Origin of the sequence: Streptomyces candidus (genome assembly GCF_014207445.1) — a bacterium.
In the GTDB taxonomy this organism is placed as follows: domain Bacteria; phylum Actinomycetota; class Actinomycetes; order Streptomycetales; family Streptomycetaceae; genus Streptomyces; species Streptomyces candidus.
The window spans coordinates 112,869-169,510 of the sequence record NZ_JACHEM010000007.1 but is presented as its reverse complement, the minus strand read 5'-3'; the positions used below and the strand labels follow the sequence as shown (position 1 = coordinate 169,510).

The 56,642-nt window shown below is 72.5% G+C and carries 51 protein-coding genes (2 of these 51 cut by a window edge); 12 read left to right on the top strand and 39 right to left on the bottom strand.

Going from position 1 to position 56,642, the window contains the following annotated elements:
* The 14 genes from HNQ79_RS15790 to HNQ79_RS15725 form a co-directional block, all read right to left on the bottom strand.
* A protein-coding gene (locus tag HNQ79_RS15790) for an alpha/beta fold hydrolase (RefSeq protein ID WP_185031427.1) crosses the window boundary here: on the bottom strand, window positions 1–516 show its 5' portion. 411 nt of this gene lie to the left of the window's left edge; the window shows 516 of its 927 coding nt (coding positions 1–516); the start codon lies at window positions 514–516; its stop codon lies beyond the left edge, outside the window.
* A 102-nt stretch (window positions 517–618) separates the two neighbouring features.
* Entirely contained in the window at window positions 619–1,083 is a 465-nt protein-coding gene (locus HNQ79_RS15785) for a hypothetical protein (RefSeq protein WP_373312598.1), read from the bottom strand.
* Between the two features lie 123 nt (window positions 1,084–1,206).
* A complete protein-coding gene (locus HNQ79_RS15780; protein WP_185031425.1) occupies window positions 1,207–1,782 on the bottom strand; it encodes a GAF domain-containing protein in 576 nt (191 codons plus the stop codon).
* Between the two features lie 13 nt (window positions 1,783–1,795).
* Window positions 1,796–2,440 carry a GTP-binding protein gene (locus HNQ79_RS15775; RefSeq protein WP_185031423.1) on the bottom strand — a complete coding sequence of 215 codons (645 nt, stop codon included), beginning with the start codon at window positions 2,438–2,440 and terminating at the stop codon, window positions 1,796–1,798.
* A complete protein-coding gene (locus tag HNQ79_RS15770; protein WP_185031620.1) occupies window positions 2,418–2,789 on the bottom strand; it encodes a DUF742 domain-containing protein in 372 nt (123 codons plus the stop codon). Before HNQ79_RS15770 ends, HNQ79_RS15775 begins: the two co-directional genes overlap by 23 nt.
* A 2-nt stretch (window positions 2,790–2,791) precedes the next feature.
* Complete coding sequence (locus tag HNQ79_RS15765) at window positions 2,792–3,229, bottom strand: roadblock/LC7 domain-containing protein (protein WP_185031421.1); 438 nt, start codon at window positions 3,227–3,229, stop codon at window positions 2,792–2,794.
* Window positions 3,230–3,234: 5 nt separating this feature from the next.
* Entirely contained in the window at window positions 3,235–5,115 is a 1,881-nt protein-coding gene (locus tag HNQ79_RS15760) for an ATP-binding protein (RefSeq protein WP_185031419.1), read from the bottom strand.
* A 257-nt stretch (window positions 5,116–5,372) separates the two neighbouring features.
* On the bottom strand, window positions 5,373–5,582 hold the full coding sequence (locus HNQ79_RS15755) for a DUF6059 family protein (protein WP_185031643.1): 210 nt from the start codon (window positions 5,580–5,582) through the stop codon (window positions 5,373–5,375).
* Window positions 5,579–7,342 carry an acyltransferase domain-containing protein gene (locus HNQ79_RS33745; protein ID WP_229923628.1) on the bottom strand — a complete coding sequence of 588 codons (1,764 nt, stop codon included), beginning with the start codon at window positions 7,340–7,342 and terminating at the stop codon, window positions 5,579–5,581. The genes HNQ79_RS15755 and HNQ79_RS33745 overlap by 4 nt, the downstream gene beginning before the upstream one ends.
* A 107-nt stretch (window positions 7,343–7,449) precedes the next feature.
* Window positions 7,450–7,740, bottom strand: a complete 291-nt coding sequence (locus HNQ79_RS15745; RefSeq protein ID WP_185031417.1) for an acyl carrier protein — start codon at window positions 7,738–7,740, stop codon at window positions 7,450–7,452.
* A gap of 66 nt (window positions 7,741–7,806) precedes the next feature.
* On the bottom strand, window positions 7,807–9,030 hold the full coding sequence (locus HNQ79_RS15740; RefSeq protein WP_185031415.1) for a ketosynthase chain-length factor: 1,224 nt from the start codon (window positions 9,028–9,030) through the stop codon (window positions 7,807–7,809).
* A gap of 40 nt (window positions 9,031–9,070) precedes the next feature.
* Window positions 9,071–10,336, bottom strand: a complete 1,266-nt coding sequence (locus HNQ79_RS15735) for a beta-ketoacyl-[acyl-carrier-protein] synthase family protein (protein WP_185031413.1) — start codon at window positions 10,334–10,336, stop codon at window positions 9,071–9,073.
* Window positions 10,337–10,650: 314 nt separating this feature from the next.
* Window positions 10,651–12,279 (bottom strand): acyl-CoA carboxylase subunit beta, encoded by a 1,629-nt coding sequence (locus HNQ79_RS15730; RefSeq protein WP_185031411.1) that lies wholly within the window; start codon window positions 12,277–12,279, stop codon window positions 10,651–10,653.
* Between the two features lie 78 nt (window positions 12,280–12,357).
* Window positions 12,358–13,149, bottom strand: a complete 792-nt coding sequence (locus HNQ79_RS15725) for an AfsR/SARP family transcriptional regulator (protein ID WP_185031409.1) — start codon at window positions 13,147–13,149, stop codon at window positions 12,358–12,360.
* A gap of 226 nt (window positions 13,150–13,375) precedes the next feature.
* Between HNQ79_RS15725 and HNQ79_RS15720 the strand changes: the two genes are divergently transcribed.
* The 4 genes from HNQ79_RS15720 (at window position 13,376) to HNQ79_RS15705 (ending at window position 18,129) form a co-directional block, all read left to right on the top strand.
* Window positions 13,376–13,774, top strand: a complete 399-nt coding sequence (locus tag HNQ79_RS15720; RefSeq protein WP_185031407.1) for a hypothetical protein — start codon at window positions 13,376–13,378, stop codon at window positions 13,772–13,774.
* On the top strand, window positions 13,771–16,032 hold the full coding sequence (locus tag HNQ79_RS15715; protein WP_185031405.1) for a TOMM precursor leader peptide-binding protein: 2,262 nt from the start codon (window positions 13,771–13,773) through the stop codon (window positions 16,030–16,032). The genes HNQ79_RS15720 and HNQ79_RS15715 overlap by 4 nt, the downstream gene beginning before the upstream one ends.
* Before the next feature lie 101 nt (window positions 16,033–16,133).
* Complete coding sequence (locus HNQ79_RS15710; protein WP_185031403.1) at window positions 16,134–17,375, top strand: sensor histidine kinase; 1,242 nt, start codon at window positions 16,134–16,136, stop codon at window positions 17,373–17,375.
* Window positions 17,376–17,523: 148 nt separating this feature from the next.
* Window positions 17,524–18,129: a response regulator transcription factor gene (locus HNQ79_RS15705; RefSeq protein ID WP_373312597.1), complete on the top strand. Its 606-nt coding sequence runs from the start codon at window positions 17,524–17,526 to the stop codon at window positions 18,127–18,129.
* Here HNQ79_RS15705 and HNQ79_RS15700 read toward each other — a convergent pair.
* From HNQ79_RS15700 to HNQ79_RS15640, 13 genes are all read right to left on the bottom strand, one after another.
* Window positions 18,022–18,963 carry a 4'-phosphopantetheinyl transferase family protein gene (locus tag HNQ79_RS15700; RefSeq protein ID WP_185031399.1) on the bottom strand — a complete coding sequence of 314 codons (942 nt, stop codon included), beginning with the start codon at window positions 18,961–18,963 and terminating at the stop codon, window positions 18,022–18,024. The two genes, HNQ79_RS15705 and HNQ79_RS15700, sit on opposite strands and share 108 nt — an antisense overlap.
* Window positions 18,964–20,202: an acyltransferase domain-containing protein gene (locus tag HNQ79_RS15695; protein WP_185031397.1), complete on the bottom strand. Its 1,239-nt coding sequence runs from the start codon at window positions 20,200–20,202 to the stop codon at window positions 18,964–18,966.
* A gap of 89 nt (window positions 20,203–20,291) precedes the next feature.
* Complete coding sequence (locus HNQ79_RS34515) at window positions 20,292–22,139, bottom strand: acyl-CoA dehydrogenase family protein (RefSeq protein WP_185031394.1); 1,848 nt, start codon at window positions 22,137–22,139, stop codon at window positions 20,292–20,294.
* Window positions 22,136–23,818, bottom strand: coding sequence for a fatty acyl-AMP ligase (locus tag HNQ79_RS15685; RefSeq protein ID WP_185031391.1), 1,683 nt, complete (start codon window positions 23,816–23,818; stop codon window positions 22,136–22,138). The genes HNQ79_RS34515 and HNQ79_RS15685 overlap by 4 nt, the downstream gene beginning before the upstream one ends.
* Window positions 23,815–24,027, bottom strand: a complete 213-nt coding sequence (locus HNQ79_RS15680) for an acyl-CoA carboxylase subunit epsilon (RefSeq protein WP_185031388.1) — start codon at window positions 24,025–24,027, stop codon at window positions 23,815–23,817. Before HNQ79_RS15680 ends, HNQ79_RS15685 begins: the two co-directional genes overlap by 4 nt.
* 115 nt (window positions 24,028–24,142) lie before the next feature.
* Complete coding sequence (locus HNQ79_RS15675) at window positions 24,143–24,784, bottom strand: ABM domain-containing protein (RefSeq protein WP_185031385.1); 642 nt, start codon at window positions 24,782–24,784, stop codon at window positions 24,143–24,145.
* Entirely contained in the window at window positions 24,781–25,788 is a 1,008-nt protein-coding gene (locus tag HNQ79_RS15670) for an aromatase/cyclase (protein ID WP_185031383.1), read from the bottom strand. Before HNQ79_RS15670 ends, HNQ79_RS15675 begins: the two co-directional genes overlap by 4 nt.
* Before the next feature lie 113 nt (window positions 25,789–25,901).
* Window positions 25,902–26,933, bottom strand: a complete 1,032-nt coding sequence (locus HNQ79_RS15665) for a ketoacyl-ACP synthase III family protein (RefSeq protein WP_185031381.1) — start codon at window positions 26,931–26,933, stop codon at window positions 25,902–25,904.
* Window positions 26,934–26,977: 44 nt separating this feature from the next.
* Complete coding sequence (gene cimA, locus HNQ79_RS15660) at window positions 26,978–28,591, bottom strand: citramalate synthase (protein WP_185031379.1); 1,614 nt, start codon at window positions 28,589–28,591, stop codon at window positions 26,978–26,980.
* Window positions 28,592–28,659: 68 nt separating this feature from the next.
* Complete coding sequence (gene rfbB / locus HNQ79_RS15655) at window positions 28,660–29,649, bottom strand: dTDP-glucose 4,6-dehydratase (protein WP_185031377.1); 990 nt, start codon at window positions 29,647–29,649, stop codon at window positions 28,660–28,662.
* Window positions 29,646–30,710, bottom strand: coding sequence for a glucose-1-phosphate thymidylyltransferase (locus tag HNQ79_RS15650; RefSeq protein ID WP_185031617.1), 1,065 nt, complete (start codon window positions 30,708–30,710; stop codon window positions 29,646–29,648). The genes rfbB and HNQ79_RS15650 overlap by 4 nt, the downstream gene beginning before the upstream one ends.
* Before the next feature lie 30 nt (window positions 30,711–30,740).
* Window positions 30,741–31,862 carry a DegT/DnrJ/EryC1/StrS family aminotransferase gene (locus HNQ79_RS15645; RefSeq protein WP_185031375.1) on the bottom strand — a complete coding sequence of 374 codons (1,122 nt, stop codon included), beginning with the start codon at window positions 31,860–31,862 and terminating at the stop codon, window positions 30,741–30,743.
* A 95-nt stretch (window positions 31,863–31,957) separates the two neighbouring features.
* Complete coding sequence (locus HNQ79_RS15640; RefSeq protein ID WP_185031373.1) at window positions 31,958–33,184, bottom strand: CaiB/BaiF CoA transferase family protein; 1,227 nt, start codon at window positions 33,182–33,184, stop codon at window positions 31,958–31,960.
* 136 nt (window positions 33,185–33,320) lie between these two features.
* On the opposite strand from HNQ79_RS15640, the gene HNQ79_RS15635 reads away from it, so the two are divergent.
* Together HNQ79_RS15635 and HNQ79_RS15630 are read left to right on the top strand one after the other, a co-directional pair.
* Entirely contained in the window at window positions 33,321–34,571 is a 1,251-nt protein-coding gene (locus HNQ79_RS15635) for a class I SAM-dependent methyltransferase (RefSeq protein ID WP_185031371.1), read from the top strand.
* Window positions 34,572–34,609: 38 nt separating this feature from the next.
* Window positions 34,610–35,386, top strand: a complete 777-nt coding sequence (locus HNQ79_RS15630; protein ID WP_185031369.1) for an SDR family NAD(P)-dependent oxidoreductase — start codon at window positions 34,610–34,612, stop codon at window positions 35,384–35,386.
* A gap of 85 nt (window positions 35,387–35,471) precedes the next feature.
* On the opposite strand, the gene HNQ79_RS15625 is transcribed toward HNQ79_RS15630, so the two are convergent.
* Entirely contained in the window at window positions 35,472–36,617 is a 1,146-nt protein-coding gene (locus HNQ79_RS15625) for a glycosyltransferase (protein WP_185031367.1), read from the bottom strand.
* A 9-nt stretch (window positions 36,618–36,626) separates the two neighbouring features.
* Window positions 36,627–37,061 carry a hypothetical protein gene (locus HNQ79_RS15620; RefSeq protein WP_185031365.1) on the bottom strand — a complete coding sequence of 145 codons (435 nt, stop codon included), beginning with the start codon at window positions 37,059–37,061 and terminating at the stop codon, window positions 36,627–36,629.
* Between the two features lie 192 nt (window positions 37,062–37,253).
* Here HNQ79_RS15620 and HNQ79_RS15615 point away from each other — a divergent pair, with 192 nt between their 5' ends.
* From HNQ79_RS15615 to HNQ79_RS15600, 4 genes are read left to right on the top strand one after another with little or no spacing between them, the layout of a single operon-like run.
* Window positions 37,254–38,309: an MDR family NADP-dependent oxidoreductase gene (locus HNQ79_RS15615; protein ID WP_185031362.1), complete on the top strand. Its 1,056-nt coding sequence runs from the start codon at window positions 37,254–37,256 to the stop codon at window positions 38,307–38,309.
* A gap of 11 nt (window positions 38,310–38,320) precedes the next feature.
* Complete coding sequence (locus HNQ79_RS15610) at window positions 38,321–39,409, top strand: winged helix DNA-binding domain-containing protein (RefSeq protein WP_185031360.1); 1,089 nt, start codon at window positions 38,321–38,323, stop codon at window positions 39,407–39,409.
* 55 nt (window positions 39,410–39,464) lie between these two features.
* Window positions 39,465–40,235 carry a class I SAM-dependent DNA methyltransferase gene (locus HNQ79_RS15605; RefSeq protein WP_185031358.1) on the top strand — a complete coding sequence of 257 codons (771 nt, stop codon included), beginning with the start codon at window positions 39,465–39,467 and terminating at the stop codon, window positions 40,233–40,235.
* 1 nt (window position 40,236) lies between these two features.
* The gene (locus tag HNQ79_RS15600) at window positions 40,237–41,184 is read left to right on the top strand and encodes an NAD-dependent epimerase/dehydratase family protein (protein WP_185031356.1); all 948 of its coding nucleotides are present in this window, start codon (window positions 40,237–40,239) and stop codon (window positions 41,182–41,184) included.
* Window positions 41,185–41,261: 77 nt separating this feature from the next.
* Here HNQ79_RS15600 and HNQ79_RS15595 read toward each other — a convergent pair whose 3' ends face one another.
* Window positions 41,262–42,437 carry a winged helix DNA-binding domain-containing protein gene (locus HNQ79_RS15595; RefSeq protein WP_185031354.1) on the bottom strand — a complete coding sequence of 392 codons (1,176 nt, stop codon included), beginning with the start codon at window positions 42,435–42,437 and terminating at the stop codon, window positions 41,262–41,264.
* A gap of 168 nt (window positions 42,438–42,605) precedes the next feature.
* Between HNQ79_RS15595 and HNQ79_RS15590 the strand changes: the two genes are divergently transcribed.
* Window positions 42,606–43,856 (top strand): glycosyltransferase, encoded by a 1,251-nt coding sequence (locus HNQ79_RS15590; protein WP_185031352.1) that lies wholly within the window; start codon window positions 42,606–42,608, stop codon window positions 43,854–43,856.
* A gap of 78 nt (window positions 43,857–43,934) precedes the next feature.
* Here HNQ79_RS15590 and HNQ79_RS15585 read toward each other — a convergent pair whose 3' ends face one another.
* The 7 genes from HNQ79_RS15585 to HNQ79_RS15555 form a co-directional block, all read right to left on the bottom strand.
* Window positions 43,935–45,323 carry an NDP-hexose 2,3-dehydratase family protein gene (locus HNQ79_RS15585; protein ID WP_185031349.1) on the bottom strand — a complete coding sequence of 463 codons (1,389 nt, stop codon included), beginning with the start codon at window positions 45,321–45,323 and terminating at the stop codon, window positions 43,935–43,937.
* The gene (locus HNQ79_RS15580) at window positions 45,320–46,591 is read right to left on the bottom strand and encodes a cytochrome P450 (RefSeq protein ID WP_229923627.1); all 1,272 of its coding nucleotides are present in this window, start codon (window positions 46,589–46,591) and stop codon (window positions 45,320–45,322) included. The genes HNQ79_RS15585 and HNQ79_RS15580 overlap by 4 nt, the downstream gene beginning before the upstream one ends.
* 237 nt (window positions 46,592–46,828) lie before the next feature.
* Window positions 46,829–48,538: an MFS transporter gene (locus HNQ79_RS15575; RefSeq protein ID WP_185031347.1), complete on the bottom strand. Its 1,710-nt coding sequence runs from the start codon at window positions 48,536–48,538 to the stop codon at window positions 46,829–46,831.
* 116 nt (window positions 48,539–48,654) lie between these two features.
* Complete coding sequence (locus HNQ79_RS15570; protein WP_185031345.1) at window positions 48,655–49,176, bottom strand: nuclear transport factor 2 family protein; 522 nt, start codon at window positions 49,174–49,176, stop codon at window positions 48,655–48,657.
* A 46-nt stretch (window positions 49,177–49,222) separates the two neighbouring features.
* The gene (locus HNQ79_RS15565) at window positions 49,223–50,431 is read right to left on the bottom strand and encodes a cytochrome P450 (RefSeq protein ID WP_185031343.1); all 1,209 of its coding nucleotides are present in this window, start codon (window positions 50,429–50,431) and stop codon (window positions 49,223–49,225) included.
* Window positions 50,432–50,468: 37 nt separating this feature from the next.
* A complete protein-coding gene (locus tag HNQ79_RS15560) occupies window positions 50,469–51,725 on the bottom strand; it encodes an NAD(P)/FAD-dependent oxidoreductase (RefSeq protein ID WP_185031341.1) in 1,257 nt (418 codons plus the stop codon).
* On the bottom strand, window positions 51,725–52,048 hold the full coding sequence (locus HNQ79_RS15555) for a 2Fe-2S iron-sulfur cluster-binding protein (protein WP_185031339.1): 324 nt from the start codon (window positions 52,046–52,048) through the stop codon (window positions 51,725–51,727). Before HNQ79_RS15555 ends, HNQ79_RS15560 begins: the two co-directional genes overlap by 1 nt.
* Window positions 52,049–52,233: 185 nt before the next feature.
* On the opposite strand from HNQ79_RS15555, the gene HNQ79_RS15550 reads away from it, so the two are divergent.
* Window positions 52,234–53,700 (top strand): alpha/beta fold hydrolase, encoded by a 1,467-nt coding sequence (locus tag HNQ79_RS15550; protein ID WP_185031337.1) that lies wholly within the window; start codon window positions 52,234–52,236, stop codon window positions 53,698–53,700.
* 8 nt (window positions 53,701–53,708) lie between these two features.
* Here HNQ79_RS15550 and HNQ79_RS15545 read toward each other — a convergent pair whose 3' ends face one another.
* Together HNQ79_RS15545 and HNQ79_RS15540 are read right to left on the bottom strand one after the other, a co-directional pair.
* On the bottom strand, window positions 53,709–56,030 hold the full coding sequence (locus tag HNQ79_RS15545) for an ATP-binding cassette domain-containing protein (RefSeq protein ID WP_185031335.1): 2,322 nt from the start codon (window positions 56,028–56,030) through the stop codon (window positions 53,709–53,711).
* An 82-nt stretch (window positions 56,031–56,112) separates the two neighbouring features.
* A protein-coding gene (locus HNQ79_RS15540) for an epoxide hydrolase family protein (protein ID WP_185031333.1) crosses the window boundary here: on the bottom strand, window positions 56,113–56,642 show its end. Its footprint extends 598 nt past the window's final position; the window shows 530 of its 1,128 coding nt (coding positions 599–1,128); its start codon lies beyond the right edge, outside the window — the gene reads right to left on this strand; it ends in the stop codon at window positions 56,113–56,115.

Sequence of the window (56,642 nt, the reverse complement as noted above, 5' to 3'; positions counted from 1 at the left end):
GAAACGGGAGACCGCGTCCCGGCCCTGCGCGGCGGCCTCCCGTTCGAGACGGGTCACCGCCTCTTCCGGGTCGGTGCCCGGCAGGCTGCGGAAGACTCCCGACAGGATCACCCCGGCCAGATCGTCCGGATGATCCTGCGCGTAGTCGCGCGCCAGCATCGCGCCGAGGCTGTGCCCGAACAGCACGACGGGCACGCCCGGGTGCAGGGCGCGCGCCTGGTCGCCGACCGTGCGCACGTCCGCGACCATGGCGCGCCAGCCGTCCTCGCCCGCCACACCGAGCCCTCCGGTGCCGGTCGCGGTCGCACCGTGGCCCCGGTGGTCGGCGGCGACCACCCCGTAGCCGTGGGACAGCAGGTGCCGGGCGAACCGGCCGTAGCGCTGGGCGTGTTCGGCGGCTCCGTGCACGATCTGGACCAGGGCGCGCGGTCGCCCGCTGTCCGGCAGCCAGGTGTACGTCGCGAGCTGGACGCCGTCGTGCGCGGTCGCCGTGCCGGGGGTGCCGGGCGTGTTCATCGGGGTCGGCCTGCCTCTCGTCCTGCGGAGCCACGGGGTTGCCAGGGATGGGGGGACACGGTGCCGACCCTCCCCCGTCGGCCCCGGTTCATGCCTGGTCGGTCATTCCCGTATCCGGCCCCGCTCGGGTGTCTGGCCCCGCTCGAAGCAGGCGACCAGGTCCGCGTCCAGCACCGGCACCCGGCGCGGCATCCCGCCGTCGCGCAGCGACTGCGTCGCGCCGACGTCCGTCGCGAACGCCGTCCGGGCCGCCACCGGCGAGGTGTCCGTGGTGCCCCCGTGCCGCACGAAGCGCAGGAACACGCCGATCAGGAGGGGGTCCGCCCGGCCGTGCCCCGCGCTGTCGTCGGCCACGGGTATCGGGTGCACCTCGTCGGCGTCGAAGCGGTGCGCGGAGCGGCGGGCGTTCCCCACCTTGACGTGACCGCCGGGGCCGTCCCCGAAGTTCTCCAGGCGGCCCGCGCCGCCGATGACGGTGTAGTTGCGCCAGTAGTCGGGGGTGAAGTGGCGCTGCTGGTAGGCGGGGGCCAGTACCCCGTTGTCCGGGCGCAGGTTGAGCAGGGACACGTCCTCGACGTCGATGACCGGGTTGCGTGCGCGCTGGGTGTGCGGGGGCCAGTGGCCGTCCTCGGTGTACCAGTCGTCGGTCGTGCGCCCGCCCGCGGTGGGCGCGCGTGCGGGGCGCGCGGCTCACACCCGGATCCCGCCGTCCTCACGGCGGACGATCTCCGCCATCAGTTCACCGGCCATCGCCTTGATGGTCTCCAGGCCCTGGCGCCCCCACTGCCGCGGCTGGGTGTCGACGACGCAGATCGCGCCGAGTGCGATGCCCGAGCGGTCGATGAGAGGAGCGCCGAGGTAGGAGCGGATGCCGATCTCGTCGACGACGGGGTTGCCCGCGAAGCGCGGGTAGTCGCAGACGTCCTCCAGGACGAGGGCCTTGCGGCGGGCGACGACGTGCGGGCAGTACCCGTGGTCGCGGGCCATGGCGCGGCCGATCCGTCCGGCGGCTGCGGCGGCGCCCAGGTCGCTGCCGGAGAGGGTGCCGTGCGGGGTGTGCAGTCCGGCGAAGAACTGCCGGTTCTCGTCGATGAAGTTGACCATGGAGTACGGGGCCCCGATGGCCTCCGCGAGCCGGACCGCGAACGCGTCGAGCATCGGGTCCGGCCGCCCGCCGAGCCCCAGCTCCCGCAGCCTGCGCGCGCGTTCGGGCCCCTCGCGGTCCGCGGGGGTGAGCAGCAGGTGACCGATCCTGTCGTACGTCATGGGTGGGCTCCCGTCACGGGTGGGCTCCGTGGGCTGTCGTGGGGACGGCGGGCGTCTGGCTGAGGAGGTGCTTGACGAGGGTGACCAGGGTGGCGATGCCCGAGCTGGCAAGGCGGGCGTCACAGATCACGATCGGGATGTCCGGGTTGAGATCCAGGGCGCCGCGCACCTCCTCGGGCTCGTACCGGAAGGAGCCGTCGAACTCGTTGACGGCGACGACGAACCCGATGCCGCGCTCCTCGAAGAAGTCGACGGCCGCGAAACAGTCCTCCAGGCGGCGGGTGTCGGCCAGGACGACGGCGCCGAGGGCCCCCTTGGACAGTTCGTCCCACATGAACCAGAAGCGCTCCTGGCCGGGGGTGCCGAAGAGGTAGAGGACGTGGTCGGCGTCGAGGGTCATCCGGCCGAAGTCCATGGCGACGGTCGTCTGGGACTTGTTCTCGATGCCCTCCAGGCTGTCGGTGCCGGCGCTCGCCTGGGTGAGCAGTTCCTCCGTGCTGAGCGGGTCGATCTCGCTGACCGCGCCGACGAAGGTCGTCTTGCCGACGCCGAAGCCGCCCGCGACGAGGATCTTGAGGGCGGTGGGGAAGACCTCGGGGTCAGCTCCCCCGCCTCCGTAGCCGTCGGTGCCGTCGTCAGAGTTGTCGTCGTAGACCATCGAGCACTGCCTCCAGCAAGTCGCGGTCGGTCGGGGTGTGTTGGAGGATCGGTGCGTGGGTGTGGACCGCGCCGCAGTCCACCAGGTCGGACAGCACCACTTTGGTGACGACGGCGGGCAGCCGCAGATGGCCCGCGATCTCCGCCACCGACGTCGGGTCGTCGCACAGTCCGAGCGCGGCGACGTGTTCGGGGCCCAGGTGCACGGGAAGTGCCGCGCCGGTGGCCATCACCAGGGTGAGCAGGTCGAATTCGGTGGTGGGGCGGGTGCGGCCGTCGCTCACGGTGTACGGGCGGATCAGCCGGCCGGCCGCGTCGTCGAGCCAGGGCCCGTCCTGCGGGGCCGCCACGTTCACTGCCCCGGAGCGTTCGGCGCGCTGCCCGCCCGTTGCCGTGCGGGCGTCACCAGGTACGGCCGTACGCTCTTGACCAGCATGGCCATCTCGTAGCCGAGTACGGCGGCGTCGGCCTCCCGCCCGGCGAGCACGGCCAGGAAGGTGCCGGAACCCGCGGTCGAGACGAAGAGCAGCGTCGAGTCGAGTTCGACGACGACCTGGCGCACCTCGCCGCCGTCACCGAACCGCATGCCCGCGCTGCGCCCCAGCGAATAGAGGCCGGAGGCGAGGGCCGCCATGTGGTCGGCGCTGTCGGTGTCGAGGCCGTGCACGGACTTGACGAGTCCGTCGGAGGAGAGCAGGACCGCGCTGCGGGTGTAGGGCACCCGTTGGACCAGCCCGCTCAACAGCCAGTCGAGGTCGGCCGCCTGGCCGGTCGGCGCATCGCTCACCATGGGGGTCACTCCTTGGGGGTGGGAAAGTTCGCGTCTTCGGGGGATGCTGCGTCGTGGGGTTCCGGGTGGTCGGGGCGCGGCGTGCCGACCGCCTCGCGCGGGCGGTCGTCGGTCCGTACGTCCGCCGCCTCGGCCAGTCCGATGCCGCGCTGGAAGGCGGCCATCAGCCCGGGGTCGTGCAGAACGGGCTGGTCGTCCTCCTTGAACGGGGCGGGCCCGTCCCTCAACTGCGGTACGAGGTTCTCCTGGCTGCGCCGCCGGGGCAGTCGGGGCCTGCTGGCCCGGCCCCGTACGGGACCCTCCGTGGCGGGCCGGGCGGCGCTGTGCACCGGCTCGGCGGGCACCACGAACTCCGGCGGGGCGGCGAGGCCGTGGGTGACGCCCGGGAGCGCGGCGGCCGGGTTGGGCCGCTCGGCACGCGCGCCGCGGACGGGCAGCGGCGCGGGGCCGGTGGGCCCGGACGTCGGGTGCGGCTCGGGACGGCCCTCCTGCGCGGACGGGCGCCCGGCCTGCTGGGCGGCGACGGGCTGCGGGGCCGCCGGCTGCGGCGGCGCCTGCCGCTGCACGGCGGGCGGGGCCGTCCCGGCTGTCGCCGGCGAGGCGGCCTGCTGTGCCGGCACTCCCCCGGTCGCTCCGCCCGGCCGGCACGAGGCGACGGCGCCGGCGGAGTCGTGGTCCTCGCCCAGCAGACCCTCCGGGAGGACGAGTACGGCCTGCACCCCGCCGTAGATGTTGTTCTGCAGGCGGACCGCGATGCCGTGCCTGCGAGCCAGCGCGGAGACCACGAACAGTCCGATCCGGCCGTCCTGGAGCAGGTGCTGCACATTGACCTGGTCCGGGTCGGACAGCAGCGCGTTCATCTTGTTCTGCTCGGTGACCGGCATGCCCAGTCCCCGGTCCTCCACCTCGATGGCGAGCCCCGCCGTCACGAACTGGGCCCGCAGCAGCACCGTCGTGTGCGGGGCGCTGAACACGGTGGCGTTCTCGACGAGTTCGGCGAGGAGGTGGATGACGTCGGCGACCGCGTGCCCGCGCAGCGTGCCCTCGACAGGCGGCACCAGCTTGACCCGCGAATACTGTTCGACCTCGGCGATGGAGGATCGCATGATCTCGCTCATGCTGACCGGATTGCTCCACTGGCGGCGCGAGATGGCCCCGCCGAGCACGGCGAGGTTCTCGGCGTGCCGCCGGATGCGGGTGGCCAGGTGGTCGACGTGGAAGAGACCCTTGAGCAGGTCCGGGTCCTCCACCTCGTTCTCCAGCTCGTCGAGCAGCTGGATCTCGCGGTGCACGAGCGACTGAAGCCGTCTTGCCAGGTTGACGAAGACTTCGACCTTCTGGTCCGTGCCCGCGCTGCTGGAGAACTGGGACGCCTGTACGACGGCGGTCACGGCCGCGTCGTGCGCCCGCCCCAGCTCGACCTCCAGGAGGTCGAACTCGTCGCCGCCGCGGGGGGTTCCGGTCGGCACGGCACGCCGCATGCCGGGGCTCTCGCCGCGGCGCAGGGCGTCCACGACGGCCCGTAGTTCGTCCTGGCTGCGGGCACTCGCCCGGCGCAGGACGTTGCAGCGGACGTAGACGGAGCGCGCGGTGCGGTGGGCCGCCAGCGCGGCCACCGCCACCGCGACCGCGGCGAGCACCGCCGCCACGGCGAGTCCCGCCCATAAGCTCTGCGTCGGCCGGGCGCCGGTGGAGCGGAACGTGTAGAGCACGGCGCCCGCTCCGCTCAGGCCGACGACCATCGCCGGCAGCACGGCGGCACGGAGCATCTGGGGACGCACGTCCGCCTCGGGAGTGGACGCCGCCAAGGGACGTACCCCTGGTCGGCCGTGCCGCCCGCCTTCGCGGCGGTCTGCTCGCGCGGAAGGTGCGCGAAGATGAGACATCAGCGTCCTCGGTACGTGGGGCCCCAGGGATTCGGTGTGTGACAGAGCACTCGCACAGGGCTGAACTCAACTCGGGTGATGCGGGCCCCCGTTGATCACCGGCCACTCACAGTAGTCGGGAACCTTCCGTGGGTGAGGGGGTGTTGCCAAAGTTCCCCGCCCCAGGTCCCGCTCTGGTATGAACCCCCGTACATACGCACGAGAACCGGCCGCCCCCTCGGTGAGGCGGGGGCGGCCGGTCCGGAGGGGCACGGCGGTCAGTGCAGCTGGCGGTCCAGCGCCCGTTCCGTGGCGCTCAGCGGCACGTCCGGGCAGAGGCGTTCAGGGTGCCCAGCGGGCGGCGGGCGCAGTTCGGGCGGGGCCTGGGCCGCCGGATCGGGCGGTTCGGCGGCGAGGCCGAGCCACATCAGGCCCGCGGCGGACAGGGTGCGAAATCCCGCCCTGAGCAGCCGGCGGACGGCAGTCATGGGGCAAGCCCCACCGCCGCCGGTACACGTGCCCCGGTGGCGCTCCAGGTCCACAGCCGGGAGACGGCCTCCAGGTCGAGGTCGTGCCCCTCGGTCCAGATGCGGGCCGCCGCCGTGAGGACCGACTGCCGGTCCGCCTCCTCGGTTCCCCGGCGGGCCGGCAGCAGCGGGGTCGCGGCCGAGGCACCGAGGCGGACGGCACGGTGGCGGCGGGCGAAGGCGGTGAGGGTCTGCCGGGGGCCCGCCTCGATCAGCAGAACGTCCTCGATGGCGAGGAGTTCTTCGAGCGCCGCCTTGAAGTGGACGGTGTCGGTGATCTGGCGGGCCCAGAAACGCGGGCTGAGTGCTTCCGCGGGGCCCATGAGCGCACCCGTGTAGCCGGAGTACAGGGGAAGGCGGGGTTCACGCAGCGGGATGCTGCGGCAGTCCGCCTCCACGCGTTCGGCGGCCGGGGCCATCGCCGGGGAGTGGAACGGGCTGGACGCCGGGACCTCGACGGCCGTGAGGCCGTCCGCCCGCAGCCGGGCGGCGACCGCGGCGAGGGGTCCGGCCGGACCCGCGAGCATCACCTGCTGGGCCGAGTTGACCGCCGCCACGGCGACGTCGCCCGCGAGGTAGGGCTCCAGCCGTTCCGGGCCCGCGGCGACCGCGAGCATGCCGCCCTCGGGGATCTTCACCGCTTCGCGGACCCGTGACATCACCATGGCGACCGCATCGGACAGGGCGACGACTCCGGCCAGGGTGGCGGCCACCAGCTCACCCGCGCTGTGCCCGAGCAGCGCGGCCGGGCGCACTCCCCAGCTCAGAACGAGCCTGCCGAGGGCGTAGTCCACGGCGAACAGCAGGGGCTGGGCACGCCGTACGTCGTCGACGGGGATCTCCGGTCGGCCGTCGGTGAGCCAGTCGGAGCGGATCTTCGGGCCCTCCTCGCCCATGTGCGACAGGGCCGCGTCCACGGCGGCGGTGAAGACCGGGTCGCGGCCGTACAGGCCCCGGGCCATGCCGGTGTGCTGGGAGCCCTGGCCGGGGAAGAGCAAAGCGACGGGGCGCGGTCTGCCCGCCCGTACCGCCTTCGCCTTGTGGACTGTCCCGGCCGCGAGCGCGGACACGGCGACGGCGGCACCCCGGACCGGTCCTGGCGGAGTTCCGCAGGGGACGGCGGTGGGCAGGGCCGGGAAGGCCTCGCTGTGCAGGCCGCTCAGCAGCGGCAGGAGTTCGCCGCGCACCCGCGACTCGTCCGCCGCGTCCTTGCCCGACCACAGCAGCAGCCGGTGGCGTTCGGCCCCGGTGACCCGGTGGCCGTGGCGCAGCGGGCGGACCGGCGGGAGGTCGTCCTCGGTGCCGGTCGACAGGTCGAGCACGCCGATGACGCGGTCGGAGTCGGCGACGGCCTCGGCGGTCCGTTTGAGGGCCTGCACGGTGATGGCCTGCGGGTCGGGTTCGCCGAACCCGGCGACGACGGCGAAGTCCGTGGTGTGGTCGCGCAGTTCGCGGGCCGCCCGGCGCAGGGCCCGGGCGGGGGTCGGCTCGCACCGTACGGTGAACCCCTCGTGCTCGGGGGGCAGGGGGTCGGCGGCGGGGTGTGCGGCGCCGCCGACGTAGACGACCGTACGGACCGGCAGCTGGTCCAGGGGGCGGCCGAAGGCACGCAGTACCGCCGACACCGCGGCGGGGGTCACGGTGGGCCGGGAGTGCGAGGGTGCGGCGCCGGGGCTGACGACCAGCCTCCGCACGACCGCGCTGGACGATGTGAGCGACATGTTCCCTCCTGCGGGCGGGGGTCCTGGTGGCTGGGCCCGGTGGGTGGTGCGGGGGCGGCGGCCCCGGCCGGAGGGGGCCGGTCGGGGCCGCCGCGTCGGGGCGCGGCTCAGGCCGCGTCGGCCTGGCCCGCCTGCCCCGCGTTGACCAGGGCGAGCAGCGCGCCCGGGGTCTCCGCGTCGACCACGGCGTCGTCCGGGATCTCTATGCCGTACTCGCGCTGGATCTGGCCGATGACCTGGAGCAGCGCCAGGGAGTCGTAGCCGAGGTCCATGAAGGGCGTGTCGATGACGTCGCCGTCCAGGTCGACGCCCTCCTCCTCGCCCGCGCTCTCGCGCAGCATGCGGGTCAGGTCGGTCAGGGTCAGGGTGACGTGGGTGGTGGTGCTCGTGGTGGGCATGGTGTGACGTCCTTTCGACGGGCAGGGCGGATGGGGGTGTGGGGTCCAGGTGGCTGCGCGGGTGCTCTAGGCGTCCGGGTGCCGGCGTACGACCAGGGCGGCGTTGAAGCCGCCGTGACCGCGGGCGAGTACCAGGGCCGTGCGCAGCGGTGCTTCGCGTGCCTCGGTGACCAGGTCGATCTGCTGGTCGGGGGCGGGGCCGGTGACGTGGGCGGTGGGCGGGATCACTCCGTCGCGCAGGGCGAGCAGGGCGGTGGCCGCGTCCAGTGCGGCGCCCCCGGCGAGCAGGCGGCCGGTCATCGTCTTGGGGGCGGTGACGGGCACGGCCCGCGGGCCGAAGAGCGCGACGAGCGCGGCCGATTCGGCGCGGTCGAGTGCGGGGGTGCCCGCCGCGTCGGCGAAGACGACGTCGATGTCGCCGGGCGTGACCCCGGCGTCGGCCAGGGCGTTCTCGGCCGCGCGGCGCAGTCCGGGCGGGCGGCCCGAGCCGGGCGGCGGGTCCAGGGTGGCGGCGTAGCCCGCGATCTCGCCGTAGCGGTGCGCGGCTCCTCGGGTACGGGCCGCCTCGGCGTCCTCGATGAGGAGGATCGCACCGCCCTCGCCGGGTACGTATCCGCTCGCTTCCGCGGAGAAGGGGAGGTAGGCGCGGGCCGGGTCGTTGACGGTGCTCAGCAGGCCGGACGCGATCTGCGGGACCCAGCCCCACGGGCACAGGGGTGCGTCGACGCCGCCGGAGATGACCGCGGGGAAGCCCTTGCGGACGTACCGGCGGGCCTGGCCGAGGGAGTCGATGCCGCCGGCCTGCTCGGTGAGCAGGACGCCGCTGGGACCGCGCAGCTTGTTGCGGATGGAGATCTGGCCGGTGTTCACCGCGTAGAACCAGGCGAAGGACTGGTAGGCGCTGACGTACTCCTTGCCCTTGCTCCACAGGTTCTGCAGCTCGCGCTGGCCGAACTCGACCGCGCCGCCGGAGGCCGAGGTGACGCATCCGACGCCGTACTCGGGGAGTTCGGCCGGGTCCATGCCCGCGTCGGCAAGCGCCCAGTCGGCGGCGGTCAGCGCCAGGCGGGTCATGTGGTCGGTCTGCGGCATGAGGCGGCTGGGGATGTGCTCCTCGGCCACGTAGTCGGCGATCTCGCCGGCGACGCGCGACGGGTAGCCGGAGGCGTCGAAGCGGGTGACCGGGCCGAGCCCGGACTCCCCTGCCAGGGTGGCCTTCCAGTACGACTCGGTGCCCAGCCCGTTGGGCGCGGTGACACCCAGGCCGGTCACCACGGCGGTCCTGCTCATGCGGCGCTCCTCCTCAAGCTCTGCTCCTCTGCGGCCGGGCTCATGCCGTGCTCCTCTCCGGCCGGGCCAGCACCATGGCGCTCTGGAAGCCGCCGAAGCCGCTGCCGACGCTGAGCACCGCGTCGGGCCTGGCCTCGCGGGCCGTCAACGGGATGTAGTCCAGGTCGAGTTCGGGGTCCGGCTCGTGCAGGTTGGCGGTGGGCGGCAGCACCCCGTGCTCCATCGCCAGTGCGCAGGCCACGATCTCCAGGGAGCCGATCGCGCCGAGCGAGTGCCCGATCATCGACTTGATGGAGCTGATGGGGGTGCGGTAGGCGTGGTCGCCGAGGCTGCGCTTGAACGCGCCGGTCTCGTGCCGGTCGTTCATCTTGGTGCCGGAGCCGTGGGCATTGATGTAGCCGATCGCCTCCGGCGGCAGCCGGGACTCTCCCAGGGCCACGTCGATGGCCTCGGACATCTCGCGGCCGTCGGGCTTGAGCCCGGTCATGTGGTATGCGTTGCAGCGCGAGGCGAAGCCCGCGATCTCCGCGTAGATGTGGGCCCCGCGGCGCCGGGCGCTCTCCAGCTCCTCCAGTACGAGGATGGCCGCGCCCTCACCGAGCACGAGACCGCTGCGGGTCGCGTCGAAGGGGCGGCAGGCGCTTTCGGGGGTGTCGTTGCGCGGGGTGGTGGCATGGATGGCGTCGAAGCAGGCCGAGGTGATGGGCGAGATGGGCGCCTCGGTGGCACCGGCGATCATCACGTCCACGGTGCCCTCGCGGATGAGTTCCACGGCGTGGCCCAACGAGTCGAGGCCGGACGTGCAGCCGGTGGAGACGACGGCCGCGGGGCCTTCGGCGCCGGCCGCCATGCCGACCTCGGCAGCCATCGAGCTGGGGACGAAGTGCCGGTAGAGCTCGGGTACGGCGTAGGTGTGGTCGACGTTCCACTTGCGGCCGCCGTCGCTGACGACGACGTACTCACGTTCCAGGCTGGTGGTGCAGCCGACGGCGCTGCCGAGCGAGGTGCCGATGCGCCCCGGGTCGAGGGCGGAGGTGTCCAGTCCGCTGTCGGCCAGGGCCTCCCGGGTGGAGACCACCGCGAACTGCGCGGCCCGGTCGAGGCGGCGGATCTCTTGCGGGGACAGTCCCGCGGTCGCCGGGTCGAAGTCGCATTCGGCGGCGACCTGCGAACGGAAGGGCGAGGGGTCGTAGAACGAGATGCGGCGCGTGGCGGTGCGTCCCGACGTGAGCAGGTCCCAGTATTCCTTGACACCCACCCCGCCCGGCGCGACAACGCCCAGGCCGGTGACGGCGACTCTGCGCATGGACTACCTGCCCCTCGACGGGGCCGTGTGCGCCGACGCGCACCGGCCGGATGGAGCTGTGGGGGTCACTGTCGATCCCTTCGTCCGTGACTCGTATGGCTCTCGTATTGCTCGTGGTCCGTGTGCGGCGGCCGGGGTGGTTCAGGGTCGGGGCCTCCCCGCCCCGGCCGGCCGGTACCGGGTCCGGCGGGGCGCTCGTGGCGTCCTCCGGCGTCCGGTGCGGTCATGGAAAGGCCTGGCTCTCGACCGTGGCTCGCGCGAGCGTGGACCTGCCGCCGGGCGAGCTTTTCCCCTGTTCACAGGAGTGGTCAGCGTCAGGTCGGTACGTTTCCGTGCTTGCGGGCGGGCACTTCGCCCTTCTTCGTACGCAGCATGGCCAGCGAGCGGACGAGGGTGGCGCGGGTGTCACCGGGGTCGATGACGTCGTCGACGAGGCCCCGCTCGGCCGCGTAATAGGGGTGCATCAGTTCGGTGCGGTACTCCTTGATGCGCTGGGCCCGCAGCGACTCGGGGTCGTCGGCCGCGGCGATCTCGCGGCGGAAGACGACGTTCGCCGCGCCCTCGGCGCCCATCACGGCGATCTCGTTGGTGGGCCAGGCGAAGGAGAGGTCCGCGCCGATGGACCGGGAGTCCATGACGATGTAGGCCCCGCCGTACGCCTTGCGCAGCACGACCGAGACCCGCGGCACGGTGGCGTTGCAGTAGGCGTACAGGAGTTTGGCGCCGTGCCGGATGATGCCGCTGTGCTCCTGACCGACGCCGGGCAGGAAGCCGGGGACGTCGACCAGGGTGACGAGCGGAATGTTGAAGGAGTCGCAGGTGGAGACGAAGCGGGCGGCCTTCTCGGAGGCGTGGATGTCGAGGACGCCGGCGAGCGAGGCGGGCTGGTTGGCGACGATGCCGACCGGCTGCCCGTCGAGGCGGGCGAGCGCGCACACGATGTTCGTCGCCCAGGTCTCGTGGATCTCCAGGTACTCACCGTCGTCGACGATCTCCTCGATGACGCCCCGGATGTCGTACGAGTGGCCGGGGTCGGCCGGGACGAGGGACGTGAGCGCGTCGGTGCGCCTCTCGGCGGGGTCGTCGCAGTGCGCGGTGGGCGGCAGCTCCCGGTTGTTCGCGGGCAGCAGTGCGAGCAGGAACCGCACGTCCTCCAGGCAGCTCTCCTCGTCGTCGTGCACGAAGTGGCTGACGCCGGAGACGGTGGCGTGGACGTCGGCGCCGCCGAGGCCGTTGTGGGTGATGCGTTCGCCCGTGACGGCCTGGACCACGTCCGGCCCGGTGATGAACATCTGGGCGGTGTCACGCACCATGAAGACGAAGTCGGTGAGTGCCGGGGAGTAGGCGGCGCCGCCCGCACAGGGTCCGAGCATGACGCTGATCTGGGGGATGACGCCGGAGGCGGCGACGTTGCGGCGGAAGATGCCGCCGTATCCGGCGAGAGCGGTGACGCCCTCCTGGATGCGGGCGCCCGCGCCGTCGTTGAGGCTCACCAGCGGTGCGCCGGCGGCTTCGGCGAGATCCATCACCTTGTGCACCTTGGCGGCGTGCGCCTCGCCGAGGGCCCCGGCGAAGACCCGGAAGTCGTGTGCGTAGGCGAAGACGGTACGGCCGTGGACCAGGCCCCAGCCGATGACGACGCCGTCGCCGTGCGGTTTGCGGTCCTCCAGGCCGAAGCCGGTGGCACGGTGCCTGCGCAGCGTCTCGATCTCGGTGAAGGTGCCCTCGTCGAAGAGGAGGTGGAGGCGCTCGTAGACGGTGAGCTTGTTCTTCTCGTGCTGGCGGCGGGTGGCGGCGGGGTCGGGGCCGCGGCTCACCTCCTCCTTGATGCGGCGCAGTTCGTCGCGGGCGCGCCGCAGGTCGGCGGGGGGCGCGGCGGGGGCGGGCGCGGGGCCGGCGGGGGGCTCCGCGGCGGGTACCGTACGTTCGTCGAGGATCGTCATCGGCCGAACGTAGGGACGGTCCCTCAAGGCGCGGTGGAAGCGCCCGGGGTCCCCGGCCTCCCGGCCCAGCCCCCGGCGTCAGCCCGTCGTGACCCTCAGGTCGAGCTCCGGGTCCGCTGCCAGTACCGCCTGGTGCAGACGCTGGAGGCGGGGCGAGGGCTCCAGGCCCAGCTCGTCGACGAGCGTGCTGCGCAGCCGCTGGTACGACTCCAGTGCCCGCCACGAACTGCCCGCGCGGTGCAGGGCCGTCATCAGGTGGGCGCAGAAGTTCTCGTGCATGGGGTTCTTGGCCACCAGAACCCGCAGTTCCGGCACGATCTCGGTGTGCCGTCCCAGGTGGAGGTCGGCGTCGATACGGCGCTCCAGCGCGGCCATCCGGTCCTCCTCCAGGCCCAGGACCTCCAGTTCGAGGACGTTGCCCACCCGTACGTCGACCAGGGCGGATCCGCGCCACATCTTCAGCGCCCTGCCGAGCAGTTCGGAGGCGGCGCGATGGTCGCCGGCCTCGTGCGCGTCGCGTCCCGACGCGGTGAGGCGCGCGAACTCCTGGGCGTCGACCCTGCCCGGCTGCACCTGGAGGAGGTAGCCGCCGTGCTGGGTGATCAGCACGTCCTTGGCCTGCCGGTGCGGGTCGCCGTCGAGTGCGACAGCCAGCTTGCGCCGGAGCTGGAGGATGTACGTCTGGAGCGTGGTCGCCGCGCTGCGCGGGATCTCCTCCCCCCAGATCTCCTCCATCAGGGTGGGCACGGTCACGACCCGGTCCGCCTGGAGGGCGAGGAGCGCGAGTATCTGTCGGGGTTTGCCCGCTGTGGGAACCACGGACATCCCGTGTTCCACCGCGGCGAGCGGCCCCAGCACATTGATCTCCATGGTCGGTGTCTCCTCTGCTTCGCTCCCCGTCAACTCCTGCGCCTGCCATCGGCGTCGAGCCCAGCCCGAGCCTCCCATCGCGACGGGCGCTCTCCCAGTGAAGGGGTCATGAAGGCGGACGTGAAAATGTCATACCCGGATGGTGAAACCAACACTGGGCCTTCACAGAGAGCGCGTTGCACACTCCTCAGCGACACGATCGACCGGCTCAGGAGGGGAACTGATCATGACTGTTTCGACCACCATCACCCCCGGTACGACCTCAGCGGAACAGACCGCGCAGCAGTTGGCGCTGCTCACCGCGCGCACCGGTCTGGAACCGGAACTCGCGCAGCGGTACACCACCAGCCCGCTGTCGGTGCTCGCCGAGTTCGGCCTGGCGGCCGAGCCCGTCTACGTGGAGATGAGCGCGAGACCCCAGGGCGTGTCGTTCGAGCAGCTCGACGACTCGCCGGGGGACACGGCGCTGTTCACCAACTTCACCCACGCCTCAACTGACGCCCTCTTCACCAACTTCACCCACGCCCCCTCCACCACGTCGTTCACCAACTTCACTCACGCCCCCTCCTCCACCTCCTTCACCAACTTCACCCACGCCGTTCCGGCCGCCGCGCAGCTGTCATGACCGTCACCGGTCCGGCGCCCGCCGGCGTTCCGGTGGGGTTCAGACGCCATCTGCGAGTGGAGGCCGTCCGGGGCGAGGCGGTCTATCTGCTGTCGGAGCGCGGTACCACCGTGCTCCGCGGCGAGCGGGTGGAGGTGCTGGCTCCGCTCCTGGACGGCACCCGGTCCCTGCAGGCCGTGATCTCCGAGGCGACCGCGGCGATGCCGGCGACCGAGGCGGGACAGCTCATCGCCGCACTCGCGCGTGCCGAGCTGGTCGGATACCGGGACCCGGCGGCGGACGCGGCGGCGGAGGCGTACTGGGAACTGGCCGGGCTCGGCGGCGCCGGGGCTTCCGCGGTCGGCTCCGTACCGGTGTACGTGCGGGCGCTGGGGCGGACCGAAACGGCGGCGGTCGAGGCGGAGTGCGTGGCGGCGGGGCTTTCCCTCGCCCCGTCGGTGGAGTCGGCGTCGTTCGGTCTGGTGCTGTGCGACGACTACCTCGATCCCGCGCTGCTCGACGCGGACGCCAGGTTCCGGGCGGCCGGGCTGCCGTGGCTGCCGGCCAGGGTGGGCGGCCCCGAGGTGTGGGTGGGGCCGGTGTTCGGCGCCGGGGAGGGGCCGTGCTGGGAGTGTCTTGCGCAGCGGCTGCGCGGGCACCGCGCCTCCCAGGCACCCGTGCAGCACGCACTCGGACTGCCGGGTCCGGTGCCGTTGCCGGAAGCCACCTTGCCCGCGGTCCGCATGATGGGGTTGCACACGGCCGTGCTGGAGGCCCTGAAGTGGGCGGCCGGGATGCGGTACGAGGGGCAGCGGGCGGTGTGCCGGCTGGACACCCGTACCCTGCGCACCACGCACCATCCGGTAGTGCGGCGCCCGCAGTGCCCCGGGTGCGGCGACCCCTCGCTCGTCGCCGCCCTGGCGTCGCGTCCGGTGGTGCCGGTCTCCCGGCCCAAGTCCCGGGCGGGCGGCAGCAATCACCGTGCGCTGCCCGCCGCCGAGGTGCTCGCACGGTACCGGCACCTGGCCGACCCGGTGACCGGCGTCGTCACCGGTCTGCACCCCGCTCCGGGCACCCCGGACGGCCTCAACCGGTGGGTTTCCGGCCGCAACCTGGCCTGGCGGGGCCGTTCGGCGGAGGGGCTGCGCAGCCACAGCGGAGGCAAGGGTGTGACGGCGGAGGAGGCCGAGGCGGGTGCGCTCTGCGAGGCGGTGGAGCGTTACTGCGGTACGCGGCAGGGCGACGAGCCGGTGGTCGTGGATTCCCTCGCGGGACTCGGGGACTCCGCCATGCACCCCAACTCCGTTCAGTTGTACGCGGATTGGCAGTTCCGTGAGCGTGACGCCTGGAACGCGGCGCACCCGGCGATGCACGCGGTGCCACCCCGCTTCGACACCGGGGAGTCCAGGGAGTGGACGCCCCTGTGGTCCCTGACCGAGCAGCGGCAGCGGCTGCTGCCGACGTCCATGCTGTATTTCGGCGCGGGCGCGGACGGCGTCGAGCGCGCGCCCTGGGCGGACTCCAACGGCAACGCCGCGGGCTCCAGTCCGGAGGACGCCGTCGTGCAGGGCTTCCTGGAGCTGGTCGAACGGGACGCGGTGTCGCTGTGGTGGTACAACCGGCTGCGCCGGCCCGCGGTCGACCTGGACGCCTTCGACGAGCCCTGGCTGGCGCGGACCCGGACGGTGTACGAGCGGACCGGGCGGTCTCTCTGGGTACTGGACCTCACCTCGGACCTCGGCATTCCGGTCATGGTCGCGGTCTCCCGCGCCACGACGGGGCCGGAGCAGCGCATCTCGTTCGGCTTCGGCGCGCACTTCGACCCACGGCTGGCGCTCCGGCGCGCGGTGACCGAAATGTCCCAGCTGCTGCCGCCCGCGGTTCCTTCGGGCGGCCGACTGTCCGAGGACCGCGGCCTGCCCGGTGAACTACGCGACTGGTGGTGCACCAAGACCGTCGAGAATCAGCCATTCCTGCTCCCCGACCGGGCCGAGTCCGCGCGGCTATTCGGGAGTTACGGGTATGAACCGAACGGGGACCTCATATCCGACGTCGAGACGGCGGTGTCGGTGGCCCGCGCACACCACATGGAGCTCCTGGTCCTGGAGCAGACCAGGCCAGATGTGAATCTTCCCGTCGTCAAGGTGGTCGTGCCCGGGCTGCGCCACTTCTGGGCCCGGTTCGGCGAGGGCCGACTGTTCGACGTACCGGTACGTATGGGATGGCGCTCAGGGGCGATTTCACGCAAGGAGCTAAATCCTGTGCTTCTCTTCGTGTGAGGCCTTCGCAAGCCGTTCTGAACGGGCGCAAGTGGCCCGGTCGGGGCGGCTTACGATTAGCATGCGGGCAGCTCAGTCCCAGCGAGGAGAGGCCGCCCGCCATGCCGGATCCCAGACGTGCCGCTCCCGCACCGTTCGCCTCGAAGGCCGCTCACCGCACCGACTTGCCGGCCCCCCGGCTGGCGCGGGCCATCACGGTGACCGCACTGGGCTGCTACGCGGCGGTGACGATACTGAACGTCCTGCGCTGGGGCGAGGCGGGCGCACTGCGCCTCACCGTCTGCATCGGTCTCGTCCTGCTGGTCTTCGGCATCCAGTTCGCCACCTCCGCGCCCGCCGCCAGGGCATGGAGCACGCGCCGCCGGTACACCGTCCTCGCCACCCAACTCGTGCTCACCTACCTTCCGTTGTTCTGGTACGGCCTGTCCTGGGGAAGCATGGAGGGCCCGCTGGCGGCATCGGTGCTGCTGACGTTCCGGCCCTCGGTCGCCTGGCCGCTGTACGGCGTGGTGGTGGCGAGCATTCCGTTCTACGCCCTGATGCTGGGTCAGCCGGCCCCCCAGATCGGATACCTCCTGATCGCCGGCATGCTCTGCGGCATCGTGATCTACGGGCTCAGCCGTCTCACCGACCTGGTGTACGAGGTGCACGAGACCCGCGAGGAGATGGCACGGATGGCCGTGGGGCAGGAACGCCTGAGGTTCGCGAGGGACCTGCACGACCTCCTGGGCTACAGCCTCTCGGCCATCGCCCTCAAGGGCGAACTGATCCAGCGTCTGATCAGGAACCACCCGGACCGGGCCCGTGCGGAGACGGCGGAGCTGCTGGCCGTGACACGACAGGCGCTGGCCGACGTGCGCCTGGTGTCCAGCGGGTACCGGGACATGTCGCTGCGGGACGAGGCCGAGTCGGCGGCGGCGATCCTGGCCGCCGCCGACATCCAGGCCGACGTGGACGTCGAGTGCGGGCGGTTGCACCCGGTCGTCGACACCGTGCTGGCCACTGCCCTGCGGGAGGGCGTCACCAACATCCTCCGGCACAGCAAGGTCCGGCGGTGCAGCATTTCCGCCACCGTGGACGCCGAAACGATCCTGTTGAGCCTCGTCAACGACGGTCTGGCCGACCAGGGCGCCCCGCGTCCGCAGGCGGCGGACGACCGGCCCGCGCGCAGCGGACTGACCAATCTGCGGCTGCGCTTCGCCGAGATCGGCGGCAGCCTGACGGTGGGGCTGCGCGAGGACGGGCGCTTTCACCTGGAGGCACGTGCCCCAGTGGTGCCGTCCACCGACGGGGGCACGTCGCGCGACGGCGCTCCCCGTACGGACGACCGGATCGCGGCCTGACCCATGCGTCCGATCCGTGCCTCCGGCCACAACCGCCCGGTCCGCCCGCCCGACGCGTACGGCTCTCCGTACGCGGGGCCCGTGCGCCCGGCCTTCGTACCCGACCTGCACGCACCGACCGACAATCCGGGGGAACGAATTGCGGACCGTGACGGTCTTGATCGCCGAAGACATGCACATGATCCGCGGGGCGCTGATCGCGCTGCTCGAACTGGAGCCGGACCTCCGCATCGTGGCTTCCGTGGACCGTGGTGACACCATCGTGCAGGCGGCACTCGACACGCCGCCGGACGTCGCCGTCATCGACATCGACCTGCCGGGCATCGACGGCCTCACCGCGGCGGCGGACCTGCACCGGCAGCTGCCGTCCTGCCGCACGCTCATCCTCACCAGTCTGGGCCGCCCCGGGACGCTGCGCCGTGCCCTGTCGGCGCACGTCTCGGGCTTCCTGCTGAAGGACTCGCCGCCGCAGCAACTGGCCCAGGCGATACGGGCGGTGGCCTCCGGCCGCCGGGTGGTGGACCCGCAGCTGGCGCTCAGTGCCTGGGACTCGCCGGAGATCCCGCTCTCGCCCCGGGAACTGGAGGTGCTCAGACTGGCCGCCCGGGGCGCCGACGCGGCGGAGATCGCCGGATGCCTGTTCCTGTCACAGGGAACCGTCCGCAACTATCTGACCGCCATCGTCGCCAAGCTCGGCGCGCGCAACCGGATCGACGCCATCCGGATCGCCGAGGAGGCCGGCTGGATCCCCTGACCGCCCGGCGGAACCCGGGCCGGTCCTGGTACCCGCGAGCAGGGCGTCGAGCAGGCCTTCGTCGAGCATCGTCGCCACCGACACGTCGGCCGGGCCACCGAAACCGGAGTCGTGCACGGCCGCGCTGACCACGTACCGCTCGGCGACGCCGAACGTGCCGAAGGCCCACTCGTCCCCGGCCGCCGGGGAGCCGTCGGGGCGGATCAGCCGCGCGCCCGTCCCGGCAAGCTCGAACCCGAACTCGGTGAACCGGAACCGCAGTCCCTGCCCGAGTGCCTTGCTGTACGCCTCCTTGAGCGTCCACAGCCGGACCATCGTGTCGTTGCGCGCCGCGTCGCCGCCCTCGTCGAGCCGTCGCTTCTCGTACGGGGTGCAGGCCTGGAGTTCGGACCCGGTGCCGGCGAGCCGGCGGTCGGCCCGCTCCACGTCGACGCCGATCCGGCCGCGCCGGGTCACCCCGACGACCATCGTCTCCTCGGTGTGGCTCAGGCTCACGTCGATCTGGTCGCAGCCGCGCACGTACGGCCGCCCGCCCGGCTGGTACGACAGGTCGACCAGGTCCGGCGCGGTGCCGAGGACGGCGGCGGCGGTGTACCGCAGGAACAGCCGCGAGGCGACGAAGCGGTCCCGCATGCCGGGGCGCAGGTTCTCGTACCGCCGCCAGTCGCGGCCGAGTAGTCGCCGTACGGCCTCCTGCGTCTCCGTCTCCGGCCGCCAGCCCGGCACGGCGGCGTGCACCAGGACGCTCCCGGTGCGCTCCAGGGTCTCCCCGACCGGCTCCCAGGGCCCGGAGGGGCCCGGAAGGAACAGCGGCGGGCCGATGGCGGGGGCCACTCAGGCCCCCGCCCGTTCGGCGGCCAGCGGTCCGGCGTTCAGGGCGGCGACCACGCCCGCGAGGTCCACCGCGTCGGAGTCGGGTCGCGGGCACATCGGGATGCAGACCGGGCTGCCCATCCTGCGCAGGTAGGGGGTGAGGACGGGGCGCGGGCCGATCTCGACGACGTGGGTGGGCGCCTGCTGGTCGAGCAGGGTGCGGGCGGCGTCGGCGAACCGGATGGGCGAGGTGAGCTGCTGCGACCAGTAGGAGGCGTACAGCGGCTGGCGGGAGGGTCCGCCGTGCACGGTCGAGTAGAACGGCAGCCGGGGCGCGCTGCCGCGCACCCTGCGGGCGGCGGCCTCGAACTTCGCGACCATCGGGGACATCAGCGGGGAGTTGAAGGCATGCGTCACCGGAAGGTGGCGGCACCTGACGCCGCGTGCGGCGAGGCCCGCCTCGATCCGCCGCAGGCCGTCGAAGTCCCCCGAGAGCACCGTGGACCTCGCGGCGTTGACGGCGCCGATGCCCACCTCGGGCTCCGCGGCGAGCAGGTCCGCGACCTCCTCGGGGGACACGCAGGCGGCCGTCATGCCGCCACCGGGCGGCAAGTACTCCATGAACGCGGCCCGCAGCGAGATCAGCTTCGCCGCGTCCGGCAGGCTCAGCGCACCGGCCAGGGTGGCGGCGGCGAACTCGCCGACACCGTGGCCCAGCACCGCCACCGGCACCACGCCGCAGGATTCGAGGGTGCGGGCCAGCGCGTACTCCACGGCGAACAGGGCGGGTTGGGTGAACGCCGTCTTCTGGATCGCCGCGTCCGCGGACAGGATCAGGTCGACGACGGAGACCCCCAGGTAGGGCCGGAGCGCTGCGCACGCCTCGTCGAGGTGGCCGCGGTAGGTGGCCGAGTCCAGGTAGAGGCCGGTGGTCATGCCCGGGTACTGGCAGCCCTGACCGGTGAAGACGAACGCGGCCCGCACCGCGACGTCCCGACGGCTCACGTCCCGGGCGGCCATCCGGCGGGCCAGGTCGCCGACCGTCGACCGGGTCGCCAGCTCGTCCAGCTCGACGACCGGGCCGAACTCCTCCTCGATGTCGCCGTACAGGCTCAGGACGGCCACCGAGTCCAGGGCGCACTCCGCCAGCGGGACGGTGTCGTCGACCGGGTGGCCCAGATAGTGGGCGAGCCGCTCCAGGAGCCACTCGCGGTGAGCGGCGTGGGCCGCTTCGTGACGGCCCGGATCTTCGACGGGCATGGGGTTTCTCCTTCGGGTCGGCCGCAGGGCGGGCAGCGGGGACGAGCGGACGGCTCGCGCGCCAGGGGAGCGGAAGGGGCGGGGCCGGGTCAGGCCAGCGGCGAGGCGTAGAGGTCGTAACTGCGCCGGCCGCGCAGCCGGGCGAGGACCTCGGCGAGCACTCGCTGTTCGGCCGCCGCGCAGCGGTCGGGAAGGGCCAGGCCGAGGCGTCTGGACAGCCGGTACAGCACTGCCGTGGGCCAGGCCGTGTCGGACAGGAACGGGTCCGCCGACTCCCCCGCGCACTGCTGTTCCCGCCACACGCCCAGGCAGGCCGCGGCCGCGAGGACGAGTGTGTAGCGGTCGGCCAGGCCGAGGCTGTGCGGACTGGACAGCGCCTTGCGGTCGGGCCCGATGTCGACGAACGCCTTGCGCAGGTCGTCCAGTTCGACGGTGAGGGCCCGTACCAGGAAGCGCAGCGCACCCGCGTCCGTGCCTCGCCGGGGCAGCTGTTCCGTCTCGAACAGGTCGGCGCTGGCGACCAGGGTGGCGGCGAGCGGGTCGGCGTCGCCGAGCAGCGCGGGCTGGGAGAGGTCCAGCGGAGGCAGCCCCTCGTGCAGCCGGAACAGTCGCGCCGGGGCCTCCGGATCGGCGAACCACGCGTGCTGGGCGAAGAACGGCAGCTGCGGCAGCAGGCTGACCTGCCGTCCGGCGCTGCCGGCATGGCCGAGCGAGGTCACGGGCAGGTCCCTGAGCTGCTTCTGGAACATTCCGTAGGCCCCGTCCTCGGCGAAGGTCTCCTCGCCGAGGACGGCGGACATCTCGTCCATCGACTCGGCGGTGAGTTTGGGCGCGAGGTAGGCGGCGGCCGCCGAGTACGCGCTGACCTGTTTGGGCAGCAGGTGCAGCGCCCGGGTCGCCGCGAGCGCGAGGCAGTCGATGATCAGGAGATCAAGGAGGGCCCCGCTCAGTACGTCGCGCACGTGCTGCACGTCGAGCGAGGAGCGTCCGCCCGGCCGTCGGCGGGCCGCGAACGCCGCCACGGTGCGCAGTGCCGAGTCGCCGCCCGCGAGCACGATCGAGGGGATCAGCCCGCGGATCACCAGGGAGGAGCGCAGGGAGAGTTCGTAGCCGTCGCCCTCGGAACCGATCAGCGCGGACGCGGGCAGCGGACAGTCGTCGGCGTGCAGCCCGCCGAACTCGGCGCCCCGCATGCCCGGGGTGGCGCGGCGGTCCAGGTCGGTGAGGCGGCCGGGCGGCAGGGTGCGGCGGTCGAGCAGGAAGACGCTGTGGCTGCGCGGCGGGCCGGAGGTCCCGGTGCGGGCGAAGACGACGAGCCCGTCGGCGCGGGAGGCGTTGGCGATGCCGGTCTTGCTGCCACGCAACAGGCGTCCGCCGCCCGCGCCGCCGTTCGTACCGGCGCCCCGGCCGTCGTCCGGGTCGCCGTCCGGAGCGGGCACGGCGGTGAACTCGTCCCGTACGAAGTCGTTGCCGTGGGCGACGCCGTGCCGTGCCACGGCGACGCGGGAGCCGCCGAGCAGCAGCCCGGCGACGAGTTCGCGCTGGTCCCGGTCGCCCGCCGTCCACACGGGGGTGGCGGCGAAGAAGCAGTTGAGCCCGTAGCCGAAGCCGAGTGAGGCGTCGCGGCGGAACACCGGCCGCAGCAGACGGCCGAGTTCGTCCATCCGGCGCAGCCGCCCGCCGAGTGCGGCCGGCACGAACTCCGCGTTCAGTCCGTACGCGTCGAGTACGGCCTCGGCGGCGGGCGGCACCGCGCCCGCCGCGTCGGCGGCGACGAACGCGGCGCCGCCGAGGGGGTTGGCGGGGTCGTCGAGGGGGCCGAAGGCCTGCTCCAGCATGTCGACGCGCTCCTGCGCGCCGCCGCGCCCGGAGGCCCCGGACACGGTCACGCCGTGTGCGGTCGCGCCTGCTTCGGCCGCGCCGTGCCCGGTGCTCACGTGCGGGCTCCCGCCGGGAGGAGCCGTGCCACGTCGGCGTCCAACTGCCGGTGCAGCGGTCTGAATTCGCCGTTGAGGAACATTCGGCGCATCGCGGCCCGTTCCACCTTTCCGCTGGTTGTCCGGCGCACGGTGCCGGAGGGGACGAACAGGAGAGCGCCCAGGCGCACGTCGTGTTCCTCGGCCACGCGCGCCCGGACCGCGGTGGCGAGCGCGTCGAGGTCCACGTCGTACTGACTGCGGGCGCGCACCTCCTGGACGAGCACCACGTGCTCGCACCCGCCCGTCACGGCGAAGACGGAGGCCGCCCCGAGCAGCCCGCCGGCCTGCGCGGCGGTGCGTTCCACGTCGTGGGGGTGGACGTTGCGGCCCGCGACGACCATCACTTCCTTGAGGCGGCCGGTGATGCGGAGCCGGCCGGCCGTGTCGAGGACGCCGAGGTCGCCCGTGCGCAGGAAGCCGGTGCCGGTGGTGTCGCCGTCGGCGGTCCTGGCGCCGAAGGTGTCGGCACTCTCCCGGGTGCGCCGCCAGTAGCCGGCGGCCACCCCCGGGCCGCGCACCCATATCTCGCCGCTCTCGCCCGGGGCGCACTCGGCCCGGGTGTCCGGGTCGACTATCCGGACCTCGGCGTCGGCGGGTTCCCCGCAGTGCGTGTACCGGTCGCCCTCGTGGGCCGGGCGGGCGGCGGACACCAAGAGGGTCGCCTCGGCCAGGCCGTACGCCGGGACGAGGGCACCGGGACGCAGTCCGGCGCGGGCGAAGCGGTCGGCGAAGGCCGCCGCGGTGGCCGGACTGACGGGTTCGCCCCCGTTGACGGCGGTGCGCCAGGCGGTGAGGTCGAGGCCGGCGAGCTGGAGGTCGTTGATCCTGCGCAGGCACAGCTCGTATCCGAAGTCCGGGCCGCCGCTGACCGTGAGGCCGTGGCGGGAGACGGCGTCGAGCCAGCGCAGCGGAGCCTTGACGAACATCTGCGGGGTGAGCAGCACCGTCGTCGTGCCGAGCCACAGCGGGTGCAGCAGCTGGCCCACCAGGCCCATGTCGTGGTGCAGCGGCAGCCAGCCGCCGAAGCGGGAGGCGGGCCCGGTGTCCAGGGCGCGGCGGATGGCCTCCTGGTTGGCGACCAGGTTGCGCTGGGTGACCATCACCCCGCGCGGTTCCCGGGTGGAGCCCGAGGTGTACTGGAGGTAGGCGACCTCGTCCGGTCCGACGGGCCGGGGCGGGGTGTGCGGGGCGTCCGCCGGGCCCGGGGCGGTGTCCGCGAGCAGACACGTGACCTGGGTGAAGCCGGTGCGGGCCAGCAGCTGGGAGGCTTCGGCGGCGTGCGCGCCCGCGGTGAGCACGCAGCTCGCGGCGGCGTCCTTGACGATGCCCGCGAGGCGTGCGTCGTGGTGTGCGCGGCCGCCCGTCGGCGGAACAGGGACGGCCACCCGGCCCGCGTACAGGCAGGCCAGGAACGACGCGGTGAACAGTCTGCGGGAGGACTGCAGGATGATCACACGGTCGCCGGGGGCGGTGTGCGCGACGATCCGTCCCGCCAGCAGGCTCACCAGGGCGTGCAGCCGGCCGTAACTGACGGTCTCGACCTGGTCCCCCTCGGAGAGCAGTACGAGCGCCTCCCGTTGCGGTGCCTCGGCGGCCCCGGCCCCGAACGTGTCGATGAAGGTGCGGAATGTGCTCACCGCGAACCCCTCCCGTCCCAGAGGCCCCGGTACAGCGGGCCCCGTCCGTCGGCGCCCCTGATGCTCCAGTGCGCGGGCTCGGCCTCCGGTGGCTGTGCGGGAGCTCTCCCCCGGTCTCGCAGGAGCGTGAGCAGGACGGTGGAGACGGCCGCGAGTTCCGCCGCGTCCGGATTGCCGCGAAGCACGATGATCTCTGTCTCTTCTGCCATGGACGAAGGGTGGGGGCCTGCGCTTGAGAAGCCCTGGGCCACTGCTGGTCCGCCGCTCAGTCCTCCGTTGCACCGGCCCTCCACCCGCCCGCCACCGGCTCACCCCGCCGTCGGCTCAGCCCTCCGCCGCACGCGTCCCCCGCTCGTAGGCGAGGTGGCGGCTGCGTTCGACGACGACCTCGGCCGACTGCGAGAGCTCGTCGAGCGCCGACTGCCACTGCCCGGCGGCCAGCGCACGGTCGCAGTGGTCGCCGTCGCTCCACCACAGCACTCCGGTGTACGTCAGGGGCCGCACGGTCGAGCGGAGCAGGTCGCTGCCGCCGAAGCCGGCCGTCGCCCGGCACGCCTCGCCCAGCGCGGCGTAGCGCTCCTCGAAGCCCGCGGGATTCCCGTACGCCTGCGCGGAGAGAAGCACGATCGTGCTCTCGCCGACGGCGGCGGTCTCCGAGAGGACGCGGGAGACGCTCAGTGCCTGGTCCGCCTCGGTGCGCACCATCGGGGCGAGCCGCTGGACGTGGGCGACGAAGGTGTCGTCGTGCACGGTGTCGAGCAGACCGCTCAGCCGCTTCCAGTGCCCCAGGTTGACGTACACCCGCGGCCGGTCGACCAGGCGCATCGTCACCAGGAAGTCGAACCCGGGACGGTGCCGCAGGAACTGGGAGTGGGCGCGGAAGGCCGCCTCGAAGGTGCCTATGTCCCCCCGCACTTCGAACCGGTTGACGACGGTGACGGGGCGGGCCGGGTCGCGCTCGCTCACCGGCGGGCCTCCGCGAACTCCTTGGCGTGGCGCAGGGTGGTGGAGCTGTTGGTGCCGAGCGCCTTGCGGACCAGTGCGCGCGCCTCGGCCAGGGTGGCGTCGGGTCCCAGAGCCCGCCGTACCCCTTCGGGGTCGAGGGTCACCGTGTGCCACGAGGTGACGCGCACAGTGCCGTCGTCGAGGGGTTCGAGGGTCCAGCGCCCGGTGTGGGTGGTCATGGCGACCGGGACCTTCAGCTGCTTGTAGACGATGGTGTGCGTGTCCTGCGCGCAGACCCGCACGGAGGTGGTGCGGTGCGTGGAGCCGTCCGGGCTGCGGGTGTCCATGTCCATGTGCTGGATGCCCGGCTCGTCCTCGGTGAGATCCAGGCGGGCCACGTGCGGCAGGCGCTCGGGCCACAGGTCGGCACGGTTCAGGAAGCCGTAGACGTCGCCCGCGGCTCCGGCGACGGTGACCGAATCGCTGAAGGAGAAGTGGAGTTCGGCGCGGGTGCCGCCTGCTTCGGCGTGGCTCTTGAGGGCGGCGAGTTCGGCGCGGCTGTTGGTGTCGACGGCGCGCTCGATGAGTTCCTCGGCGTGCGGGTCGTCGTCCACCGCGCGGTAGTCGTGCAGGAGGACCACGCGGGTCGCGCCGTCGTCGGTCTGTTCGATGCGCCACTCGCCGCCCATGGTGGCCACCGGGGCGGCGGAGTGCACCTGCCGGAAGGTGACGGTACGGGCCACCGGGTCGAGCGTGCGCCGCGAAGTCCAGGTGCGTACCTGTTCGTTGGCGACGGCCCAGATCCGCAGCAGCTGTTCGCCGCCGCCGGGCGGAGCTTCCTGGAGGACCTCGACGTGGACCGTGGGTCCGAAGACGTGCGGCCAGGCGGTCACGTCGGCGACGAGCCCGTACACGGTCTGCGGGTCGGCCGCGACGGTGACGGTGTGCTCGGTGATGCGGTTCGCGGTCGCGGACGTGGGCGCTGTCGCGGACGTAGTCGTAGTCGTAGTCGTAGCGGTGGCCACGGCGTACCTTCCCTTCGGTGCGGCCGTGTGACGGGCCGGTTCAGAGTGGCAGAGGTGTGCTCGACGCGAACTCGAGCGGCGGTGGAACCTTCGGTCGGGGCCGCCCGGCGGGGCTACGGGGCCCAGTCTGCCCGTGCGGTGATCTCCACCACCGCGCAGCCCCAGCTGTATCCGGCGCCGACACTGATCAGCACCACCCGTTCGCCCGGGGCGACCCGGCCGGAGGTCACCAGGTGGTCCAGGCCGGCGAACTGGTCGCCCGCGCCGAGGTGTCCGACCGTGCGGCTGAAGTCCCACGTGGTGCGCTCGGGATCGATGCCGAAGGGCCGGTGGTAGATCGAGGTGAGACGCCTGAGGCCGAAGTGCGGAAGGACGATCCAGCGGGCGTCGCCGAGCTCCGTCTCCGCGTCGGCGAGGGCCTGCTTGATGGCGGTCTGCTGGCCGGCGTGGGCGCGGGTGATGGCGTACGACATGCCGACCCGGCCGACGAAGGCACGTTTCGCCTGTTCGAAGTCGACCGGCATCCGGTGCTTGAGCGGCGCGGTCGTGAAGGGTTCGTCGCCCCGGTGCAACGGCTCCAGTTCGGGGTCCGCGTGCAGGGCGACGGAGAGGAGCCGGGCGAAGCCGCCGCGCCGGGACAGCACGAGCGCGGTGGCGCCGTCGGCGTAGGGCGTGCCGGGGTCGGTGCGCCAGCGGTCGATGCCCGGTGCGCAGAACCGGTCGGCGGTGGTCAGCAGGGCGTCGCCGGTACCGTGCCCGGCGTTGAGGTAGGCGGTGGCGAGGTCGAGGGCGGCGAGGCCGCCGTTGGACATCTGCCGGATCTCCAGCGCCGGGCAGCTGTTGCCGAGGGCTTCGCGCTGGATGTACGAGGCCACCGGCCACAGGTCCTGCCCCTGGTGGTAGGTGTCGGCGTGCAGGAGGAGATCGACGTCCCCCGGCCCCGAGCGGGCGCGGTCCAGTGCGGTGCGGGCCGCGGTGGCCGCCATCTCGGCCGCCGACTCCCCGGCGGAGTACGCGACGGACACCGTTTTGGTCTGGGCGGCGACGGCGGGCGGACAGTCCCCGGCGGCGACGGCGTCGGCCACGGTCATCGTCCCGGGGAGGCGTACTCCCGTCCCCCGTACGAAGATGTTCTCCACCCGCACGGCAACTCCTCTCTTCTGGCGGTGGGTCGAGCGTCCTGAACAGTTCAGTCGGCGAGTGCGGCCGCGCGCGGCGCGCCGGCCCGGACGTCGTCGAGCAGTACGTAGTGCACGGCGTCCAGCAGGGCCCGCCAGCTCGCGGTGACCGTGTTCCGGTCGACGCCGACGGTGCCCCAGCGCCGTTCGCCGTCGCGGAAGCCGATCAGGACCCGGGCGCGGGCGTCGCTGCCGGTCTCGCCGGTCAGCACCCGTACCCGGTAGTCGACCAGTTCGAGCCGGGCGAGCTGCGGGAAGAACGGGTCGAGGGCCTCGTGCAGGGCGCGGTCGAGGGCGTTGACCGGCCCGTTGCCGTGGCCGGTGGCGCGAAGGGCGACGTCGTCGATCCGCAGCCGTACCGTCGCCTCGGTGTCCTGGGTGCGGGTGGCGGCCCGTCCGCCCGCGACGGACACCTGCCAGGACTCCACGTCGAAGGGGGGCCGGCAGAGGCCGGGCGCCAGCTCCTCGCGCAGCAGCAGCTCGAAGGAGGCGTCGGCGGACTCGAAGCTGTACCCCTCGCCCTCCAGCTCCTTGACCCGGGCGGCCGCCCTGGCGACTTCTCCGGAGCCCGCCGCGACGTCGTACCCGAGTTCGCGGGCCTTGAGCTCCACGGAGGAGCGGCCGCCCATGTCGGAGACCAGCGTGCGCATGGCGTTGCCGACCCGGTCGGGGTCGATGTGCTGGTAGAGGCCGGGATCCACGCGCAGGGCGGAGGCGTGCAGCCCGGCCTTGTGGGTGAAGGCGGAGCCGCCGACGTAGGGGGCGGCGGGGCGGGCGGGAACGCCGGTGATCTCGGTGATGGCGCGACCGGTGTCCGCGAGCCGGGCGAGCTGTCCGGGGGTCAGGACGGGGTGGCCCTGCTTGAGGGCGAGGTTGCCGATGAGCGTGAACAGGTCGGCGTTGCCGCAGCGTTCGCCGTATCCGTGGGCCGTGCCCTGGACGTGGCGGGCGCCGGCGCCGACCGCGGCCATGGTGTTGGCGACGGCGCAGCCGGTGTCGTCGTGGCAGTGGATGCCGAGGTCGGCGCCGGTCGCGGCGAGGGTGTCGGCCACCGTCGCCGCGACCTCGTCGGGCAGGGACCCGCCGTTGGTGTCGCACAGCACCACCGCCTCGGCGCCCGCCTCGGCGGCGGCACCGACGACTTCGAGTGCGTACTCGGGGTTGAGGCGGTAGCCGTCGAAGTAGTGCTCGGCATCGAGGAAGACCCGCCGTCCCGCGTGGACCAGGTGCCGGACCGTACTGGCGATCATCGCGAGGTTCTCGGCGAGGGTGGTGCGCAGGGCCCGCTGCACGTGCCCGACATGGCTCTTGCCGACCAGGGTGATCACCGGGGCGCCGGACAGCAGCAGGGCGCGCACCTGCGGGTCGGCGACCACGGCGACGTCGGGCCGCCGGGTGGCACCGAAGGCCACCAACCGGGCGTTCTGCAGCACCAGTTCGTCCGGTGCGCGGCGGAAGAACTCGGTGTCCCGGGGCACGGCTCCCGGCCAGCCGCCCTCGATGAAGCCCACGCCGAGGGCGTCCAGGTGGCGGGCGACGGCGAGTTTCTCGTCGACGGTGAGGCCCATGCCCTCCTGCTGGCTGCCGTCGCGCAGGGTCGTGTCGTAGAGCTGGAGTGTGCTCATCGGACGGATGCCCCTCACCGGCCGGCCCGTGCCCGATGGCTGGGCCGGGCACATCGACTCGTGCGTGCTCATCGGGCTTCCTCCCTCGTGCCCGCCGCCGCCGGTGCCCGCCACCAGTGCGGGTGCTCCCGGTACCAGGCGACGGTGTCGGCGAGTCCCTGCGCGAACGGGACCCGGGGGGCGAACCCCAGCTCGTCGCGGATCTTGCGGTCGTCGAGCGAGTAGCGCCGGTCGTGCGCCTTGCGGTCGGGGACGGCCCGGACCAGGGCGGGGTCGGCGCCGCACAGGTCCAGCAGCAGATCGGTGATCTCCCGGTTGGTGTGTTCGTTGCCGCTGCCGACGTGGTAGATCTCGCCCGCCCTGCCGTGGGTGAGGACGCGCTGCACGGCCCCACAGTGGTCGTCGACGTGCAGCCATTCACGGCTGTTGCGCCCGTCGCCGTACAGGCCGACCGGCAGTCCTTCCAGAAGGCGGGTGACGAAGCGCGGGATGAGCTTCTCGACGTGCTGGTGGGGGCCGTAGTTGTTCGAGCAGCGGGTCAGGGACAGGTCGAGGCCGTGGCTGCGCCAGTACGAGCGGGCGATCAGGTCGGCGGCGGCCTTGGACGCGGCGTAGGGCGAGTTGGGCAGCAGCGGCTGCCCTTCCTGCCAGGAGCCGTGCGCGATGGACCCGTAGACCTCGTCCGTGGAGATGTGTACGACGCGCTGGACGCCGGCCGCGACGCAGGCGTCGAGGAGGGTCTGGGTGCCGAGAACGTTCGTACGGACGAAGTCCGAGGCGTCGACCAGGGAGCGGTCGACGTGCGACTCGGCGGCGAAGTGCACGACCACGTCGTGCCCGGGCAGCAGGGCGGCGAGCAGGTCACGATGGCACACGTCGCCGTGCACGAAGGCGAGCCGGGGGTGGGCGGGGGGCAGGTTGGCGCGGTTGCCCGCGTAGGTGAGCTTGTCGAGGACGGTGACCTCGGCATGTTCGAAGCCGGGGTAGCGGCCGTCGAGGAGGTTTCGGACGTACGCGGAGCCGATGAAACCGGCGCCGCCGGTGACGAAGACCTTCACGCGGCCACCTCGACACTGGCGTGGTCGCCCACCAGCAGCCGGTGCCAGCCGGGTGCGACGGCCGAGGTGACCGTCGCCTGCCGGCCGATGACCGACCCGCGGACCGTGCCGACACCGGTCACGGAGGCGGCCTCCAGGACGATGGTGTGCTCCATCTCCGAGGAGCGCAGCCTGCAGCGCGGCCCGATCGTCGTGCAGGGGCCGATGCTGCAGTCCTCCACCACCGACCCGGCGCCCACGATGACCGGCCCCACGACACGCGAGCGCACGATGCGGGCGCCGGCTTCCACGACGACGGCGCCGATGAGCTCGCTGTCGGCGTCGACCTCGCCGTGCACGGCTCCTTGCAGCCCCTTGAGGAGTTCGCTGTTGCACTCCAGTACGTCCTCGACCCGGCCGGTGTCGCGCCAGAAGCCCTCGTACGTGCGGGCCCGGACGTCCGCTCCGTGCTCGACGAGCCACTGGAGGGCGTCGGTGATCTCCAGTTCGCCGCGGGCGCTGGGGGTGATGGCGTCGACGGCGGCGTGCACGGCGGCGGTGAAGAAGTACACGCCGATCACGGCCAGGTTCCCGGCCGGCTCGCGCGGCTTCTCCACCAGCCGCAGCACCCTGCCCTCCGCGTCCACCTCGGCTACCCCGAACTCGCTGGGGTCCACCACCTTGTGGACGACGATCTGGGCGGCGGGGCGGTGGGTGCGGAAGTCCTCGGCGATGTCGCGGACGCCGTCGGTGAGCATGTTGTCGCCGAGGTACATCACGAAGTCGTCGTCGCCGAGGAAGTCGCGGGCCAGCATGACGCAGTGGGCGAGACCGCGCGGCTGGGCCTGCGGGATGTAGCTGAGCCGCACCCCGAACTGGGCGCCGTCACCCAGGGCCTCCTCGATCTCCCCGCTGCGCGGGGCGACGATGACGCCGATGTCGGTGACGCCCAGGTCGCGCAGGGACTCGATGACGTGCACCAGGACCGGCCGGTTGGCGATCGGGATGAGCTGCTTGGGCATCGAATGGCTGAAGGGCCGGAGCCTGCTTCCCAGCCCCCCGGCCAGTATCAGACCCTTCATGCCTTTCATGACGGTCATGACGAAGCCTCCTCAGAGTGCCCCGAGGACGTCCCGCAAGGTGGCGATCACCCTGTCCTGCACGTCTTCGGGGAGTGACGGGTACATGGGGAGCGAGAAGATCTCGCCGGCCGCGGCCTCGGTGACCGGAAGCGATCCGGGGGCGTACCCGAGGTGGGCGAAGCCCGTCATCGTGTGGACCGGCCACGGGTAGCTGACGTTGAGCGCGATGCCGTGGGCCTTCAGCCGCTCGATGATCTCGTCGCGCCGGGGGTGGCGCACGACGTAGACGTAATAGACGTGATCGTTGCCCGGGCTGGTGACCGGGAGGCGCAGTCCGTCCGGGGAGACCAGGTCGCCCAGGCCCTCCTGGTAGCGGCGGGCGACGGCGCGGCGGCCGTCGACGTAGGAGTCGAGGCGGGTCAGTTTGCGGCGCAGGATCTCGGCCTGCACCTCGTCGAGCCGGCTGTTGTGGCCCGGGGAGCGGACGACGTAGTACGTCTTCTCCATGCCGTAGTAGCGCAGTTGGCGCAGGGCACGGTCGGTGTCGTCGTCGTGGGTGACGACGGCGCCGCCGTCCCCGTACGCGCCCAGGACCTTGGTCGGGTAGAAGGAGAACGCGGCCGCGTCGCCCATGGTGCCCGCGAGCCGACCTTGCCGGCGCGCCCCGTGCGCCTGCGCGCAGTCCTCGACGAGGGCGAGGGAGTGCCGGGCGGCGAGGGCCTGGAGCGGGGCCATGTCGACGCACTGGCCGTACAGGTGCACCGGCAGCACAGCCTTGGTGCGCGGGGTGATGGCGGCCTCCACCTGGGCGGTGTCCATGAGGAAGTCGGAGTCGTGGACGTCCACGAAGACCGGGACCGCTCCGGCGCCCTCGATGGCGACGACGGTGGGTGCGGCGGTGTTGGAGACGGTGATGACTTCGTCGCCGGGTCCGATGCCGCGGGCCTGGAGGGCGAGTTTGACGGCGTTGGTCCCGTTGTCGACGCCGGTGCAGTGGCGGACGCCGAGGTAGGCGGCGAACTCCTCCTCGAAGCCGCGCACGCTTTTGCCGAGCACCAGTTGTCCCGAGGAGAACACGGTCTCCACCGCGTCCAGCAGGTCCGCGCGCTCCTTCTCGTATTCCGGCAGGTAGTCCCAGACGTGGGTGGTCATCGGCGGGTCAGCCTCCGTCGGTCCGTGGGATGAGGGGTGTGGGTGGTCGGGCTGGTCGAGTGGGTGGAGAGTGGGACAGGCACCTCGCGGCTCGCTCAAGCGCGGGTGTCGTCCGGGGTGCCGTCCGGGGTGCCGTCCGCCTCCATGGCCGCTCCGGAGGCGATGAGCCGCCCGATCTCCGCCTCGGTGCAGCCGCCGTCGCGCAGGAGCCGCCGGGTGTGCTCGCCGGGCCGGGGTGCCCGTGCGGGTGGCGGGGCGGGGGTGCGGCCGAAGCGCGGCGCGGGTGCGGGCACGCCGTCCACATAGGTGCCGCGCGCTCTCAGGTGCGGGTCGCGGGCCGCTTCCCGTACGGACAGCACGGGGGTGACGCAGGCCTGGGTTCCGGTGAAGGACGCCGCCCACTCCGCTCGCGTGCGGGCGGCGAACCGGGCCGCGAACAGGGCGCGAAGAGCAGGCCAGTTGGCCTCGTCCGTACGGTCGGGGATCTCGTCGCCGGCAAGGCCGAGGCCGGCGACGAGATCGGCGTAGAAGCGCGGTTCGAGGGCGCCCACGGCCACGTGCTCGCCGTCGGCGCAGGCGTACGTCGTGTAGTACGGGGCTCCGCCGTCGAGCAGGTTGCCGCCGCGCGGCCGGTTCCAGGCGCCCTCGTCCCGCATGGCGAGCAGCATGCCGAGCAGGGACGCGGTGCCGTCCACGATGGCCGCGTCGACGGTCTGGCCGCGCCCCGAGGTGCCGCGTTCCTGGAGGGCGGCGAGGACGCCGCAGACCAGCAGCATCCCGCCGCCCGCGAAGTCGCCGAGCAGGTTGACGGGCGGTACGGGCGGGCCGCCGGAGGTGCCGATGGCGTCCAGTGCGCCGGTCAGGGCGATGTAGTTGATGTCGTGGCCGGGGGCCTGCGCCAGTGGCCCGTCCTGCCCCCAGCCGGTCATCCGGGCGTACACCAGTGCCTGGTTCCGGGCCCGGCACACCTCGGGGCCGACACCGAGCCGTTCGGCGACGCCGGGCCGGAAGCCCTCCACGACGACATCGGCGCGGTCCGCGAGCCGCAGCGCCGCGGCGACGGCCCCGGGGTCCTTGAGGTCCAGCGCGAGGGAGCGGCGGCCCCGGTCGAGGACCCGGTGCCAGCCGCCGAACGGCCGCCGCCCGTCGGCCCGGTCGATCCGGATCACCTCGGCGCCCAGGTCGGCGAGCATCATGCAGGCGAACGGAACGGGGCCGATGCCCGCGAACTCCACGACGCGCAGCCCGCTCAGCGGGCCGCCGCTGCCCTCCGGTACGTCCGTAACCGCCCGTGGTGCCTGTTGCGTTCCCGGTGTGTTCATGGCCGGAGGCTAGGCGGCGGGGCTATGAGCGGGCTCAAGCCGACTTCGAGCCCGCACTGACACCTTCCCGGCTGCACGCACACCCCGCCGCCGCCCGGTCCACGGGCCGTCCGCACGGATCAGAAGGAGCCCGCTCATGAGCGAACCGACCCACCAGACGGCGTCCGCCCCGGCCAAGTGCCGCATCTGCGAGAGCGAGGTGAGCGAGTTCCTCGACCTGGGGCGCCAGCCCCTGTCGGACGCCTTCCTCAAGCCGGCGGACATCGACAACGAGTTCTTCTACCGGCTGGCCGTCGGCGTCTGCGGCACCTGCACCATGGTCCAGCTCGTCGAGGAGGTCCCGCGCGAGAAGATGTTCCACGAGGACTACCCGTACCACTCCTCGGGCTCGTCCGTGATGACCGAGCACTTCGCCTCCACCGCGCGGGAGTTCCTGGAGTCGGAGCTGAAGTCGGCCGACCCGTTCGTCGTCGAGCTCGGCTGCAACGACGGGATCATGCTGAAGACGGTCAGCGACGCCGGCGTCCGGCACCTGGGCGTCGAGCCCTCGGGCGGTGTCGCCGAGGTCGCCCGCTCGCGCGGGATCCGGGTGCGCAACGACTTCTTCGAGGAGTCCACGGCGACCGCGATCCGGTCGGCGGACGGCCCCGCCGACGTGATCTACGCCGCCAACACCCTCTGCCACATCCCGTACATGGACTCGATCCTGCGCGGCGTCGACGCGCTGCTCGGGCCCGACGGGGTGTTCGTCTTCGAGGACCCGTACCTCGGCGACATCGTCGAGAAGACCTCCTTCGACCAGATCTACGACGAGCACTACTTCTTCTTCACCGCCCGCTCGGTCTCCGAGATGGCGTCCCGGTTCGGCCTCGAACTCGTCGACGTGCGGCGGCTGCCGGTGCACGGCGGCGAGGTCCGCTACACGCTGGCCCGCGCCGGTGCGCGCTCCGCGACCCCGGCGGTGGCCGCGCTCGTCGCCGAGGAGAACGCGCGCAGCCTCAGCGCCCTGCCGACGCTGGAGTCCTTCGCCTCGAACGTGGCGCGCATCCGCACCGACCTGAACGCCCTGCTGCGCAGGCTGCGCGCCGAGGGCCGCTCGGTGGCCGCGTACGGTGCCACGGCCAAGAGCGCCACGGTCACCAACTACTGCGGCATCGGCCCCGACCTGGTCGACTACGTCTGCGACACCACCCCCGCCAAGCAGGACCGGCTCTCGCCGGGGGCGCACATCCCGGTCGTGCCCGCCGAGGAGTTCTCCCGCGCCTACCCCGACTACGCGCTGCTGTTCGCCTGGAACCACGCCGAGGAGATCATGCGCAAGGAGCAGGGGTTCAAGGAGAGCGGCGGCAAGTGGATCTTCTACGTGCCGACCGTGCACGTCGTCTGATGCCGACCGACCTCCTTCGCACGGGAAAGGCACCGCTCGTGACCTCACAGCCCGCCACGCAGCCCTTCGCGGACCAGACCGTCGTCGTCACCGGCGGCGGCACCGGGATCGGCCGCGCCACCGCCCTGGCGTTCGCCGCCGGCGGGGCGCGTACGGTGATCATCACCGGGCGCCGCAAGGAGCGCCTGGACGAAGTGGCCGAACTCCACACGGCCCTGGTCCCGTTGCCCGCCGACGTGACCTCCGGGGAGGGCGCGGACGCCGTCGCCGACGCGGTACGCACGTACGGCGGCGCCCTGGACGTCCTGGTGCACAACGCGGGCGTCTTCCGGCCCTCCCCGCTGACCGCGTGGGACCCGGCAGCCGCCCAGCAGGTACTGGCCACCAACGTCCTGGGCCTCGCCCTGCTGACCACCCGCCTGCTGCCGCAGCTCCGCTCCCCGGGCGGCCGGCTGGTTCTCGTCTCCAGCCGGGGCGGCCACAACCCGGGCCCCGAGAGCTCCCTCTACTGTGCGAGCAAGGCCGCCGTGCACAGCTTCTGCCGGAGCTGGGCGGCCGAACTGGCCCCCCGGGGCATCCGGGTCAACGCGGTCGCACCCGGTTTCGTAAGGACCGAGGCGTACGTGGCGGGCGGGCTCGCTCCGGAGCAGGCCGAGGGGCTGCTGGCGGGCGTGGCGCACGCGATTCCGCTGGGCCGGGTGGCCGAGGCGGACGAGGTGGCCCGCTGGATCCTGTACCTCGCCGACCCGGCGAGCGCGCAGGTGACCGGCCAGATCGTCACCATCGACGGCGGTCTGGACGTCGCGCACACCTGAGCGCGAGGACGAGAGCGCGAAGGGCGTCGACGCCCGAGGCCCCCGGCATTTCTGCCGGGGGCCTCGGGCGTTCGCGCCGGGAAGTTCAGCGCGCGGAAGCGACCAGGTCCTCCAGCTTCCGTACGATCTGCGAGGTCGTCGGCAGCGCGGCGATCTCGGCGGCGAGGGCCCCCGCCCGCTCCCGGTAGGACGGGTCGTCGAGCAGCTTGCGGCCCGCCTCCTCGATCCGCTCCGGCGGTTCCACCAGGTTCAGGGTGATCGAGGCACCGTACGCGTCGAAGCGCCGCATCGGTATCGCCGAGGCCAGCATGTCCGGGAAGACGAGCTGCGGAACGCCGGCCGCCGCCGCGTACATGCAGGTCTGGCCGCCGCCGTGGTGCACCAGCAGGTCGCAGGAAGGGATGACGGTGTCCAGGGGCACGTAGCCGGCGCGGATGCCGGGCCACTGCGCGCGGAGCTTCTCGGCGACCGGTTCCTGGGTCGCGATCAGCAGCTCCACGTCCTGGAAGACGGGGTTCTCGATGACGGGGCGGAAGAAGTCCGTCCCGAGCGTGTCGATCATGGCCGCACGGGAGCCGGACGTCACCAGGACCCGCTTGCGCTCCGGGCGCCGGTACACCCAGGGTTCCAGCGGCAGCTGGGTGCTGCCGGGGGTCCAGCGCATGTACTGGGCGGGCTCCGCGCCCTCCGGGCGCAGGGACGCCGGGGTGATGTGGAGGTAGAGGTCCTCCCGGGGGAAGGCGTCCAGGCCGAGCCTCTCCAGTTCCGGTCGCAGCTCGTCGGTGACGAACTCCAGGTCGCCCGGGTCCCGTTCGAGGGCGTCCCAGGCCTGACAGACGTACGGGACCTTGGCGTGGTGGGCGATGAGGGCGGCCCCGTAGTTGCGGGTGCCGCCGACGACCAGGTCGGGGCGCCAGTGGTCGGCGAGGTCGGCCACCGCGTCGAAGCTGTCCGCCGCCATGCGGGCGAACCCCCGGCTGGCGAACTCGCACTCGGCGGCCTCGCCCCGGGGGCGGTCCAGCTTGTTGCCCTCGCGGTCCCAGAACATCGCCTTGAAGACGCCCATCTCGGACATGGCGAAGGCCGGCAGGCCGTGTTCGGTGACGGCCGCCAGGTCTTCCTGCGGGGTGGCCACGATGACCTCGTGCCCCTCGGTCCGGCAGGACGAGGCGAGCGGCAGCAGCGCGTGGACGGTGGCCCGGCCGCCGCCGGTGAAGAAGAGGATGCGCACGATGACTCCTTAGGGGTTGGCAGAGGGGGACGGGTTACGGGTCGCCTCGGCTTCGACGGGCACGCTCGCGGTGACCTTGTCGTCGGCGTCGTAGACCGTGGAGATGCCCCGGCTGGTGAAGGTGTCGCCCCTCAGGTCGGCGTGGTGGTCTATGTCGACCCAGCCGATGAAGGTGCCGTCCTCGGCGACCAGGCGTTCCGCGATCCGGTAGGAGAAGCCGCCCTCCGCGGTCGCGGTCCAGGTTCCCGCGCCCCCGCCGCCGGGGGCGGGGCCGGCCAGGATGAAGGCCCGCCCGCCGGGGGTGAGGTGCAGGGTGCTCTCGAACACCTTGTCCTCCAGGCGGAACCGCTCCGTCCAGGTGCCTTCCGGCCGGGCCGCGCCCTCGGCCGTACTGGCGGCCGCAGCGACCGGCGTGACGGTCGTACTCGAATCGGACTGGCTCACGCTGCTCGTTCCTCCCCTTGCACACGACTTGCACACGACTGGTCCCGCGACGCTAGGGGCGCTGCCTAGACGCCCGGTCGAGAGCGGCAGGGGCGGGGCGGTGGCGCGGGGCCGGTCGACCGGCGGACGACGCGCGTTCGAGCGGGGGCGGACAGCATGGGCCGCCATCACCACGGAGAGAAAGGTACGGACATGCCCACTGACCGCGTCGCCCCCGAGGCCCCCGGGATCCCGGAGACCGCCCGCGAGGTCCGCCTCGCAGCCCACCTAGACGGCGCGGCCACGGCCGCGAACTTCGAGATCGCCGAGGTGCCGGTGGTGGAGCCGGGGCCCGGAGAGGTGCTGGTGCGCATCGACCACGTCTTCGTGGCGGCGGCCTACCAGGACCTGATGCGGCCCGACTGTCCGCTTCCTGTGCCCCCGTACCGGGTCGGTGGACGGATCGGCGGCGGTGAGGTCGGCACGGTCGTCCGCTCGCGCAGCGAGGACCTGGCGGTGGGTGACCTGGTGCAGACGATGGCCGGCTGGGGCGAGTACACGACCGGGCCCGCCGCCTCCTTCCACAAGCTGGACGCCGGGCTGTTCCCGAGTTCCTCGTACTACCTCTCGCAGGGGCCGACCGCCTACTACGGGATGGCCACTCTCGCGCAGGCCGGCGAGGACGACGTGGTCTTCGTGTCGGGGGCGGCCGGCGGGGTGGGCTCGCTCGCCGGGCAGATCGCCAAGTGCCGGGGCGCGGCCAGGGTGATCGGCAGCGCGGGCAGCAAGGAGAAGGTCGCCTACCTCGTCGACGAGCTGGGCTACGACGCGGCGTTCGACTACCACGACGGGCCGGTCCTCGACCAGCTGCGGGAGCTCGCCCCGGACGGCATCAACGTCTTCTTCGACAACGTGGGCGGCGAGCAGTTCGAGGCTGCGGTCCAGGCGGCCGCGCTGCACGCCAGGTTCGCGCTGTGCGGTGCCCTGTCCGGGCAGATCGGCGGCGGTACGGGCGGACACCCGAGGCTCGACCTGATGACCGCCATCACCCGCCACCTCGAACTGCGTCCGTACGCGACCTATCACACGCCCGAGCAGATCTGGGCCTGGACGGAGCACTTCGCCAAGTGGCTCGCCGAGGGGCGGTTCGTCTTCCCGCAGACGGTCGTCGAGGGCGGTGTGGAGGCGGCGCCCGGGGCGCTGCTCGACCTGCTCGCGGGCAAACACCGGGGGAACCTCGCAGTGCGTTTCTCCTCCGCCGCCCAGTAAGGCTCCTCCGTATGAGAACCCTCGACCTGCGCACCCTCAACCGCACTCTGCTCTCCCGGCAGTTCCTGCTGGAGCGCACCACGATGCCGGTGCTCGACGTGGTCGGCCGGCTGGTCGCCCTCCAGGCCCAGGAGCCCAACTGGGCGTACGTGGGCCTGTGGACCCGGGCGGAGTCGTTCCGGCACGAGCAGCTGACGGCGCTCTTCCACGACCGGAGCGTGGTACGGGGAACGATGGTGCGCCGCACCCAGCACGTGGCAGCGGCCGCGGACTTCTCCTGGTTGCGGCCCACCGTGCAGCCGATCGTGGGCAGCGCCCTCACCCACGCGTACTACGCGGACGAGACCAGCGGCCTGGACCTCAAGGAACTCACCGCCGTCGCACGCGAGTCGATGGCGCGTCAGGCACACACCCGCAGCTCCCTCGGCCGGGTGCTCGCCGAGCGGTTCCCCGGCCGGCACGGTGTGCGAATGGCCAACGCGGTGGAGCTCCTCGAAGGTGTCGTGCATCCGCCCCCCAACGGTGTCTGGGGCGCCTGGGGCAACCGCCGGCAGACCCCGGTGGCCCTCGCCCAGGACTGGACCGGCATCCCCATGGCGGACGGGCCGCGTCCGGACACCATGATCCTGCGCTACCTGGAGTCCTTCGGGCCGGCGAGCGTGCCCGACGTACAGGCGTGGTCGGGGCTGACCCGGCTGCGCGAGGTCGTCGACACGCTGCGGCCCCGGCTGCGGGTCTTCCGGACCGAGGAGGGCAGGGAACTTTTCGACCTGCCCGACGCACCGGTCGCGGACCCCGGAATGCCGGCGCCGGTGCGCTTCCTGCCCGCCTTCGACAACGCGGCGCTCGGGCACAAGGACCGCACCCGGATCATCGGCGACGCCGACCGGCGGCGGATCTCTCCCACGGCGTCGCTCGGCGTGCCGCTGTTCCTCGTCGACGGGTTCGTGCACGGTTGCTGGAAACTGGCGGGCGGCGAGCTGCGCATCGAGCCGTTCCGGCCGTTGAGCGACGCGCAGGGCGAGGCGGTGCTGGGCGAGGCGCGGCTGCTGCTCGACTTCGTCGGGCCCGCCGCGGCGACCGACGCCGTCATCCGCTGACACTTCGTCCCATCACTGACGCGCCGGTCCCTCACGGGCGCACGAAGGAGACACCATGACCAGGCAGAGCCTCGGCGAGGTCTACGAACGGGCCGACATATACGAAGCCGTGTACCGGGCCCGCCGCAAGGACTACCGGGCCGAGGCCGCCGAGGCCGTCGCGCTCGCCCGGCAGGCAGGCGGCCCGGGTGCCTCCTCCCTGCTGGACGTGGCCTGCGGCAACGGGCCCCATCTGCGTTACTTCCGCGAGGAGTTCGCTCACGTGGAGGGGATCGACGTGTCCGAGGACATGGTGCGGCTGGCCCGGCGCAACCTGCCCGGGGTGCCCGTCCACCAGGGCGACATGGAGAACTTCCGGCTGGACTCCGCCTTCGACGTCATCACCTGCATGTTCAGCTCCGTCGGCTACCTGAGCACCGCCGCCGAACTGACCGCCTCGATGCGGACCTTCGCCCGTCACCTCAACCCGGGCGGGGTCATCGTCCTCGAACCCTGGTACTTCCCCGACGAGTTCGTCCCCGGCCAGATCATGAGCACCCTCGCCACGGAGGAGGACCGCACCATCTCCAGGATCTCCCACGCCACCAGAAAGGGGGACTTCGCGCAGGTGGTGGCGCACTACCTCGTCGCCGACTCCGCGACGGGCGTGCAGCACTTCATCGACAGCCACGACCTGGCCCTGTTCACGCGCGAGGAGTACGAGACCGCGTTCGCGCACGCGGGCTGCTCGGTGACGTACCACCCGCGCGGGCCCAGGGTGGGCATGTTCGTCGCCACCCTCGATACCGGCTCCCCCGCCCGCGACGCCGCCTGGCACACGGTCTGACGTGCACGCCACCCCCTCCCCCGCCCGGGTCGCCGTCGTCGGCGGCACCGGCTGGATCGGACGCCACCTCCTGGCCGCGTTCGCCGCCCGGGGCCACGACGTCCTCGCACTGGCCCGCAACAACGCCCCGCACGTCCCCGCGTCCGCTTTCCGGCGCCTCGACCTCACCTCCGCGGGCCCCGCCCGCATCGCCGCCCTGCTGCACCGGGAGCGTGTCGGCGTCGTCGTGAACGCGACGGACGGGGCCAACGCGAACGACGGCTGGGACCGGACCGACGAGGAGATGGCCCGTACGAACGTCCACGCTGTCGAGGACCTGCTCGCCGCACTGGCCCGGCTGCCCCGGCCCCCGCGACTGATCCAGCTCGGCTCGATGCACGAGTACGGGCCCGTCCCGGACGGCACCCTCATGGACGAGTCTCTGGTGCCCGCCCCGGTGAACACCTATACGCGCAGCCGCCTCGCGGGCACCGACCGCGTCCTGACGGCGGCCCGTTCGGGCACCGCGGACGCACTCGTACTGCGGCTCGCCAACGTGTGCGGCCCGCACCCCTCACCGGCCGCCTTCCTCGGGAAACTGCTGCAGCGCCTGCGCACGGCCACCGAGGAGGGCTCCCCCACGGTGCTGACCGTCGCCCGCTCCGCCCGCCGGGACTTCGTCGACGTGCGCGACGTGTCCAGGGCCGTGGTCCTGGCGGCGGCGTCATCCGTGAGCGGCCGGGTCGTCAACATCGGCAGCGGCACGGCCACCGCCCTCCCGGACCTGGTCGGCCTCCTCGTCTCGATCGCCGGCCCGCCCGCCGGTCTCGTCGCACAGCGGCTCGCTCCGGTACCGGGCCTGGGCGGCGACTGGATGCGCGTCGACAACCGGCTCGCCGCGGACCTGCTCGGCTGGAAGCCGGAGATCGCGCTGCGCACCTCGCTCGAAGACATGTGGCGAGCGAGGTGACAACGGGCCTCTGCGCCCGGCGGAACCGTCATTGACAACTCGCCCGTGCGCCCGGCCGGGACGTCCGGCCCTCACGCTCACGCGTGGGGGCCCACCGCCACCTTGCCCAGCGTCAGTTCCGTCCGGCCCTGGAGGATCTCGCCGACGCGCTCCACCTGCGCGTCGAGCTCCTTGCGCTGCACGGCGGTGAGCGGCGTGATCTCCTCCACCGTGACGAACAGCTTCTTGCCGGCACGACGCTGGTGCCAGACCCCCGCGGCCTGTCCGTCGACGAGGAGCACGGGGAAGTTCCCCGCCTGCCCCGCGGCCAGCGCGCGGCCCGCCGCCGCGCCCGGGAAGAGCAGCTCGCGCGGCTGGCAGCCGATGAGATACGCGTCGAAGTACGGCAGCAGCACCAGCCCCCGCGCCGGTTCCGCCGGCACCTCCGTGTCGCCCGCGACCACCCAGGCGCGCTCCCCGGCCAGCTCGACCTGCTGGATCTCCTCGCCGAGCGAGGCGAACAGCTCACTGGCCCAGCGGCGCGGGGCGGCCAGCCAGCGGGCGAAGTGCTGGGGCGTGGCGGGCCCGTAGGCGTACAGGTACGACTTGACCAGAGCGGCCAGTGCGGCGTTTCCCTCGGTGGGGGTGAAGCCGGGCAGCCAGCGGTGCGGGCTGGTGTAGGCGGCCTTGCGCCCCTGGTTGGGAGCGAAGCACAGGGCGCCCCGGTTGGCGGCCAGGTCCATGGCGGTGCGCCAGCACGGCCACTTGCCCTGGAAGGCCTCCATCACGGGGTCGGCGGCCCACGGGCCGGTGCGCTCGACGATTGCCTCCGTCAGGTCGTCGGCACTGAGTTCGGCGTCGTGCAGGGCGTCGGCGATCGCGGCGATCACCTCTTCGGTCTGCTGCGGGCTGAGGAGGTCGACGCCGCCCCGGCCGTTCCCGGCGGAGGCGGGCAGCGCGGACAGCGCACCGGTCCACATCGGAAGGTCCTGGGTCGGCAACAGGTGGACGGTGCCGCGCGGACCGTACGTCTTGACCAGGGTGCGATCCCGCCAGAGGGCATCCCGTACCCCATCCCGCGTGATGTCCGACAGCCGCAGCCCGACGGAGAGCTCGGCCGCGGACAGCACCTGGGCGTGTGCCCCGCACAGCCGGGCCACCACGTCGGCGGGCCCGGTCGCCGTGCCGGGTACCGCCAGCGAGCTGCGCTCCAGCCGCCGGGCGGACACCCCCGCCCATTCGAGGACCGGCACCCGGGACGGGGGGACGTTCATGCTGCGCTCCTGGAATAGACCGGTACCGACCGCCAAGTCTTACCCGACGCGCTCGCGTTCTGCTCAAGTCCCGCTCGAAGGCCCGCGGGTTGGACCGGCGCTCCAGATCCGGTCGAGGGCGCGCTGGCACGGTCGGGGAAACGCTCCCTGGCAGAGGACGGATCCTTCATGCGCATCATGTTCGCCATCTGGCCGATGGCGGCACACCTGTACCCCGGAGTGCCGCTGGCCCAGGCCCTGCAGAGCGCGGGGCACGAGGTGTGTGTCGCCTCGCACCCCCTTCTCACCCCGACCGTCACCGCGGCGGGTCTCACCGCGGTCGAGATCGGCACGCCGGACACGATGGCCCCGCTGTCGGCGGCGGAGGACTTCATGCCGGACGAGGAGGAGAGCAACCAGCTGCTCGCCGCGCTGGTGTCGGATCCGGCCGACCGGCCGGCCGCCGAGATGTTCACGCTGCTGCTGGGCGCGGTCCGGATGTACAACACGGTACGGACCGACTCCCCTTCTCCCGGGGTCGACGACGTCGTCGCCTTCGCCCGGAACTGGCGGCCGGACCTGATCGTGTGGGAGCAGTGGCCCGCCGCGGCCGTGGCGGCCCGGCTGTGCGGGGCCGCGCACGCCCGGCTGCTGTGCGGTCCGGACTACTGGGCATGGGGCCGCGAGCGGTCCCTCGCCTCGGGGGCCGCCGATCCGACGGCGCAGATCGTCGCGCCGATCGCCCGGCGGTACGGTCTGGAGGTCGACGAGGAGCTGGTCCTCGGCCAGTGGACGATCGACCCGACCCCCGCGGCCCTGCGTCTGCCCACCACCGAGCCGCGCGTGGTCTCGATGCGCCGCGTCCCGGCCGCGGGTGGTGCGGTGCTCCCCCGGTGGCTGACGGAGACCCCGCAGCGCCCCCGGGTGGCGGTCACCCTCGGGACCTCCGGCCGGGCCTTGAACTACACCGACGGCCATTTGCTCGCCGACGTGCTGGAGGCTGTGGGGGGCCTGGACGCCGAGGTGGTGGCCACCTTCGACGCGCTGCAACTGGAGGGGCAGAAGGTGCCGGCCAATACGCGCACCCTCGACTTCGTCCCGCTGAGTGCCCTGCTCGGGACGTGCGAGGCCGTCGTCCACCACGGCGGCGGCGGAACCTTCGCGGCGGCGGTGGCGCAGAAGGTGCCGCAGCTGATCGAGACGAGCGGGGAGCTGGAGTGCGCCGCGTACGCGGACTACGTGACGGGCCGCAGCGGCGGCCTTGCCCTGAACCACTCGCGGCAGTCGCCGCGGGAGATCCGCGAGAGCATCCAGCGCGTTCTGGAGGAGCCGCTCTTCCGCAAGGGGACGGACACCTTGCACGCGGAGTGGCTGGCCATGCCGGCGCCCACCGAGCTGGTCCCCACCATGGAGAAACTGACGGCGCAGTACCGCAGCTAGCGCTCCTCGGTCCTGAGAACGGCCGACGGCGGCACACCCGGTGGTGTGCCGCCGTCGGCCGTTCGTACACCCCCGCGCTCAGACGGCGACCGCCCCGGAGTTGAACACCGAGAGCAGCGTCCGTGCCTCCACGTTGACGTAGTGGCCATGCCGGGCCAGGGAGTTGAGCTGCCCGGGGGTGATCCACCGGTACCCCGGCGGCGGCCGCAGCGGCGCCTCGTCCTCGGTGGAGTCGATGAGCAGGTAGCGGCTCTCCGCGTTGAGGAAGCGGCCGCCCTCCTCGGAGTGCAGCGCCTCGTAGCGGATGCGCGCCGGGGCGGCCCCGAGGACCGCGTCCAGGAAGGGCGGCCGGTCGGCGGGCACGAGGTGCTCGAAGTTCGTCGGGGTGTACTGGACGGTGGGGCCCAGCTCGATGGTGTCGAGGAAGCCCGCCTCCACTCGGGCGTGCGCCAGCAGGTGGAGCACGCCGCCGAACCTGCGGGTGAGGAAGGCACTGACGCCCGTCCCGCACGGCTCGAACAGGGGCTGCCGCCAGCCGTCCACCTCCCGGCTGCCCGCTTCGACGTCGACGCCGACGACCCGGAAGTGGCGGCCCTGCGCGTGCCGGATGCCGTACTCCTCGTGCACCCAGCCCCCCACCCCGCGCAGCCCGACCAGCTCGGTGCGTACCTCGCGCCGGGACCGCTCGCCGGTGATCCAGGAGAGGACTTCCAGGTCGGAGTGCAGGGCCCCGCCCTCCGGATGCCCGACCTGGGCGCAGGCCAGAACGGTGCGGGCGTCCATGTTGACGACGTTGTCCCGGTGCAGCAGCTCACCGATCTGGCCGAGGGTCAGCCAGCGGAAGTCCTCGTGCACGGGGACGTCCCCCGCCGCCTCGACGATCATGTTCCGGTTGGACTTCCGGTAGAACCATGAGCCGTGCTCGGACTGCAGGACGTCGGCGAGCACCTGCCCGCCCTCCGGCCCGACGAAGTGTTCGAGGTAGCGCACCGTGCCTCCCCGGTGCACCCCGGTGTAGTTGCTGCGGGTGGCCTGGACGGTGGGTGAGAGCTGGAGCAGATTGCGGTTGCCGGGCTCCATCTTGGCCTGCAGCAGGAAGTGCAGGACACCGTCGAACTCCTTCACGAGGAGGCCGAGGATGCCGACTTCCGGCTGGTGGATGATGGGCTGCTCCCAGGTGCGGCGCGGCCCCTCGTCCACGACTGCGCGCAGTCCCCGTACGGTGAAGAACCGCCCGCTGCGGTGCCCCAGGTCCCCGCTCGCGTCGTCGAAGCACCAGCCGTCCAGCTCCGTGAGCGGGACGCGGCGCACGGCGAAGGGGTGGGCGCGGGCCCGCTCGGCGAGCCAGCCCGCGACCTCCGCGGTGCTCAGGTGGGCGCCCGTGCGCGTCACGGCCGCCGAGCGGGCCAGCCGGCCGGGGAGGTCGGTGTCCGACCGCGGCCGCAGCAGGACTGCCGTAGCGTTCACGCCTGCTCGCCCCAGGTCACCGGCAGGCTGGTCAGCGTGTGGTTGATCTCCCCGGTGTGCCACGGGAGTTCGCTCTCGGGGACGGCGAGGCGCAGATCGGGAAAGCGGCGCAGCAGCCCTTCCAGTGCGATCTCCAGCTCCATCCGGCCGAGGTGCTTGCCCAGGCAGTGGTGCACGCCGTGGCCGAAGGAGATGTGCGGGTTGCGGGCGCGGTCCAGGTCGAGCCGGTCGGGGTCTGCGAAGACCGCCGGGTCGCGGTTGGCGGAGGCGAGCGAGAGGAGTACCGCGTCGCCCTTGGGGATGGTCACCCCGCCGACCTCGATGTCCTCGGCGGCAATGCGCGGGAAGCCGGTGGTGTCGGTGGCGAACAGGTTGACATGGCGCAGCAGTTCGTCGACGGCGCGCGGTATCCGGCTGTGGTCCTCGGCGAGCCACCGCCACTGGCCGGGGTGGTCGGCGAGGAGGGCGAGCACGGAGTTGGCGAGCTGGTTGGCGGTGGTGTCGAAGCCCGCCCCGATCAGGGTGAAGCCGAAGGTGACGAGCTCCTCCTCGCTGAGCCGGTCGTCGTTGTCGCGGGCGGCGATCAGTTCGGAGAGCATGTCGTCGGCGGGGGCGGCCCGCTTGTCGGCGACGAGGCCGACGATGTACTCGCTGAGCTTGGCGAGTCCCTGGAGCGATTCCTCGCCGCCGGCCCGGTCGTCGACGGTGGCGAAGGCACGCGCCCACTTCTCGAAGTCGCGCAGGTCCTGGGCCGGCACGCCGAGGAGTTCGCCGATGACGGTGAGCGGGAGCGGCACGGCCAGCTGTTGCACCAGGTCGACGGGGCCCTGTCGGCCCTGCATGTCGTCGAGGAGCTGGTCGGCGACCTGCTGCACTCCCTGGCGCATCCGCTCCACCCGGCGCAGGGTGAACGCTCCGGCGACCAGCTTGCGCAGCCGCGAGTGCTCGGGCGAATCGAGCGAGATGATCATTTCGGGGGTGGTGTGCATGGTTCCGCCGACGCGCGGAGCGCCGGGACCGCATGCCCGGGCACGGCTCAGCCGCGGGTCGGCCGACAGTTCCCGTACGTCCTTGTAGCGGGTCACCAGCCAGGCGTCGACGCCGCCTTCGGTGCGTACCCGCACCACCGGCTCCTGCTCCCGCAGCTCCTGGTAGCGCGGGGCGGGGCCTCGGTAGCTGGAGCCGGGCAGCGGGAACAGGTCGCCGGAGCGGTGGGCGGGGCACTGCGGGGAAGCGGCTTGGGGCTCGGTCTCTACGGGTGCGGACACGGGGGAACCTCCACGGTTGGCGCGGTCAGGTCGCAAGGTAGGAGGGGGTGCTGGAGGCCTCCTCGCCCGGACCTCGGGCCCCGGCCGAAGCGTGACGCTGCCGAAATCCGCGGCCGGAGCGTGCGAAGGCCGAGCAACGGAAGCCTCGCGGGAGCAGGGCGTCCGCACGCGGGCAGGGGCGGGCCGCACCCGGTGCCCCGGGATGCGGCCCGCCCCTGCCTGGCGGGAACCGGTGCGTCAGGTGGACTTCACCGGGTTCAACTCCCCCTCGGGGGACGGCGCTCCGGCAACCCCGGACGGCGCCTGCACCTCCCCCTGCGAACCCTTCGCAGCCGGGTCCTGCACAGCCGGCGCCGGCTCCGCCGTTCCCTTGGCCGCCGCCGGATCCTGCTCCGGTCCGCCGCCCGCGAGGTCCTGCGCCACCGGCTGTACGTGCTTCAGCAGGACGGCCACCAGCACCGCGGCCCCCGCGATCAGCGTGGCGCTCACCACGGCGTTGAAGTGCAGCCCCTCGGTGAACGCGGTGCGCGCCGCGTCCGCCAGCGCCTCGCCGGCGCGCCCCGGCAGCTCGGCCGCCGAGGCCAGCGCCCCGCCCAGGGTGTCCAGCGCCACCTCCGCGGTGCCCGCGTCGACGCCCTGCGGCATCGTGTCCTCCAGGTGCCCCCGGTAGACGGCGGTGCCGACGCTGCCGAGCAGGGCCACGCCCAGTGCGTTGCCCAGCTCCTGGTTGGTCTCCGACACGGCGGAGGCGATGCCCGCCTTGTCCGGCTCCACGGCGCCGAGGATCATGTCGGTGCCCATGATGGTCATCGGGCCCAGGCCCAGCGCGAAGATGACGTTGCCGACGATGAGGAGCCCCAACTGGCCGCCGTCGAGCTGGGTGTAGAGGGAACAGCCGACGACCGCGACGGCGAGGCCCGCCGCCATGACGTACGCGGGCCGGTACTTCTTGACCAGGCCGGGGGTCACCGCGCCCACGACCATCATCGCGACCGTCTGCGGCAGGGTCCACAGGCCCGCCTCGAAGGGCGACATGCCGAGGATGAGCTGCAGGTACTGCGCCATGAAGAGGTACATGCCGGCCATGGCGAACAGGACGAGGGTCATGGTCGCCAGCGAGGCGCTGAACTTCCGGTTGGCGAACAGCTTCAGGTCCAGCAGCGGTGCTTCGAGCGTGCGCTGCCGCAGGACGAACACGGTGCCGAGGGCCACGCCGAGCAGGGCGATCAGCGCGGGCTGGACGGCGATGCCGTCCTTGGCGATCTCCTTGACGCCGTACACCAGCGTCATCATCGCGCCGACCGACAGCAGCAGGCTCCACCCGTCGAGCCGGCCGGGCGCGGGGTCCTTGTGCTCGGGCAGCAGGACGGGCGCGGCGGCCAGGAGCAGCACCATCGCCGGTACGGCCATCAGGAAGACCGAGCCCCACCAGAAGTTGCTCAGGAACGCGCCGCCCACCAGCGGGCCGATCGACATGCCGACCATGAAGGCGGTCATCCACACGGCGATGGCGCTGGCCCGCTGCGCGGGGTCGTGGAACATGTTGCGGATCAGGGCCAGCGTGGAGGGCATGAGCGTGGCGCCCGCGATGCCGAGCAGGGCGCGGGCGGCGATCAGCAGTTCGGCGTTGGGGGCGTACGCCGCGACGACGGAGGCGAGGCCGAACGCGGCGGCCCCGATGATGAGCAGCTTGCGGCGGCCGATGCGGTCACCGAGGCTGCCCATGGTCATGAGAAAGCCGGCGACCAGGAACGCATAGATGTCGAGGATCCACAGCAGCTGCGAACTGGTGGGCGCGAGATCGGCGCTCAGGGCGGGTACCGCGAGGTACAGGACGGTCATGTCCATGGAAATGAGCATGGCGGGCAGTGCCAGTACGGCCAGCCCGACCCATTCCCGTCGCCCCGCCTTCGGCGGCGGAGCGGCGGAGGCGGCTACTTCTGTCATCAGTGATCCCATCTATTGCGTGCCGTCCCCCGTGGCCCCGGCGCAGGTGCGAGCCCGGGAGTCTCCATGAGAGCGCACCGCCCTCGAGTGACGGTGGAGCCGAAGCGCCGGGGGCCTCAGCCCGGGTTGTGGATCTTGTCGGCCCAGTTGGCCGAGTCGTGCGTGACGACGCGCGAGCGGGTCATCAACTCCCCGTCCCTGCGCTCCAGTACGTCCTCCACGACCGTGGTCGGCTCGAAGCTCACCTTGCCCTGCGCGTCGGTCATGCTGACCATCGCCTGGTAGCGGACCTTCAGGGTGTCGTCGGCGGCGGGCACGATCAGCATGCGGTCGAACCAGTACCGGTAGACGAGCCCGTCGTAGTAGGCGATGTTCTCCTCGCGGGCCCGCCGCGCGGAGGTCTCCTCGGCGCGGGGCTTGTCCGGGTCGCCCCGGCGGGCCGACATCTCCTTGAGGAGCTGCTCGCGCCCCTCGAAGCGCCAGCCGTACGGAATGTGCTCAAGCGTGCAGTCGGGGGTGAAGGTCAGCAGGAACTCCTCCAGCCGGCGGGCTTCGAGCAGTGGCATCTGGCTCGCGTAGAACTGCTGTACTTCCACGTACAGTTCGGGTCTGACCCGGGGGGTGACGTGCTGGGACACTCGGTTTCCCTTCGAAGAAGCGGTACGAAACGGACGGGCTCGCCGCTCACCACGCGACCGGCAGCTCCCACAGCCCGTAGATCACGGCGCCCTCCTTGCGCGGAATCTCCAGGAAGGGCTTGGCCAGCCGCAGGGTGGGGATGCGCGCGAAGAGCTTGCTCCACACGATCTCCAGCTCCAGCCGGGCGAGGTCGGCGCCGATGCAGTGGTGCACGCCGTGGCCGAACCCCAGGTGCTTGCGGCTGCCGCGTTCGATCAGCAGCTTCTCCGGCTCGGGGAAGACCTCGGGGTCGCGGTTGGCGGCGAGGCCGAGGAAGAGGATTCCGTCGCCCTTGCGGATCGTCCTGCCGGCGACCTCGATGTCCTCCAGGGCCACCCGGGGGATGGCGGTGTCGCCGATGGTGGCGATCCTGACGAGCTCCTCGACTGCGGGCCTGACCAACGAGGGGTCGTTCTTGAGGAGTTCCAGCTGGTCGGGGTTCTCCAGCAGGCAGGCCGTGCCGAGGGATATCTGGCTGGCGGTGGTCTCGTGGCCGCCGTTCATCAGGAGCCGGACCATGTTGAACAGGTCGCGGTCGGTGTAGTCCTCCCCGGACGCCTCGTAGTCGGCCATCGCCCTGCTCAGCAGGTCGTCCCCGGGCTCGCGCTTCTTCAGTGCGATGAGCTCGCTGATGTACGCGTTCACCTCGACGATGGCGGCCTGGCGCTCCTCGGTGCTGCTGTGACCGCCGAGCAGGGCCGTGCCGTGCTTGATGAAGAAGTCGTGCTGGTCCTGGGGAATGCCGAGGAGTTCGCAGATGACGGTCATCGGCACCGGGAGCGAGAACTCGTGGTGCAGGTCGAGCGGTCCGCCGCGGGCGAGCATCCGGTCGATGTGCTCGTCGACGATCTGCTCGATGCGGGGACGCAGCCGCTTGACCTGGCGAGTGGTGAAGGTCAGCGCGGCCTTGCGGCGGGTCTTGGCGTGCGCCTCGCCGTCGTAGCCGATGAAAGAGGTCTCGGTGCGGTACTCGGGGGGCGCGATGAAGTAGAAGGGGAAGTTGGCGTGCTTGCGCGAGGCACTGAGCCTCGGGTCGGTCAGCAGGGACCGGGCGGTCTGGTAGCCGGTGACCGTCCAGATGCGCAGTCCTGACCCGTCGAGGGTCACCTGCGAGACGTCCTCCTTCACCATCTCCTGGTACTCGGGGGGCGCGGAGAAGGGGCAACTGCGGGCGTACGGGAAGGTCTTCGCGTCGGACTCGACGGGGGCGGTCATGATGGTTCCCTTCTGTAGTACCGGAATTGACGGAATGTCAGGCAGGCTGGGACTGCAGCTGCTGTTGCTTCAGGTCGAATCCGGGGGCGGCCACGGACTCCGGAGTGAGCGAGTGCCGGCTTCCGGCGAGCAGTCTGCGGGTGATCGCGTGGTCCGCGGGCCGGCCGACCGATTCCACGCCGAGCAGCCGTTCGCCCCGGAAGCAGAAGACGGAGAAGCGTCCGCCGGCCGGGTCTCCCACGGTGACCGTGCGGTCGTGTCCGGCCGTGAGCCCGGCGATCTGGAGCCGCACACCGTACTGGTGCGTCCAGAACCAGGGCACGGCGTCGTAGTCGGCACCGCCCTCGGGGTCGCAGACCGTCGTGGCCGCGGCACGGGCCTGGTCGGCGGCGTTCTGTACGGATTCCAGTCGTACCGGCGCGTGCCGGCCGAGCCCGTGGCGGCTCGGGAAGCGGGCGCAGTCGCCGATGGCGAGGACGGCCGGGTCGCTGGTGCGCAACCGTGCGTCGACCAGGATGCCGTCGTCGACGGCGAGGCCCGCTCGTGCGGCGATTTCCGTGTTCGGCACGGCGCCGATCCCGGCGACCACGACGTCCGCGGCGATCCGCTCGCCGCCGTCGAGCTCGACTTCGCGCACCCGCCGCTCCTCGCCGTGCACGGCGGTCACTTCGCGGGCGAGCAGGACGCGCACGCCGTTTCTGCGGTGCAGTTCGGCGAGGTGGCGGGAGACGGGCTCGCTCACCGACCTTCCCATGAGCCGGTCCCGCACCTCGACCACTGCGACGTCGAGCCCCAACGTGCGTGCGGCAGAGGCTACTTCGAGGCCGATGAAACCGCCGCCGACGACCACCAGGTCGCGCGCCCCGTACAGCCGCGAGCGCAGGTCGCGCGCGTCGGAGAGCGTACGGAGGGTGTGGACACCGGCGAGTCCGGCGCCCGGCACGGTCAGGGCGCGCGGGCGGGCCCCGGTGGCGAGCACCAGGGCGTCGTACGGCAGCTCACGTCCCGACGCGAGGAGCAGGGTCCGTCCCTCCCGGTCGATCCCCTCGGCCCTCTCGCCGCTCAGCAGCTCGATGTCCCGGTCGGGGTAGTGCGACGCCGGATACAGGGCACAGTCCACTCGCTCCCCGCCGGCGGCCAGCAGCTCCTTGGACAACGGGGGCCGCTGGTAAGGAGTTTCACTCTCCTCGCCGACCAGGACGACGCGACCTCCGTACCCCTGCGCGCGCAGCGCGACCGCGGCCTCCGCCCCCGCCTGTCCGGCGCCCACCACGACGACCGTCGGCCGCCCCATCAGCTCTGCGCCTGCGGCAGGTCCACCACGAGTCCGTCGAGGGCGTCGGAGACGGGCAGCTGGCAGCTGAGCCGGCTGTTCGCGCGGCGCGGCGACGCGGTGCCGTACAGCACGTCGTCCTCGACCTCGTGCATCTCGGGCAGTACGACGCCGCAGTCCTCGTCCACGTAGACATGACAGGTCCCGCACTGGGCGGAGCCGCCGCACTGGGCCTCGATCCCGTCGATGTCGTTCAGCTTCGCGCCGCGCATCACCGTGTTGGGCGCGGGTACGTCGACGACGGTGACCGTGCCTCGGGGGTGCCGGTAGGTGATCTTGGCCATGGCGCTCTCCTCTGGGAATGTCGGCCGACCGCGGGTGGGCGACCCCGACTCTGACCGCCGCACCTGGGGCCTGCCTGGAGCACCTCTCGAAACGCACCGCCGCGCGCCCTCTTCGAGAGGTGCTCTAGCCGTCGCGGCCATCCTGTCGGCCGCACGCCGGACCTCACGAGAGAACGGAAACGCACGTGACCACAGACACCGCACGGCCCCCCCTCGCCGATTCGCTCCACGAGTTCCACTCGCAGCGCCCGCGCTGGACGACCGGCGCGGACGAGCACGGCCCCGTCGAGGAGACCACGATCGAGGTGCCGCGCGACTACGCCGACCCCGGCGGCGAACGCCTCACCCTCGCCGTCTCCCGTCGCCGGGCCTCGGACCCCGCCCGCCGCCGAGGCGTCCTGCTGTCCCTCAACGGCGGTCCCGGCGGCGACTGGGGGCTGGCCAGGCGGCTGTCGGGCAAGTTCGTGGGGACGCCCGTGCACGAGGTGTACGACCTGATCGGCTTCGACCCGCGCGGCATGGGCGACTCGACCCGGCTGTACGCCGAAGTGGCGGCCCCCGAGGCCCCGTTCGACTCCCGCCCGCCGGACTCGGACTTCGAACTCCTCGCCGAGGACATGCGCCGCCGCGAACTGGGCTGCGAGCGCGGCGGCGGCGACCTGCGCCCGCACATCAGCACCCGCAACATCGCCCGGGACCTCGATGTGATCCGCGCCGTACTCGACGAGCCGAAGATCAGCTTCGTCGGCTTCGCCTACGGGACGGCGGTGGGCGCCGTGTACGCCACCCTGTTCCCCTCCCGGCTGGACCGCAGTGTCCTCGACTCCTGCGTGAACCCCGAGTGGAACTGGTACGAGCAGTTCCTCTCCCAGGGCGACGCGATCAGGCGCAACGTCGACCGGTGGGCCGGCTGGGCGGGCGAGCGCGACGGCCACTTCGGTCTCGGCCGGACCCCCGAGGAAGTCCTGGGCACCGTCGAGGAGGTCGTCGCCCTGCTGGAGAAGGCCGGCGCGCCGCACCTGCGGACCCTGCTGGACGGCGCGATGGGCTACCGTACCGCCGACCGCGCCCAGTGGGAGCAGCTCGGTACCCTGGTCGGCGACCTGCGGACAGCCGCGTCCGCCGCGGACACGGAAAGGGTGGCCGAGCTGCTCGCAGGCCAGCGCCAGTGGCGGCCCACCGACAACGAGGGCGAACTGCGCATCGGCGTCCTCGACGCCATCACCCTGGAGTCCGACTGGCCCACCGACCTCGACGGCTACTACGCCACCATGCGCACCTACCGCGAGCGCTACCCGTACGGCTACGGGGTCCTCCGCGCCCAGCCGTGGGTCGGCACCTTCCGGACCTTCCGGGCCCCGGAGCCCCCGGTGACCATCACCGGCGGAGACTTCCCGTCCGGGATCGTCGTCCAGTCCGACGGCGACATCATGGACCACTACGCGGGCGGCGTGGCGATGGCGGAGCGGCTGGGACACCACCTGATCACCGTGGAGGACTCCGGCGAGCACGAGATCTACGTACTGGGCGACAACTCGCGCGTCGACGCGCTGGTCCACGCGTATCTGGTGTCGGGGGAGCTGCCGCCCGCCCGGACGACCTGCCCCGGCGCGGCCCCGCGCCCCGCCGTCTCCCCCGACCCGGCACGCTGAGGACGGGCTCAGGCCGGGGCGACGCCCAGATGCCGTCGCAGGTGTTCCCCGGTCAACGAGCCGTGTACAGCGAGTAGTTCGGAAGGGGTACCGGTGAAGACGATCTCGCCGCCGCCCTTGCCGCCGTCCGGGCCCAGGTCGATGATCCAGTCGGCCTCCTTCACGACGTCGAGGTTGTGCTCGACGACGATCACGGTGTTGCCCCGGTCGACCAGCCTGTCGAGGAGCGTCACCAGGGTGGCCACGTCGGACATGTGCAGTCCCGTGGTGGGCTCGTCCAGCACGTAGACGCTGCCGGACCGGTTCAGCTGGACGGCGAGCTTGATGCGCTGGCGTTCGCCGCCGGACAGGGTGCTGAGCGACTGCCCGAGGCTGAGGTAGCCGAGCCCGACGTCCACCAGGGCGGTGGCCTTCTCGCGCAGCGCCCGCTCCTCGAAGTAGCCGGCCGCTTCCCGTGCCGACATCTCCAGCACGTCCGCGACGGACTTGCCGCGCAGCCGGTGCGCGAGCACCGACTCCTTGAAGCGGCGCCCGTCGCAGGTCTCGCAGTGCGTGGTGACCGGGTCCATGTACGCGACCTCGGTGATGACGGCGCCGCGGCCCTGGCAGTCCTCGCAGGCCCCCGCCGAGTTGGCGCTGAACAGGCCGGGGGCGACACCGTTGGCCTTGGCGAACAGCTTCCGCAACGGGTCCATCAGGCCGAGGTACGTCGCGGGGGTCGACCGGGAGGAGGCCGCGATCGGCGACTGGTCGACGTACACCGCGTCCGGGTACCGTTCCATGAACGCCCCGGAGGCCAGTGAGCTCTTGCCGGAACCCGCGACGCCGGTGACGACGGTGAGCACGCCGGTGGGGAACACCACCGAGACGTCCTTGAGGTTGTGCAGCGCGGCGTTCTCGACGGGCAGCTTGCCCCTCGGTTCCCGGAATCGCGTCCTGGCGACGGCGGCCGCGCGAAGCCCGCGCCCGGTGAGGGTGTCGGCGGCGCGCAGTTCCTCGTACGTCCCCCGGAAGACGATCTCGCCGCCGTTCACCCCGGCCCCGGGGCCGACGTCGACGACGTGGTCCGCGAGCGCGATGACGTCGGGATCGTGCTCGACGACCAGCACCGTGTTGCCCTGGTCCCGCAGCGCCCGCAGCAGGGAGCCCACACGTCCCACGTCACGGGGGTGCAGTCCGGTGCTCGGCTCGTCGAAGAAGTACGTCATGCCGGTGAGGGTGGAGCCCAGATGCCGGACGAGTTTGAGGCGCTGGCCCTCGCCGCCGGACAGGGTGCCGGTGGCCCGGTCGAGGCTGAGGTAGCCGAGGCCGATCTCCGCGATGCGTTCCAGGGCGGTACGCGCCGCGCCGGCCAGCGGGGCGGCCGCCGGGTCGTCGATGCGGGCGAGCACGCCGATCAGGTCGCCGATCTCCATGCGGGCCCAGTCGGCGATGCTGCGGCCGTCGATGCGGGTGGCGAGGGCGGCGGGGTTGAGGCGGGCGCCGTCGCAGGCCGGGCAGAGCTGTTCGACGAGGAACGCGGCGACGGCGGCCTGGTTCTTCTCGCTCATGGTGCTGACGTCGCGTTTGACGTTGAGGCGGGTGACCCGGTCGACGAGGCCCTCGTAGTTCAGCTGCAGCGAACTGTTCTTCGTGGACACCTTGACCTTGGGGCCGCCGGAGCCGTGCAGGAGCGTGTGCCATTCGTCGGGCGTGTACTGGGCGAGCGGCTTCGCCGGATCGAGCCGGCCGGAGGTGGCGTACAGCTGCCACTCGGGGCTGCCCACCCGGTACCAGGGCACCAGGATCGCCCCCTCGTCCAGGGACTTCGTACGATCGACCACCCGGTCCGGGTCGATGCGCCGGACCTGGCCCAGGCCCTCGCACTCGGGACACATGCCCTTGGGGTCGTTGAAGGAGAACCTGGAGACCAGGCCCTCGGAGGGCGTGCCGTGGCGTGCGAACAGCGCCCGGATCATCGAGTGGACGTCCGTCATGGTGCCGACGGTGGAGCGGCTGTTGCCGCCCACCGGCTTCTGGTCGACGACGACCGGGGTCGAGAGGTGGTCGATGGCGTCCGCGTCCGGCCTTTCGTACTTGGGGAGCTGGTTGCGGATGTACCAGCCGAAGGTGGCGTTGAGCTGGCGCTGCGCCTCCACGGCGAGGGTGTCGAACACCAGGGAGGACTTCCCGGAGCCGGAGACGCCGGTGAAGACGGTCAGGGTGTTTTTGGGGATGTCGAGGGTGACGTCCTTGAGGTTGTGTTCGCGCGCGCCGACGATCCTGATGCTGTGCGATCCGGTGCTGTGCGATCCGGTGCTGTGTGATCCGGTGCTGTGTGTTTCGCCCATGGCGGCAGGCTAGGAGCGGGCACTGGAATCCGGCTCGATCCCGCCGGGGCCCCCGCACCCGACTCCCTTGCCGGAGGTGCCATCAACGAAGTTCCCGTACGAACTCCCTGATGTCAGAGGCGAGTTGCTCCGGGTCCTCCAGGGCGGGGAAGTGCCCGCCGCGTTCGTGCTCCTTCCAGCTGCGCAGATCGGTGAAGCGGCCCTCGATCCAGGGGCGCGGCATCCGTCCGTCCTTGGGGTAGTTGGAGACGGCGGACGGCACCCGCACCTCGCCGAGCGCGAGCCTGTTCTGGCTCTCCCAGTAGATGCGGGCGGAGGACGCGGCGGTGGCGGCGAACCAGCCGACGCTGACCGCGTCGAGGAGCCGGTCGCGGCAGATCACCTTTTCGAGGTCGCCGTCGTGGTCGCTCCAGGCCCAGTATTTCTCGGCCATCCAGGCCAGTTGGCCCGCGGGCGAGTCGGTCAGCCCGTAGCCGAGGGTCTGCGGGCGGGTCGTCTGCAGGACGGAGTAGCCACTCTCCTGCTCCTTGAACTCCTTCATCCGGGCGAGTCCGGCCAGGTCGCGCTCCGAGAGCTCCACCTGTTCCTGCGGGGGCCGGGCGAACGGCATCG

Excerpts from the sequence above, each read along its gene's own strand:
- HNQ79_RS15780 (WP_185031425.1), bottom strand. The coding sequence starts at position 1,782 with ATGACGTACGACAGGATCGGTCACCTGCTGCTCACCCCCGCGGACCGC.
- HNQ79_RS15775 (WP_185031423.1), bottom strand. The coding sequence starts at position 2,440 with ATGGTCTACGACGACAACTCTGACGACGGCACCGACGGCTACGGAGGC.
- HNQ79_RS15765 (WP_185031421.1), bottom strand. The coding sequence starts at position 3,229 with ATGGTGAGCGATGCGCCGACCGGCCAGGCGGCCGACCTCGACTGGCTG.
- HNQ79_RS15760 (WP_185031419.1), bottom strand. The coding sequence starts at position 5,115 with ATGTCTCATCTTCGCGCACCTTCCGCGCGAGCAGACCGCCGCGAAGGC.
- HNQ79_RS15755 (WP_185031643.1), bottom strand. The coding sequence starts at position 5,582 with ATGACTGCCGTCCGCCGGCTGCTCAGGGCGGGATTTCGCACCCTGTCC.
- HNQ79_RS33745 (WP_229923628.1), bottom strand. The coding sequence starts at position 7,342 with ATGTCGCTCACATCGTCCAGCGCGGTCGTGCGGAGGCTGGTCGTCAGC.
- HNQ79_RS15745 (WP_185031417.1), bottom strand. The coding sequence starts at position 7,740 with ATGCCCACCACGAGCACCACCACCCACGTCACCCTGACCCTGACCGAC.
- HNQ79_RS15740 (WP_185031415.1), bottom strand. The coding sequence starts at position 9,030 with ATGAGCAGGACCGCCGTGGTGACCGGCCTGGGTGTCACCGCGCCCAAC.
- HNQ79_RS15735 (WP_185031413.1), bottom strand. The coding sequence starts at position 10,336 with ATGCGCAGAGTCGCCGTCACCGGCCTGGGCGTTGTCGCGCCGGGCGGG.
- HNQ79_RS15730 (WP_185031411.1), bottom strand. The coding sequence starts at position 12,279 with ATGACGATCCTCGACGAACGTACGGTACCCGCCGCGGAGCCCCCCGCC.
- HNQ79_RS15725 (WP_185031409.1), bottom strand. The coding sequence starts at position 13,149 with ATGGAGATCAATGTGCTGGGGCCGCTCGCCGCGGTGGAACACGGGATG.
- HNQ79_RS15720 (WP_185031407.1), top strand. The coding sequence starts at position 13,376 with ATGACTGTTTCGACCACCATCACCCCCGGTACGACCTCAGCGGAACAG.
- HNQ79_RS15715 (WP_185031405.1), top strand. The coding sequence starts at position 13,771 with ATGACCGTCACCGGTCCGGCGCCCGCCGGCGTTCCGGTGGGGTTCAGA.
- HNQ79_RS15710 (WP_185031403.1), top strand. The coding sequence starts at position 16,134 with ATGCCGGATCCCAGACGTGCCGCTCCCGCACCGTTCGCCTCGAAGGCC.
- HNQ79_RS15695 (WP_185031397.1), bottom strand. The coding sequence starts at position 20,202 with ATGCCCGTCGAAGATCCGGGCCGTCACGAAGCGGCCCACGCCGCTCAC.
- HNQ79_RS15680 (WP_185031388.1), bottom strand. The coding sequence starts at position 24,027 with ATGGCAGAAGAGACAGAGATCATCGTGCTTCGCGGCAATCCGGACGCG.
- cimA (WP_185031379.1), bottom strand. The coding sequence starts at position 28,591 with ATGAGCACACTCCAGCTCTACGACACGACCCTGCGCGACGGCAGCCAG.
- HNQ79_RS15650 (WP_185031617.1), bottom strand. The coding sequence starts at position 30,710 with ATGAAGGGTCTGATACTGGCCGGGGGGCTGGGAAGCAGGCTCCGGCCC.
- HNQ79_RS15645 (WP_185031375.1), bottom strand. The coding sequence starts at position 31,862 with ATGACCACCCACGTCTGGGACTACCTGCCGGAATACGAGAAGGAGCGC.
- HNQ79_RS15640 (WP_185031373.1), bottom strand. The coding sequence starts at position 33,184 with ATGAACACACCGGGAACGCAACAGGCACCACGGGCGGTTACGGACGTA.
- HNQ79_RS15635 (WP_185031371.1), top strand. The coding sequence starts at position 33,321 with ATGAGCGAACCGACCCACCAGACGGCGTCCGCCCCGGCCAAGTGCCGC.
- HNQ79_RS15615 (WP_185031362.1), top strand. The coding sequence starts at position 37,254 with ATGCCCACTGACCGCGTCGCCCCCGAGGCCCCCGGGATCCCGGAGACC.
- HNQ79_RS15610 (WP_185031360.1), top strand. The coding sequence starts at position 38,321 with ATGAGAACCCTCGACCTGCGCACCCTCAACCGCACTCTGCTCTCCCGG.
- HNQ79_RS15605 (WP_185031358.1), top strand. The coding sequence starts at position 39,465 with ATGACCAGGCAGAGCCTCGGCGAGGTCTACGAACGGGCCGACATATAC.
- HNQ79_RS15595 (WP_185031354.1), bottom strand. The coding sequence starts at position 42,437 with ATGAACGTCCCCCCGTCCCGGGTGCCGGTCCTCGAATGGGCGGGGGTG.
- HNQ79_RS15590 (WP_185031352.1), top strand. The coding sequence starts at position 42,606 with ATGCGCATCATGTTCGCCATCTGGCCGATGGCGGCACACCTGTACCCC.
- HNQ79_RS15575 (WP_185031347.1), bottom strand. The coding sequence starts at position 48,538 with ATGACAGAAGTAGCCGCCTCCGCCGCTCCGCCGCCGAAGGCGGGGCGA.
- HNQ79_RS15565 (WP_185031343.1), bottom strand. The coding sequence starts at position 50,431 with ATGACCGCCCCCGTCGAGTCCGACGCGAAGACCTTCCCGTACGCCCGC.
- HNQ79_RS15560 (WP_185031341.1), bottom strand. The coding sequence starts at position 51,725 with ATGGGGCGGCCGACGGTCGTCGTGGTGGGCGCCGGACAGGCGGGGGCG.
- HNQ79_RS15555 (WP_185031339.1), bottom strand. The coding sequence starts at position 52,048 with ATGGCCAAGATCACCTACCGGCACCCCCGAGGCACGGTCACCGTCGTC.
- HNQ79_RS15545 (WP_185031335.1), bottom strand. The coding sequence starts at position 56,030 with ATGGGCGAAACACACAGCACCGGATCACACAGCACCGGATCGCACAGC.